Here is a 56,620-nt window from a genome sequence, read left to right as displayed (position 1 = left end):
GGAGACGACCTTTCGCGGCGCCTACGAAACGCTCTACGACCAGGCCGGCCTGATGGTCCGCAAGGACGAGACCTGCTGGATGAAATGCGGCATCGAATTTACCGATGGCGCCAAGCATTTCAGCGTCGTGGTCACGCGCGGCCATTCCGATTGGTCGGCCTTCCGCATCGAGCATGATTTCGATCTGATCTCGGTGCGCGTCACACGCAATGGCGACGCGTTGTTCATCCAGTATCGAACGGACGCGATGACGGACTGGCGCATGGCGCGCCTCGCCTATTTCCCGCCGGAATTTTCGGATTTGTCGGTCGGCGTGATGGCCTGCTCGCCGCAGCGCGAAGGCTTTCAGGCGGAGTTTACCGACTTCCGCCTTGGGCCGCCGCTGTCACGGGAAATCCACTAACTCAGCACATCTTCTTGCCGTTCGGCACCGGCTGGCCGACACCGGCGAGCACGATGGCGCCGGTTTCATCCTCGAAGCCGAGCGTCAACACTTCCGAACGCACCGGGCCGATCTGGCGCGGCGGAAAGTTGACGACGGCCAGCACCTGGCGGCCGACAAGCTCTTCCAGCGTGTAATGCACGGTGATCTGCGCCGAGGACTTCTTGGTGCCGATCTCGGGGCCGAAATCGATCGTCAGCTTGTAGGCCGGCTTGCGGGCTTCCGGAAAGGGCAACGCCTCGATAATCGTGCCGACACGGATGTCGACCCGCTCGAAATCCGGATAGGTGATGGTCTCGGTCATGGAGTTTCCTAGTAAGCCGATCAGCCCGCCAGTTCTTCGGCCCGCGTGCGGGCAGCGGCGATCGCCTTGTCGAAGAGCGGCTGCATGCCGTCCTCGGCCATCAGCACCGCGAGAGCGGCGGCGGTGGTCCCGCCGGGCGAGGTCACGTTCTGGCGCAGGCGGCTGGCGTCGTCGGGGGACTGGTGAAGCAGTTCACCAGCCCCCGCGACGGTTTCCCGTGCGAGTCGCATGGCGAGGTCCGCCGGCAGGCCCGCTTTGCGGCCTGCCTCCGCCATGCACTCTACGAGATAGAAGACATAAGCCGGGCCGCTGCCCGACACCGCCGTGACGGCGTCAATATCGCCCTCGGTCGCGACCCATTCGACGGGACCGCTGACCTTGAGCAGGGAATGCACGACATCGCGCTGTGCGGCGGTGACGCGCGCATTGGCGAAAGCACCGGTGACGCCACGGCCGATCATCGCCGGCGTGTTAGGCATGGCGCGCACGGTGGCGGCCTCGCCGAGATGGCTTTCGAGATTGGCGATGGTCTTGCCGGCGGCAACCGAGACGACGACCGTCTCCGGCCCGACGAGACCCTTCAGCGGCGGCAGGACCTGATCGATCACCTGCGGCTTGACGGCGACGAAGATCACCCCGGCATTCACACCCTCGGGCGCGGCCGTCTCGTGGCGCGCACCGTTGTCGGCGATCAGCTTGGCCATCGCCGGCGACGGGCCGGGATCGATGACGAGGACGGAAGAGCCGGCAATGCCGCTCTTCAACCAGCCCGCCAGCATGGCGCCGCCCATATTGCCGGCGCCGATGAGAACGATGGGACCCGAAACAGCAACCGTCATTCTCAGGCTTCTCCAACCGTTTCGAAGAGCACCGCATCCACGGCGGACTGGGCGTCCATACCGGACCAGACGACGAACTGGAAGGCCTGGAAATAGGCCTCGCAGGATTCGAGTGCGCTGGACAGCAGCACTTCGACCTGACGGTTGGTAGGCTCGGCGCCCCCGGCAAGCAGCAGCGACTGGCGGAAGATCACGACATCCTCGCGGCGCCACAGGTCGAAATGCCCCATGAGCACCTGGCCGTTCACATGCGACAGCAGGCAATGCACTTCGGTAACACGGCTTTCGGGAACCTTGATGTCGAAGGCACAGGCCAGATGCAACGCCTCGAATTCTTCCATCCAGGAGAAGGAGACGTGGTAGTCCGTCCACTTGCCCTCGACGGTCATGGCGATTTCGTCTTCGCCCGAACGCTCGAACGACCAGTCATTGTTGGCCGCGACGAACTCGATCATGTCGACCGGGTTGGACTGACGCCCGATATCCAATTCCATAAGGCTCATGCATCACCTTCAAGGCCGGCAGGCATGCGTCATCGCGTTCACACGCGATGCAAGCAAACCATACTCCGGATACAACACTGAATGATTGCTCGGCACTTTGCGCAGTCTGGACGACTTACCCTGCCCGAAGCTTGCGCTGCCCGTCTCGAATCATCATTTAAAATCAGTGTATAACGGCAGAGTCACGACGCCAGCCCCCGGCCTGCCATTTTCTCCGCCCGGTTGTGGACAGAGCCTGTCAAAAAGATTCAGGACCAAGGCTTAAGAGACTCTGCCGAAAGAGCTTTTCGGGAGTGTCCACAGGGGTAAAATTTTTATTAAAAAAAAACGGTTGGCGCGGGGTGAATCACGCCAACCGAGTCCCGATGGTTCAAAGCTGTCTTGAAACGGGTCATTTGCCCGTGGTGAGACGAGCTTCCAGCGCTTCGATACGCTTCAGGAGCGCGTCGTTTTCGTCGCGCGCCTTGATCGCCATTTCGCGCACCGCTTCGAATTCCTCGCGCTTGACGAGGTCCATGCCGTTTATGAAGCGCTCGGCCTGGGCGCGGAACACCGTCTCGGCCTCCTTGCGCACGCCTTGCGCAGCGCCAGCGGCGTCGGTCATCAGCTTGGCGAAGTCGTCGAGAATGCGATTGGCACCGGTCGTCATGGTCTGTCCTCCCTTCAGGGATCAAATGTCCAGCGGGCTGTCGGTGCCCGCGCTCTGTCCTTGAGGTAGGGTCTGACACGGCGCCTTGCAAGCGGATTCCGGTGGATCGCCGCCCGTTCCGGCCGGCCGAGGCCCGTGTATCACGATTTATCGCCTTGACCCTGCCATGCCGCGTCGCCATCTTCCCCCGCGAAACCGGAAGACATAAGCCTTGACGACTATTGCAAACCTCTTCGCCATCATGCCCTACCCGGAGATCGATCCGATCGCCTTCTCGATCGGCCCGGTCGCCGTGCACTGGTACGGCATCGCCTATGTCGTGGGCATCCTGCTCGGCTGGTTCTATGCCCGCCGGCTGATCGAGACGCCGCGGCTGTGGGCCGGGCAAGCGCCAGCGACCCGCGTGCAGCTCGACGACTTCCTCGTCTGGGCCGCCGTCGGCATCATTCTCGGCGGCCGCATCGGCTATATCCTGTTCTACGATTTCCCGAACGTCGCGGCCGATCCGCTGCGCGCCATCCAGGTCTGGAACGGCGGCATGTCGTTCCATGGCGGCTTTGCCGGCACCACGCTCGCCATGATCCTGTTTGCCCGCCGCAACAACATCGCGATCTGGAGCCTGTTCGACATCGTCGCGGCCGTCGTGCCGATCGGCCTGTTCTTCGGCCGCATCGCCAATTTCGTCAACGGCGAGCTCTGGGGCCGCCTGTCGGATGCGCCCTGGGCGGTGATCTTCCCGGAAGCCGGCCCCTTCGCGCGCCATCCGAGCCAGCTCTATGAAGCGGGCCTCGAAGGCATCGCGCTGCTCGCCGTGCTCGCCGTCGCCATCTACCGCTTCGGCGCATTGAAGCGTCCCGGCCTCGTAACCGGCCTTTTCGTCGCCGGCTACGCGCTGTCGCGCATTACTGTCGAGTTCTTCCGCGAGCCCGATCCGCAGCTCGGCTATCTCTTCGGCGGCTGGCTGACCATGGGCATGCTGCTCTCGCTGCCGATGTTGCTTGTCGGTCTCTGGGCGATTTTCCGCGCCCGTGCGGCCCACCCGGCCAGCGCCTGAGCGGACCCCGCCATGACGACACCCCTCGCCCAGAAGATCAAGGCGCTGATCCGCACCAATGGCCCGATCAGCGTCACCGATTATTTCGCGCTCTGCCTCGCCGATCCCGAATACGGCTACTACCGCACCCGAGACCCCTTCGGCAGTGCCGGCGATTTCGTCACGGCACCCGAGGTCAGCCAGCTCTTCGGCGAGATGCTCGGCATCTTCCTCGTGCACGCCTGGCAGAAGCATGGCGGGCCGGAGACCGTGCGCATCGCCGAGATCGGCCCCGGCCGCGGCACGATGATGGCCGACATGCTGCGCGTCGTGCACAAGCTCGCCCCGCAGCTCTATGAGAACGCGACCTTCCACCTGATCGAGACCAGCCCGAAGCTGCGCGCCGTCCAGCATGAAACGCTCGGCACGCAGGCAGCCCGCGTCACCTGGCACGACAGTTTCGAGGAACTGCCCGACGGCTTCGTGCTGCTCGCCGCCAACGAACTGTTCGACGCCATTCCGATCCGCCAGTTCATCAAGACATCCTCGGGCTTCCGTGAGCGGCTCATCGGCCTGGATGCCGAGGACGAGCTGACCTTTGCCGCCGGTGTGGCAACGCTCGATCCCGCCGTGCTGCCGGAGCATCACAAGAGCGTTCCGAACGGCACGATTTTCGAGATCGCGCCGGCACGCGAGGCCGTCATGACCGCGATCGGCGAGCGCATCGCCCGCTTCGGCGGCTCGGCCGTCATCATCGATTACGGCCATTTCGTCACCGGTTTCGGCGATACGCTGCAGGCGGTGCTCAAACACGATTTCGACCCGCCACTCGCCCATCCCGGCGAGGCGGACCTGACGAGCCATGTCGATTTCGAGCGGCTGGCCGGTGCGGCCGCAGGCGCCGGCCTGCATGTGCACGGCATGCTGCACCAGGGCGATTTCCTCGTCGGGCTGGGCATCGGCGAAAGGGCGTCCGCGCTCGGCCGCCACCGCGACGCTGAGACGCAGCAATCCATCCTTGCCGATGTCGACCGGCTCGCCGGCTCCGGCGCCGGGAAAATGGGCGATCTTTTCAAGGTTCTGGCCGTCGGCAGCGCCCCGCTCGCCCTCTTCCCCTTCCGTCAGCCGGATTGACACGCCGGAAAAGGCCGGACAACATCCGGCCCGATTTGTACCCCGCATGCCCGGTCGCGTTCCTGCCTGGCGGCCCCTCCAAAGCCCAGCCGAGAGACCATGAAGGACCAGACGCTCCCCTCCCCGATCGAAAGCCCGCTTCTGGCCGAACGCGCCGGAAAAGCCGCCCAGCACGGCTTCTTCACGCGTGCCGGCGGCGTTTCAGACGGCATCTATCGCGGCCTGAATGTCGGCCTCGGCTCGAAGGACGAGCGCGACAACGTGCACGAGAATCGCGCCCGCGTCGCCCGCTGGTTTTCCGCCGCACCGGAAAAGCTCGCGACCGTGCACCAGATCCATTCGCCCGATGTCGTCGTGGTTGACGAAAGCTACGACGGCGCGCGGCCGCAGGCCGATGCGCTGGTCAGCGCCACGCCCGGCGTGGTCCTCGGCGTGCTGGCCGCCGATTGCGGCCCGATCCTGTTCTGCGATCCCGAGGCGCGCATCGTCGGGGCCGCCCATGCCGGCTGGAAGGGTGCGCTCTACGGCGTGCTGGAAAACACCATCGCCGCCATGGAAAAGCTCGGCGCGAAACGCGAGAATATCGTCGCCAGCCTCGGTCCGTCGATCAGCCGGCGCAACTACGAGGTCGGCCCGGAATTCGTCGAGCGCTTCCTCGCCGTCGATAAGGCCTATCAGCGCTATTTCACGCCCTCGGGCAAGGACGGCCACGCGATGTTCGACCTGCCGGGCCTGACGACGCAGCGCCTGACCGATGCCGGCGTGACGGCTGAAAATCTCGACATCTGCACCTATCCCGACGAGGATCGCTTCTTCTCCTACCGGCGCACCACGCACCGGCAGGAGCCGGATTACGGCCGCCAGATTTCGGCGATCATGGTCAAGGCCTGACGCCCCCATAACAAACGGACGAGGGAGACACCCATGGCACTTCACTTCGACAGCGAGGAATACGCCAACCGGCTCCAGCGCCTCACCTCCCGGATGCGGGAGGAAAAGCTCGATGCCATGCTGCTCTTCGCGCAGGAGAGCATGTACTGGCTGACGGGCTACGACACGTTCGGCTATTGCTTCTTCCAGACGCTCGTCGTGAAGGCGAGCGGCGAGATGGTGCTGCTCACCCGCTCGGCCGACCTGCGCCAGGCACGCCGCACCTCGACCATCGAGAAGATCGAGGTCTGGATCGACCGGGTCAACGCCGACCCGTCAATGGATCTGAAGAACCTGCTCTCCGATCTCGACCTGCTCGGCTGCCGCATCGGCGTGGAATACGACACACATGGCCTGACCGGCCGCAATGCGCGCCTGCTCGACAACCAGCTCCAGAGTTTCGGCCAGCTCGTCGACGCCTCCGCGATCGTCAGCCGCCTGCGCCTGATCAAGAGCCCGGCCGAGATCGCCTATGTCGAGCGCGCCGCGGTCCTTTCGGACGAGGCGCTGGATGCGGCGCTCCCGCTCATCAAGGCCGGCGGTGACGAGGCAGCCATCCTCGCCGCCCTGCAAAACGCTGTGCTCTCGGGCGGCGGCGATTATGCCGCCAACGAATTCGTCATCGGCTCGGGCGACGATGCCCTGCTCGTACGTTCGAAATCCGGCCGCCGCCGGCTGGAAGCCCAGGACCAGCTCAGCCTGCAATGGGCGGGCGTCAGCGCGCGTTATCACGCGCCGATGATGCGCACCGCAGTGATCGGTACACCGACCGCCCGCCACCGGGAACTTTACAGCGCCTGCCGAGAGACCATCCAGGCGATGGAAATGGTGCTGCGCCCCGGCAATACGTTCGGCACCGTCTTCGAGACCCATGCCCGCATCCTCGACGAGCGCGGCCTTGCCCGCCACCGGCTGAACTCCTGCGGCTATTCCGTCGGCGCGCGCTTTGCCCCCTCCTGGATGGAGCATCAGATGTTCCATGCCGGCAATCCGCAGGAGATCGAGCCGAACATGTCGGTCTTCGTGCACACGATCCTGCTCGATTCCGACAGCGGCACCGCCATGACGCTCGGCCAGACCTACCTGACGACGACAGACACGCCCAAACCGCTTTCCCGCTATGGTCTCGATTTCATCGAGGTCTAATTGCGTTATCCCAGGCTCGCGAGATCCTGTAATTGACAGGACTTTGAGGGCCACCCATAAATCATTGCGGGGAACGGAAGGGCAAAAGCCCTCCGCAGGATATGGACGACAAGGATGCACGAGCTGATGAAGCGGCTGGCAGTGATCGGCCTCATCGCGACCCTTTCCGGCTGCAACAGCACGGATGCGCTGACGCCGCAGGTCGATGTCGGCGGCGGCCTGAATTCTTCGCCCGTAACCCAGCGCGACCTCGACCAGATGAGCGCCCAGACCACGCCCGTTACCACCACGACGCAGCAGACCGCCTTCACCACGCCGGCCGAAACCGGCACGACGAGCGGTCGCGACACCGCCGGCACGCTGCAGGGCCAGGCCGATGCCTTGACGCGCAACACGACCGGCAGCCGCACGACATCCGACACGGCGCTCGCCCGTGAGACCGCCCAGCGCTCGCTGGCGGCGGAAACCTCCGGCGGCGCGGAAGAGATCGCCGTCGCGACGCCCCAGAAATCCGGCGAGACGATCCGCTTCCTGCCGATCATCGGCGCGCCGGTCGAGGCCGTGACGCCGCTCTCCAAGCGCCTCGGAGCCGAAGCCCGCTCCAACGGCCTGACCATCCGCAGCGCGTCCGACAATTCCAGCAAATACATCCTGAAGGGCTATTTCTCGGCCATGAAAGACAATGGCGGCACGACAGTCGTCTATGTCTGGGACGTATTGGACGGCAGCGGCGCGCGGCTGCACCGCATCCAGGGCCAGGAAACCGTATCCGGCACGGCCTCCGATCCTTGGTCGGCGGTTCCCGCCCGCACGATGGAAGGCATCGCGCAGAAGACCATCCGCGAATACCTCGATTGGCGCGGTTCCGCACCCGGTTAACAGGCTCGAAACGGTAAATCACAGCGAAATGCGAAGATTCGCTTAGTGATCGGGGCAAGCCCCTTGCATTCGAGGGGCCAGCCCCTTAAACGCCCCCCATCAGCAGAATAACAGGCGGACCATAGATGAAGGTTTTCGCGGGCAATTCGAACCGGCTTCTGGCCGAAGCGATCTGCAACTATCTGAATGTTCCGCTCGGCCGTGCCACGGTCCGACGCTTTGCAGACCAGGAAATCTTCGTTGAGATCCAGGAGAACGTGCGCGGCGAGGACGTCTTCATCGTCCAGTCGACATCGTTCCCGACCAACGACCACCTGATGGAAATGCTGATCATGATCGATGCCATGCGCCGCTCCTCGGCGCGCCGCATCACCGCCGTGATCCCCTATTTCGGCTATGCCCGCCAGGACCGCAGGTCCGCTCCGCGCACGCCGATCTCGGCAAAGCTCGTCGCTAACCTCATCACCGAGGCCGGCGCCAATCGCGTCATGACGCTCGACCTGCATGCCGGCCAGATCCAGGGCTTCTTCGATATCCCGACCGACAACCTCTACGCCGTGCCGATCCTGGCGCGCGACGTGAAGGAAAACTACAATCTCCAGAACGTCATGGTCGTCTCGCCCGACGTCGGCGGCGTGGTGCGCGCCCGTGCGCTCGCCAAGCGCCTCGATTGCCAGCTGGCGATCGTCGACAAGCGCCGCGAGCGCGCCGGTGAGTCCGAGGTCATGAACGTCATCGGCGACGTGACCGGCAAGGACTGTCTGCTGATCGACGATATCGTCGATTCCGGCGGCACGCTCTGCAACGCTGCCGAGGCACTTCTGAACAAGGGCGCGACCAGCGTCACCGCCTATATCACGCATGGCGTGCTCTCCGGTGGTGCTGTGGCCCGCGTCACCTCGTCGAAGCTCAAGGAGCTTGTGATCACCGACTCGATCCAGCCGACGACGGCCGTCCAGTCGGCGCACAATATCCGCGTCATATCGACCGCCAACCTGCTTGGCGAGGCGATCAACCGCACGAGCGCGGAAGAGTCGGTCTCGAGCCTCTTCGACTGACGAAACCACGGTTTTACCGTTTTCAAAGCCTGCGCGCCCGCTTCGGTTGCGCAGGCTTTTTCATACCGCAACCACGCCCTGCTTTTTTGTTCACGGCCGATATCGGGCCGATCAAATTTGCGTTAGGGTCTGCTCAGATTCGCGAGGAGGAATCCTATGATATCACTATCTTTCTTCAGCCGCCTGGCGGCCCGCGCCGCCATCCTTCTTGCTGCGGGCACGCTTGCCGCCTGCCAGGTCGAGGTCGATGAGGGCCGGCCGGATTACCGTCCCCGTCCGCAGGCCTGCACTATGGAATACATGCCTGTCTGCGGCACGCGCGGCGGCGAAATCCAGACCTTCCCCAATGCCTGCGAAGCGCGCTCGAACGGCTATCGCATCGTCGGCCGCGGCGAATGCCGCTTCGACGGCCGCCCCGATCCGCGCCCCGACGAAGGCCGTGCCTGCACACGGGAATATGCGCCGGTCTGCGGCTCGCGCGGCCGTGACCGCCAGACCTTCGCAAATGCCTGCGAGGCACGTTCCAGCGGTTACGACGTGATCGGCCGCGGCGAATGCCAATCCCGCCGCCCGGACACGAGCTGGGAAGACAAGCGCGAGCGTCCGCGCGATCGTGTGTCGGTCGGCTGGGAAGACCAGAGCCAGGATCGCGACGATCGCTCGGCGCGTGATCGCAAGCGGGAGAAGAACCGCGACCGCAAAAACGCCGATCGCGAGCGTGTCGACAACAGGCGTCAGGATGCGGACATCAAGCTCGGTCTCGACGACAGCGGGACGCGGGCGGATCGCTCCGGCCGCGAAGAGCGCGAGGATCCACGCTGCGCGGACAAGCGCCGTGCAAAACGCGATCCGGCCTGCGCGGTAAAGTGAGACATCAGCTCCCGGAATAGAAAAGCCCGCCATTCGCATGGCGGGCTTTTTCATATACGGCGCGGTTCAACGCTGCGGCAGCGGACAGGCCTCGTCATCGCCGAAAATCCGCGACCGGGTGAGGAAACGCTTCTCCCGCCCATTGTCGAGCGAGAACATGCCGCCACGGCCGGGCACGACGTCGATGATCAGCTGCGTGTGTTGCCACACGCCGAACTGGCTCTCGCTGATATAGACGGGCACGCCGCCGATCTCGCCGAGCTTCACATCGCGATCGCCGACGATATAATCGTCCGCCGGGTAACACATCGGCGAGGACCCATCGCAGCAGCCGCCCGACTGGTGGAACAGGATTTCGGGATGATCCGCCTGGATCTCCCGGATGAAATCAAGGGCCGCGTCGGTCGCCACCACGCGCGGCTCGGTCGGGATATCGAACATTGCGGCTCTCCTAGAGCATTTCCAGCCGAAGCGAGATCGCTTCGGCGTCGGATAATGCGCCAAACACAAAAACCTAGAGCATTTTCGGCGAACCAGAGTTCACCGGAAATGCTCCAGAATGCGGTGTCCCTCTCCCCGGGCAGGTGGGGAGAGGGAACGGGCAGCAGCCGATGATGGGGGTGGCCCTGCCCTTCGTTCGCCTTCTCCGCGGGGGAGCGGGAGAAAGCGGCGGTCGCTCAGAAGAAACCGAGCGCCTTGGGAGAGTAGCTGACCAGCATGTTCTTGGTCTGCTGGTAATGGTCGAGCATCATCTTGTGCGTCTCGCGGCCGATACCCGACTGCTTGTAGCCGCCAAAGGCCGCATGCGCCGGATAGGCATGGTAGCAGTTGGTCCAGACACGGCCGGCCTGGATGTCGCGGCCGAAGTGGTAGCAGCGGTTCGCCTCCCGGCTCCACACGCCCGCACCGAGGCCGTAAAGCGTGTCGTTGGCGATGGCGAGCGCCTCCGCATCGTCCTTGAAGGTCGTGACCGAGACGACCGGCCCGAAAATCTCCTCCTGGAAGATGCGCATCTTGTTGTGGCCGCGGAAGACCGTCGGCTTGACGTAGTAGCCCCCGGCGAGATCGCCACCGAGATCGTTGCGCCCGCCGCCGGTCAGCACTTCCGCACCTTCCTGCCGGCCGATATCGATATAGGACAGGATCTTCTCCAGCTGCTCGGAGGAGGCCTGCGCGCCGATCATCGTCGCCGTATCGAGCGGGTTGCCCTGCACGATCTTCTCCACGCGCTTGACGGCCTTTTCCATGAAGCGGTCGTAGATCTTCTCATGCACCAGCGCGCGGCTCGGGCAGGTGCAGACCTCACCCTGGTTCAGCGCGAACATCGCAAACCCCTCAAGCGCCTTGTCGAGATAGTCGTCATCCTCGTTCATCACATCGGCGAAGAAGATGTTCGGCGACTTGCCGCCGAGTTCCAGCGTGACCGGAATGAGGTTCTGGCTGGCATATTGCATGATCAGGCGGCCGGTGGTCGTTTCGCCGGTAAAGGCGATCTTGGCGATGCGTGGATTGGAGGCGAGCGGCTTGCCGGCCTCCAGGCCGAAGCCGTTGACGATGTTGAGTACGCCGGCCGGCAAGAGGTCGCCGATGAGTTCAGCCCAGACGAGGATCGAGGACGGCGTCTGTTCGGCCGGCTTCAGTACGACGCAGTTGCCAGCCGCGAGCGCGGGCGCGAGCTTCCAGGTGGCCATCAGGATCGGGAAGTTCCACGGAATGATCTGGCCGACGACGCCGAGCGGCTCATGGAAATGATAGGCGATGGTGTTGTGGTCGACCTCGCCGATCGTGCCTTCCTGCGCACGAACGCAGGAGGCGAAGTAGCGGAAATGGTCGATGGCAAGCGGAATGTCGGCGGCGAGCGTTTCGCGCAGCGGCTTGCCGTTGTCCCAGGTCTCGGCGCGGGCGAGAAGGTCGAGATTGTCCTCCATGCGCTGGGCGATCTTCATGAGGATGTTGGAGCGCTCGGTTGCCGAGGTACGGCCCCACTTGTCCTTGGCGGCGTGGGCCGCGTCGAGGGCAAGCTCGATATCCGCAGCGTCGGAGCGGGCGACTTCACAGAGCTTGCCGCCGGTGATCGGCGTGACGTTATCGAAGTAGCGACCCGCGACGGGCTCCTTCCATTCGCCACCGATGAAGTTGCCGTACTTTGCCTTGTACGGGTTTTCGACGATCTTCTGATGCAGCATGTCATTCCTCCCAAAAGAGACCCGGATGGGCCGTGAGGAGAATGGTGCCGTGCTTCGGTGGATTGCGGTAGAGCGGCGGGGACGATGGTTGCGACGACTGTTTCAGATTTGAGACAGGTCGGCGGCGCGGGCTGTGCTGCGCCGCAGCATCAGTTGATCGAAAGCTTCTTCATCTTGCGATAGAGCGTCGCGCGGCTGATGCCGAGCAGGTCCGCCGCCTGGCTGATATTGCCGCCGGCCCGCGTCAGAACACGGCGAAGGGCTGCGCGCTCGGCATCGTCGAGGTCCCGCCCCTCCTCCGCCCGATTCTCCTGCAGCAGGTCGGACGCGGCAATACCGGTGGCGATGCGCCGGTCATCAAGGCCGAGAACCTGACGCGCCGCGCGGGTGGCGCCAAGAACCAGATCGTCGCGGTCGACAGCGAGCAGCGCCGGCGCCGCTCGGCCCTCGACGGGCACCAGCAGAATTCGGGCGGCGGAGAAGGCGCGGCGGAAGAGCCCCGCCTCGATGCGCGCGGCGGCATCGCGGATCGCCTGCGAGAGGATCGCCATCGTCATCTCGTTGGCATCGTCGCGGCAGGTGGAAATATCGATGGCCGCGGCGATGCGGCCGGTATGGTCGCGGATCGGTGCCGTGGTGCAGGACAGGCCGGTGTTCTGCGACAGGAAATGCTGGTCGCGCAGGATGAGAACCGGCCGCTCGTCGGCCAGCGCCGTGCCGATGCCGTTGGTGCCGACGCTCGCCTCGCTCCAGACCGTGCCGGACCACAGGCCCACGCCGCGAAACGCCCGGTCATCGCCCGCCGCCCCGCGCCGCTCGAGCGCAATGCCGTTTTCATCCGTCAGCAGCAGGCAGCAGCCGGCCTTGCCGACCGTCGCGAAGAGGCGATCGAGCTCGCCCGAGGCTTCTTCGACGAGAACGCTGGAGCGCGTGCGGGCATGGCGGAATTCCGCCTCGCTCAGCCGCCAGGGCGCGCGCGCTTCTTCCGGAGACAGGCCATGCAGCGTGAGGCAACGCCGCCAGGAGGCGGCAACAGGCGAACTGGCCGCAGCGGACGCATGACCCGCCACGCTGTGCACATGATCCGCGTGATCGAAACGCAGAGGCATCCGCTCTCCTCCCGAAAGCTTCCGACCGATCGTCGCGTCAGAATATAACGCCGCTCACTATAACCGCGTTTGCGGAGCAAGGTCCAGCGCGACCATGGTCCAAGATCGGGTGCATCTGGAAGCGGTGCGCGTCTGGTCACAAGCCTGTTTCCAAGCCCCGCGCCGCCTGTTACGACTGCGCATCCCTTTCCTTGATCGATCTTGCCATGCTTCGTGACTTTTCCGCCCAAGCCCTGTTCATGGGCCTGCTCACCGCCTTCGTCGGTTTTGCCAGCTCCTTCGCCGTCGTGCTGCACGGCCTGACCGGTGTCGGCGCCACGGAGGCGCAGGCCGCCTCCGGGCTGATGGCGCTTTCCGTGTCGATGGGCGTCTGCGCCATCGTGCTCAGCGTCGCGACCCGCCTGCCCGTCTCCATCGCCTGGTCGACGCCGGGTGCGGCGCTGCTTGCCAGCTCCGGCGCGGTCGAGGGTGGTTTTGCCACCGCGGTCGGCGGGTTCATCGTCTGTGCCGTGCTGATCGTCATCGCCGGCCTCTGGAAACCGCTCGGCCGCATGGTCGCCGCCATTCCCGCAGCGCTCGCCAATGCCATGCTGGCCGGCGTGCTGATCGGCCTGTGTTTCGCGCCGGTGAAGGCCATTGCCTTCAATCCCTGGCTCGGCCTGCCGATCGTGCTCGCCTGGGTGATCGTCGGCAGCGTCAACCGGCTCTATGCCGTGCCGGCAGCACTTGCGGCCTTCGTCGCCGTGCTCGCTCTCGGCGTCGATATTCCCGATGGCGCCTTTGCCGGACTTGCCGAAACCCTGCTGCCGAAGCCCGAGATCGTCACGCCCGCCTTCACCTTCGCCGGCCTCGTCAGCATCGCGCTGCCGCTCTTCATCGTGACCATGGCCTCACAGAACATTCCCGGCATCGCGGTGATGAAGGTCAATCACTACGAGCCCAATCCCGGCCCGCTCTTCGCCACGACCGGCCTGTTCTCGCTGCTATCGGCGCCGTTCGGCGGCCATGCGGTGAACCTGGCCGCCATCACCGCCGCTATGTGCGCCGGCAGCGATGCCCATCCCGATCCGGCAAAACGCTATTGGGCGGCGATCAATGCCGGCATCTTCTACGTGATCTTCGGCCTTGCCGCGGGCGCGGTGACGGCCTTCGTCAGCCTTGCCCCGCCCATCCTCATCCAGGCCGTCGCCGGCCTCGCACTGATCAGCGCCTTCGCCAATTCGGCGCTCAATGCCTTCAAGGAAGTGGATGGACGAGAGGCCGCTGCGGTGACCTTCCTCGTCACCGCCTCGGGCGTCTCCTTTGCCGGCATTTCCGGTGCCTTTTGGGGCCTGCTCGCAGGCGGCCTGATGCTGGCGCTTTCGCGTTTCACCGCCAAGCGCAAAGCATAGGATTTACGGCTGGAAGGGTAGCGGCTGGCCGTTGATCAGCACCTTGCCGTCCTCGCCGACCGTCAGGTCCCAGATCTGCGCATCACCTCCGCCCTTGCGCGCAAGGCCCTTCATCATCAGCAGGCCAAAGGAGGCCTGGCCGAACTGCGGCACCTTCGCGGCGTTCTTCTGGAGATAGGTGATCGTCTTGTCGAAGTCGCGCATGGTGATCGTGATATCGGCGCTGCGGCGGTCCTGCTGGTCGGGATAGACCGTCATCTTGCCGGAGACCTGAAGGTCATAGATCGGCGATGCGGCCGAGACATCCTCGAATTCGACGGTCATTGCGCCGTTCGGCAGGACGATGCGGCCAATCTCCTTGTTCTGCTCTTCCGTCAGCGGCTCCGGCTTGGTGAAGTCGGCGTGGTCGATGAGGTAATGCACGGCGCCGGCAAGATCGAGATTGGCCACCGCCACCTTGAAATTCGCCCGCTCCGGCAGCGCCTCGGCAAATTCCGCCGGCAATATACCGGCCGGCGGCTTGGGATGCTCCACGCCGAAGCCGAAGCCCACGCGCGTCGAATGGCCGATGCCGTTCATGTCGATATTGTAGGTGACGGCATCGGCGCCGAACGTACCCTTGTCGGTGCCGACAGTCACGTTGGAGGCCTTGATCGTCTCTGTCAGATTGTCGAACACCGGCAGCGAGGCGCGCAGCAACTCCTTGAGCTTCGCGGCATCCTGCGCATCGAGCTGGTCCTTCTTGATGTTATCAAGCACGAAGAAGACGAGATCCTGGAAGATCTTGTAGCGCGCACCGTCAAGGCTGACATCGATGTCGAGCGTATCGGCACCGATATCGACACGGCCCGAGGGACCACCGGTGATCGTCTCGGCAAAGGCTTTCATCACGCCGGTGCTCGAAATGTCGATCGTACCCGGCGCCTTCTTTTCCGAGGTGATGCGCATGGCCGATTCGCCAAAACTTGCGGTCACGCTTTCCTGCTGCGTGGTGCTGGAAAAGGCGATGCGCTTCGTCGACCAGTCCGCCGAGGTGAAATAGAGGATTTCCGGATCGTAGATCCCGTCCATCTTCATCGTGTCGATGAGATAGGTGAACGAGCCCTGGCCCGGCACCGTGCCCTTGATATCGAAACTGTCGCTCGATTCGAATCGATAGGTGCCTTCCGGCTGCGGCCGCAGATAGGCCGTCATCGGCTTCAGGCCCTCGACCTTCACCGAGCCTTCCTTCGCCTTGTCCAAGAGGACGGTCGGATTGAAGCGGAGCTCATAGAAGGAGGACGCCGCCTTCACCGTGAGGAGGCCGGCATCGACCATGTCCTTCGGCAGGTAGTGCGTCAGGCGCTGCTGGAGGCTTTCAGCGCCGGTCGGCGAAATCTCCTGGGCCAGGGCGGGGCCTGCCGAAACAAGCGCAAAAGCGGCCGAGGCCATCAGGATCTGTCGTCTCATTCTATTCTCCTTCACCGAAGCGTTCGCTACCGAACATCCAATCGCGGCGCAAGCATGTCAATCCAGGGTCAATCCGGCCCCCGGCCCTTGCATTTCCGGGCATTGTTGGTTATGGAGCCCCCGTCCGCGTAGACACCCTTGGAGGCAACGTGGATGAGGCTTTCACGAAATCCTCAAGCTTTTTGCATCGCCGGGCGCTGCCCGATGCGCGAAAGGCTCTCCAGTAACACACGAAAGGTAAAGCCATGAGCCACGAAACTTACGAGCTCAAGGCCGAGACGCGCGAACGGGTTGGTAAGGGGTCCTCCCGTGAACTTCGCCGCAACGGCCTTATTCCTGCAGTAATCTATGGCGACAAGCAGGCCCCCCTGTCCATCGCCCTCTCGACCAAGGACGTCACCCAGCGTATCCACGCCGGCGGCTTCAAGACGACGGTTGCCACGATCGACGTCAACGGCGAAAAGATCAAGGTTCTGCCGAAGGACTTCCAGCTGGATCCGGTCCGCGACTTCACCATGCATGTCGACTTCCTGCGCGTTTCGGGTAACACCCACGTCGTCGTCGAAGTGCCGGTTCACTTCGTCAACGAAGAGAAGTCCCCGGGCATCAAGGTCGGCGGCGTCCTGAACATCGTTCGCCACGCAGTCGAGCTGCACGCTCTGGCCGGCGACATTCCGGAATTCCTGACGGCTGACCTCTCCGGCCTCAAGGTCGGCGACGGCATCCACATCTCGCACATCAAGCTGCCGAAGGGCACGAGCCCGGTCATCTCCGACCGCGACTTCACCATCGCCACGATCGCCACCCCGGCGGCCGGCGTGAAGGAAGAAGAAGGCTCCGCAGAATAATCCCATTTCCGGGACCGTTCTCGAAACCCCGCGCCTTACCCAAGGCGCGGGGTTTTTCTTTGCTCGCAAGAGGCCGCACTACCGCTGCGGGAAGTTTGAATTATCAGCACTTTTGCGAACCTACATTTCAGCAACATTTAAGACTTTGATGAAAATCTAGACCCTGGGGAAAATGGCGAAAGCCAAAGAGGGGCACGATGGACTGGCTTTGTAACGTGGCTATGGGGCGACCGGCATGAAAATGCATTCGGTTGAAAGCCGTTTCATCGCCATCGTCATCGGCGCCCTGCTCGTCTTCGTCGCTCCGCTCTTCCTGCTTTTCCTCATCCTTTCGTCCGATCGCGTCGCGCGCGAGCGCCTGCAGAACACCGAAGTGCTGCTCCAGGCCAACGTCCAGGCGCTCGGCAAGCCGCTTTGGGATTTCGACAAGGAGAGCATCGACCAGATCGTCACCGCACTCCAGGCCGATGCCGATATCAGCTATGTGCAGGTGCGCGACACGTCCGATGTCATCGACATCCGCAAACCCGCCGTCGCGCCCAACCCGGATGAAGCCCGCTCCATCGTCAAGGCCGATATTCTCTACAAGGCGACGGACGGCATCAAGAAGGTCGGTACCGCGGAAATCTGGATTCACAAGGAAGGCCTCTTCTCGCGCTTCTCAAAGGACGAGCTGAGCATCTTCGCCATCTTCTTCTTCGCCGTCGCGACCCTCTTCACCGCCGCCATCATCGGCAACCGCATCACCATCATCCGGCCGCTGATGCGGCTGACCGCGGCCATCGAGGCGACGCGCCGGCTCGGCTCGCGCCACCATGTCGACTGGACCTCGAACGACGAGATGGGCGCGCTCGCCCATAACTTCAACGAGATGCAGAGCAAGCTGGAGCGCGAGGAGAACGAGCTGAAGATGGCGCATGTCCGCGCCACCGACATCTACAACCTGACGCCGGCCATGCTGTTTTCCGTCGATGCGCAAAACCGCATCACGGCGGTCAGCGACTATTGGCTGACCGCCACCGGCTATCGCCGCGAAGCGGTGATCGGCCAGGAATTCACGGACTTCGTCGTCGAGGAATGCCGCGAAACCTATCGCAAGCGTCATACGACGAACATGGAAGACGGCGGCATCTGCGAAGTGACCCTGCGCTTCCTGTGCGCCGACGGCAGCGTGATCGACGTGCTGATCCTGGAAACCGGCGTGGAGGCGAGCAGCAGCCGTCAGGCCTTGTCGCTTTCGGTCATGACCGACGTCACCGACCTCAAGGAAGCCGAGACCCGCAACCACCGCCAGGCCATCACCGACCACCTGACAGGCCTGCTCAACCGGCAGGGCTTCGAAACCGTGCTGGACGAGCTGATCGGCGAGGTCGATGCGCACGGCCAGCAGCTCGCCTGCCTCTTCGTCGATCTCGACCGCTTCAAGTGGATCAACGACAATCTCGGCCATGCCAGCGGCGACGACGTGCTCTGCCAGGTCGCCATGCGGCTGCGCCGCCAGCTGCGCGCCATTGACGTGATCGCCCGCCTCGGCGGCGACGAATTCGCCATCCTGCTCTCGGCGCCCAATGCCCGCCAGCTCGCCATGGATATCAGCGACCGGCTGGTCGCCAGCCTGCGCGCGCCGCTCATCGTCAATGGCGCGGAACTCAATGTCAGCGCCAGCATCGGCATCGCCGTCTATCCGGACCACGCCGCCACCGCAGCCTGCCTCTTGCAGAAATCCGACATGGCCATGTATGCGCGCAAGCGCAGCGGCAAGAACGGCGTGCAGCTCTTCGACAACAACATGGTCGATATCGCCCGCAAGCGCCTCGAGATCGAGCAGTTCATCGACCAGGGCCTGCGCGACGACTGGTTCACCACCCATCTCCAACCGATCGTGAGCCTTGCGGACGGCCGCGTCGCCGGTTTCGAGGCGCTGATGCGCCTGCACCATCCCGAGCGCGGCATCCTGCCGCCGGCCGAGATCATCGGTATTGCGGAAGAGAACGGAACGATCGGGCGGATCGGCGACTGCATCCTGTCGAAGGCCATCGCCAACCTGGCGGTCATCTCGAAGCTCGACGGTCTTGGCGACACCTATCTCGCGGTCAACTTCTCGCCGCTGCAATTCGAGCTGGCCCTGCCCGCCCGCATCGCGACCCTCCTTCTCGAAAGCGGCATCACGCCTTCGCGCATCGTCGTCGAGATCACCGAGGCCGTTCTGATGCTCGACAATCCCGTCGTGCGCGAGGTGCTCGACGCGCTTTCCGATCTCGGCTGCCGCATCGCGCTCGACGATTTCGGCACCGGCTATTCGTCCCTCAGCTACCTCAACCGGTTCCCGGTCGATATCGTCAAGGTCGACCAGTCCTTCACCCGGTCGCTGTCCTCCGACCAGCCGGATGTACGCCGCAAGAGCCGCATGCTCGTCGAGGGCATCCGCACCATCTCGCACCAGATGGGCTGCGCGGTGGTGGCCGAAGGCATCGAGACGACGGAGCAATGGGATATCCTGCAGAGCATGAACATCGAATTCGGCCAGGGCTACCTGCTGAGCAGGCCCTTGCCGCTTGACGCGCTGCTCGAAAAGCTCGACGAATTTACAATGGCCGACGTGCCCGAACGTCGCGCCATGGCCTCCTGACCGGTTGAGGGACAAGACGATGAAGACACTGCTTTTGACGCTTTGCCTGTCGCTTGCCCCGCTTTCCTCGGTTCTTGCCGACACGCTGCATTTCGTGACGGAAGAATATGCCCCCTTCAACTACACCAAGAACGGCAAGATCACCGGCATCTCGGTCGATCAGGTGGAGGCGATCGCCAAGGCCGCCGGCATGGACTACACGCTGGAGATCATGCCCTGGGCCCGCGCCTTCGCCATGGCCGAAAACCAGCCGAACACCTGCGTCTTCACGGCGGGCTACAACCGCGAGCGGGCCGAGCGCTTCGTCTGGGTCAGTCCACTGCTGAAGGACCAGATGGTGCTGCTCAAGCGCAAGGGCGATATCCATGACGGCCTGACGATCGTCAAGGCACGGGAACTCAAGGTCGGCTCGCAGCGCGGGGACTTCGCCGTGGAGGCACTCGAAGTGCTTGGTTTCAAGGATATCGACCTTGCTTCCGATATCGACATCACCCTGCGCAAACTGATTTCCGGCCGCATCGACCTGATGCCGACCTCCGTCAAGACCTATAAGAAGCTGCTCAAGGACGGATATCCCGTCGAGAAGGCCATGCTGATGGCCGGCCAGGTCTACGGGCTCGCCTGCAACAAACAGACGCCGCAAGACCTGATCAAGGGGCTTCAGGCCGAGTTGGACAAGCTCATCCTCAGCGGCGAGCAGGACCGCATCTTCACCGCCTACGGCCTGCCGCCGGACACGCGCACGGCCGACAACGGCACGAAGAATTGATCCGAGGCGGTTGACTTCCGTCCGCTTTCACGGTGGTGAAGACGCGGACACCTCCACTTGCGGACCACTTCCATGCAGATCATCGTGGGCCTCGGCAATCCGGGCGCAAAATATGCGGGCAACCGCCACAATATCGGTTTCATGACGCTGGACGCGATCCACCGCAAGAACCCGTTTTCGCCCTGGTCGAAGAAGTTCAAGGCCGAAATCGCCGAGGGCGAGATCGCCGGCGAGAAGGTGCTGCTCGTCAAACCGCAGACCTTCATGAACCTGTCCGGCGAATCTGTCGGCGAGGCGATGCGCTTCTACAAGCTCGCCCCCAAGGATATCGTCGCGATCTATGACGAACTGGATCTAGCGCCAGGCAAAGTACGCATCAAGGTCGGCGGCGGCCATGGCGGTCATAACGGCATCAAGTCGATCGACGCCCATTGCGGCAAGGACTACCGGCGCATGCGCCTCGGCATCGGCCATCCCGGCGCCAAGGAGCTGGTGACCAACCATGTGCTCGGCGATTTCGCCAAGGCCGACCATACATGGCTCGATCCGCTGCTCGACGAATTGGCGCTCAACACCGACATGCTGGTGCGGGGTGAGGATTCCCAGCTGATGAACAAGCTGGCGCTCGCTACCGGCAGCAAGCCGGAGGAGAAGGCCGCGCCCGAAAAGAAGCCCGCCGGCCAGTCCCATATCCGTCAGGCGCGCAACCACAACCAGCCGAAAATCCTGCCGACCACAGGCCCGATGGCCGAAATGCTGAAGAAGCTGCTCGGCAACAAGGGCGACTGACATGGCCGGCGACGCCATTCTCCGCTCCGCGAGCCCGGATGATCTGCCCGGCCTGCTCGCCCTCTATGCCGAGCTCAATCCCGACGATCCACCGATGGATGCGGCAATGGCGCAGACGCACTTCGCCACCATTCTCGCCCAGCCCGGCATGACGATCTATGTCGCCGTCAAGGACGGCATTCCCCTCGCCTCCTGCACCCTCGTCGTCGTGCCGAACCTCACGCGGGCCGGCGCACCCTATGCGTTGATTGAGAATGTCGTGACCGCGGAGGCCGCCCGCCGGACGGGCCTGGGCCGCGCCGTCCTCGAACAGGCCGCAGACGCGGCATGGCAGGCCGGCTGCTACAAGGTAATGCTGCTGACGGGGCGCAGCGACACAGGCACCGCGGATTTCTACACACGCTGCGGCTTCAAGCAGGACAAGACCGGATTCCAGATCCGCCGTCCCTAGAGCCTATTCCTCCGGTTCCGTCTGGAAGAGCAGCGGGTAACCCGCCTCCTTGGCAAGATCCGTCGCTTCCTTCGCCTTGGTCTCGGCGATGTCGCGGGCGCAGATGACGACCACGCAGGTGCCCATCTTGTGGGCGGTCATCATGACCCGGTAGCTCGTCTCCTGCGCCATGCGGAACACGGCCTTCAGCACCAGCACGACGAATTCGCGCGGCGTGTAGTCGTCATTGACGAGCAGGACCTTGTAGAGCTTCGGCCGTTCGAGCTTCGGCTTGGTGGTCGTTTTCGGGGTGAGGGTCGTGTCACCATTGCTCATGGGAAGCTCCTCGTAACGTTGGCTTCGAGCGATGTGAGCCCATTGTGCACCGCAGGAGGGACGAGTTCAAGGCCCCAGGGCTGCCAAGCTCTTGACCCTGCCCCCCGCATCCCCCATAGCGATGGCAACGATTTTCTTAAGACGAATGGACCATCTCCATGGGCTTCAAATGCGGTATCGTCGGTCTGCCGAATGTCGGCAAGTCGACCCTCTTCAACGCGCTGACCAAGACGGCCGCCGCCCAGGCGGCGAATTATCCCTTCTGCACTATCGAGCCGAACACCGGCGAAGTGGCGGTTCCCGATCCGCGCATGAAGGCGCTCGCCACCATCGCGGGCTCCAAGGAAATCATCCCGACGCGCATCTCCTTCGTCGACATTGCCGGCCTCGTGCGCGGCGCGTCGAAGGGTGAAGGCCTCGGCAACAAGTTCCTCGCCAATATCCGCGAAGTCGATGCCGTCGTGCACGTGCTGCGCTGCTTCGAGGACGACGACATCACCCATGTCGAAGGCCGCATCAATCCGGTCGGCGATGCCGACACGATCGAGACCGAGCTGATGCTCGCCGACCTCGAAAGCCTGGAGCGCCGCGTCGAGCAGACCCGCAAACGCGCCGCCAGCAAGGACAAGGATTCGCTCGCCCAGCTACCGATCATGGAAGCCGTGGTGAAGCTGCTCAACGAAGGCAAGCCGGCCCGCCTGCTCCTCAAGACGCTGGCGCCGGAAGAGATCGAGGTCCTGAAGGGCCTGAACCTGCTCACCTCGCATCCGGTTCTCTACGTCTGCAACGTGGCGGAAGCCGATGCCTCGACCGGCAACGAGCACACCGCAGCCGTCGCCGCCATGGCGAGGGAACAGGGCGCGGAATGCGTCATCATCTCGGCGGCGATCGAATCCGAAGTCGCGCAGCTGCCGGAAGAAGAAGCTGAAGAGTTCCTCTCGGCGCTCGGCCTCACGGAAGCCGGTCTCGACCGCCTCATCCGCGCCGGCTACCACCTGCTCGACCTCATCACCTATTTCACCGTCGGCCCCAAGGAAACGCGCGCCTGGACCATCGTGCGCGGCACCAAGGCCCCGCAGGCCGCCGGCGTCATCCACACGGATTTCGAACGCGGCTTCATCCGCGCCTTCACCATCGCTTATGACGACTACATCGCCTACAAGGGCGAAGTCGGCGCCAAGGAAGCCGGCAAGGGCCGCGACGAAGGCAAGGAATACGTGGTCAACGACGGCGACGTCATCCACTTCCGCTTCAACACGTAAGCGGCAGACATTCCCAACGTCTCGAACTGCCGTCCCTCACCGGAGGGGCGGCAGTTTTTCTTTGAGCGCTAGAGGAAGCGGCGTCACCGTCCAGCGCCGGAAATGCGGCCAGCCTATGCCGATGGTCAAGACGACGACGCCGACGATCAGCAGCGTCAGGAAGACATAGCTTTCGGGCGCCGCGGCCGTGCGCTGGAGCAGGCTTGCCGTGGCAAGGCCGAGCGAGAGCAGGCCCGAGGTGACGAAGGCGCGCCGGTCGATGGCAAGGCCGATGCCCATCAGCACGACGACGATCGCGACGATGATGAGCGCCTCCGGCAGGCCCTTGTTGCTGCTGAACAGCGTGTCATTGGCGAAATCACCGAGGAAGACGAAGCACAGCGTCGAATAGAGCAGCGCCGGCGCCGTCACCAGATGCAGCCAGAAGGCAATGTCGGAGCGGCGCGAGACGCGGAACCGGTCCGAGAGATCGTAAGCCATCGCCACGGTAAACAGCATCAGCGCCGCGGCGAGGAAAATGCCGGCCGAGAGCATCGGCCGGGCGGCGATGACATCGGCACTGCCCGTCAGCCGCGCCAACGCAAGGAAGACGAGGCCGAGCGCCACGGCCGCCAGCGACAGGAACCACAGGCTGAGCGACAGCGGAATGCGGTAGCGCCAGTAGAACGGCGGCAGCAAGATCGCGAAGGGCAGCATGGTCAGCAGGAAATCAAGATAGGGGCTTTTCTCAGCGCCCAGCACATCGTCCAGCAGTAGCATTGTGGTGATGGCGATCCAGTGTGCATAGAGAAGGGTCAGCAGCACGGCGGGCAGAGCAAGGCGCTGCCGCTTCACCAGGATTTCCGCGAGGATGAGGATGGCCGGCAGCGCAGCGAGGAAGGCGCCGATACCCCAGACGCCCGCCATGACGATCGCGACGCCGATGGTGATCAGCACATCATGGAATCCGCGGATGAAGCGCGGCGCTTCCGTGTCCTCGACGGGCGCGATGGCGCGGTCTTCGGCAGGGCCGGCGATATCCAGCACGCGTGCTTCGAGGGGTGCAGCAAGGACGACACCGCGCGCTTCCATATATGGCAGCAGCGTGTTCGCCTGTTCGGCGGAGAGTATCCCCTCGCCGGCCGCACCGTCGAGCACGGATTTCAGCGTCTGCATCTGTCGTTGTCTCCTCGTGCGGCGTCGCGCGCACCTTACCTGTCCGAAGGCCGCTGGCAAGAGCTTGCAAAACGGCGCCCCGCTCGCCATTGTCGGCCCGAAACAGGATGGACGAGACGGTGCCCAACTACACATTTGAAGATTTTACGCCGGGCCGGCGCTTCGACTTTTCGAAGCGCACGATGACGGCGGACGAGATCATCGCCTTCGCACGGGAATTCGATCCGCAGCCGATGCATATGGACGAGGCCGCCGGCCGCGCCAGTATTCTCGGCGGCCTTGCCGCCTCCGGCTGGCACACCAGCGCCGTGATGATGCGCATGCTGTTCGAGGCCTATATCGACGGCTCCACCTCGGAGGGCTCGCCCGGCGTCGATCTCATGGAATGGAAGCGGCCGGTGCTGGCGGGCGATACGCTCGGTGGCCATTGCGAGGTGCTCGATGCCCGCGTCTCGCGCTCGCGGCCGGAAATCGGCATCGTGCGCCTGCGCGCCGAGGTGACCAACCAGCGCGGCGAACTCGTCGCGGTGTCGGAATATATCAACATGATGCGCGTTGCCGAAAAGGATGCCGACCATGCGGATGGCTGAGCTTTACGCGTTCGGCGAGGCCGTCGAAATCGGTTCCAATACGTTTACCGCCGAAGACATCATCCGCTTCGCCGGAAGTTTCGACCCGCAGCCTTTTCATCTGGACGAGGAACTGGCCAAACACGCTTTGTTCGGCGGCCTCTGCGCCTCGGGCTGGCATACCAGCGCCGGCTGGATGAAGTGCTTCGTGCCGTTCTGGCTTGGCGAGTGCAAACGCCTCGCCGCCGAAGGCATCGTACCCCCCAACCTCGGCCCCTCGCCGGGCTTCACCAAGCTCGCCTGGCTGAAGCCGGTCTTTGCCGGCGACACGATCACCTATTCGGTGACGCTCATCGCCTCGCGCGAACTGGCAACGCGCAAGGACCGGCTGATCAATTCGATCCTCTGCGCCGGCCGCAACCAGAACGGCGAACCGGTCATCCGGTTCGAGAGCACGGTTCTGGAATTCATCTGAGAAGGCGACGACGGGCTTAATGCCCGTCGAAGGCCACCAGCGTGCGCACTTCCACGCCGAGCGCTTCCAGCTTCTTGCGGCCGCCGATTTCCGGCAGGTCGATGACGAAGCAGGCGGCGACGATGTCGGCGCCGATCTGGCGCAGCAGCTTGACGGCCGCTTCCGCCGTGCCGCCGGTGGCGATAAGGTCGTCGACGAGGATGACCTTCTCGCCCGGCTTGATGGCGTCCTTGTGCATTTCCATCTCGTCCACGCCGTATTCCAGGCTGTAGGCGATACGCACGGTCTCGTGCGGCAGCTTGCCCTTCTTGCGGATCGGCACGAAGCCGGTCGACAGCTGGTGCGCCATGGCGCCGCCCAGAATGAAGCCGCGCGCCTCGATGCCGGCGACCTTGGCGATGCCGATGCCCGCATAGGGGTGCACCAGCTCGTCCACCGCGCGGCGGAAGGCGCGCGGATTACCGAGCATGGTGGTGATGTCGCGGAAGATGATACCGGGCTTGGGATAGTCCGGGATGCTGCGGATCGCGGCGACGAGTTCTTGTTCAACGGTAGGCATGGGATTTCCCGACTGCGGAAGGATTTTTCGGTTATCGCAGGTGCGTCACCGCCCCACAACAAAAAAGGCGGCCCGGAGGCCGCCTTTTAAACCGGGCGATAAAATCGCTCAGTGTTCCTTGTTCGCGTAGACCGACTTCTTCGTCAGGTAGATCAGGCCGGTGAAGATCACCAGGAAGATCATGACCATGAAGCCGGTGCGCTTGCGCTCTTCGAGATGCGGCTCGGCGGCCCACATCAGGAAGGACGCGACGTCGCGGGCGTACTGGTCGACCGTCTGCGGCGCGCCGTCGTCATAGGTGACCTGGCCGTCGGAGATCGGCTTGGCCATGGCGAGTGCCGCAGCGTTTGCGAAATACGGGTTGAAGTGCGTGCCTTCGGCGACTTCGAGATGCGCCGGCTTCTCTTCATCGTAACCGGTCAGCAGCGAGTAGATATAGTCCGGGCCACCTTCCTGGTACTGCGTGAAGATGTCGAAGACGAACTGCGGGAAGCCGCGGGTGATACCGCGTGCCTTGGCGATCAGCGAGAAGTCCGGCGGTGCTGCACCATTGTTGGCGGCAGCTGCCGCCTCATGGTTGGCGAAGGGCGACGGGAAGTGGTCCGACGGAACGGCCTTGCGGGTGAACATCTCACCGTCGCTGTTCGGGCCGTCCTGCACTTCGTAGTTCGCCGCAAAAGCCTTTACCTGGCCTTCCGAGTAACCAAGACCTTCCAGCGTGCGGAAGGAGACGAGGTTCATCGAATGGCAGGCAGAACAGACTTCGGTGTAGACCTTCAGGCCGCGCTGAAGCTGGCCCTTGTCATACTTGCCGAAGGGACCGGCGAAGGTCCACTTCTCCTGCTTCGGGTGGTGCATCGGGTAGTGTGGGGTGGCGTGTTCCGCCTCCGCACCGGCAGCCGGGGCTGCCTCTTCCGCCGTAGCGAAGGAGACGCCGAGACCGGCGACGAGTGCGAGTGACAGAATGCCTGCAACAAGCTTTTTCATTGTCATGGTTCCTTTCGCTCGCTCTCAGGCCTTGGCCAGCTTGGCGTTCTTCTTTTCCAGAACCGCTTCCGTAATCGAATTCGGAATGCGCTTCGGGGTCTCGATCAGGCCGAGGACCGGCATGATGACGAGGAAGAAGCCGAAGTAGTAGAGCGTGCCGAGCTGCGAGAGGACGACGTAGATGCCTTCGGCAGGCATGGCGCCGAGCCAGCCGAGCATGATGGCATTGACCACGAACAGCCAGAAGAACAGCTTGTACCACGGGCGATAGACGGCGGAGCGGACCTTCGACGTGTCGAGCCAGGGCAGGAAGAACAGCACGATGATCGCACCGAACATCACGAGGACGCCGCCAAGCTTGGAGTCGATCGGGCCGATGTTGAAGGTGATGGCGCGCAGCATCGCGTAGAACGGCAGGTAGTACCATTCCGGAACGATGTGGGCGGGCGTCTTCAGCGGGTCAGCCGGAATGTAGTTGTCCGGGTGGCCGAGATAGTTCGGCATGTAGAAGACGAACCAGGCGAAGACGATCAGGAAGACCGAGACGCCGAGCGCATCCTTCAGCGTCGCATAGGGCGTGAAGGGGACCGTGTCGGTCTTGGACTTCACTTCGACGCCGGTCGGGTTGGTCTGGCCGGTGACGTGCAGCGCCCAGATGTGCAGGACGACGACGCCGGCGATCATGAAGGGCAGCAGGTAGTGCAGCGAGAAGAAGCGGTTCAGGGTCGGATTGTCGACCGCGAAGCCGCCGAGCAGGAACTGCTGGATCCACTCGCCGACCCACGGGAAGGCCGAGAAGAAGCCGGTGATGACGGTCGCGCCCCAGAAGGACATCTGACCCCAGGGCAGAACGTAGCCCATGAAGCCGGTCGCCATCATCAGGAGGAAGATGACCACGCCGAGGATCCAGAGGATTTCGCGCGGCGCCTTGTAGGAGCCGTAGTAGAGGCCGCGGGCGATGTGGAGATAGACCGCGATAAAGAAGAAGGACGCGCCGTTGGCGTGCATGTAACGCAGCAGCCAGCCGTGGTTCACGTCACGCATGATCTTTTCGACCGAGTTGAACGCGACGGTCGTTTCGGCGGCATAGTGCATGGCCAGAACGACACCGGTCAGGATCTGCACGATCAGCATCACCGACAGCATTGCGCCGAAGGTGTAGGCGTAGTTCAGGTTGCGCGGGACCGGGTAGGAGACGAAGCTGTCATGGATCATGCGCGGCAGAGGCAGGCGCGAATCGACCCACTTCTCGATGCCAGTCGTCGGCTGGTAGGTGGAATGTTCAGCACTCATTATCAGGTGTCCCCTCAACCGATCTTGATGACTGTGTCGGATACGAACGAGAAGGTCGGCACAGCGAGGTTCTGCGGGGCCGGACCCTTACGGATACGTCCAGCAGTGTCGTAGTGCGAACCGTGGCAGGGACAGAACCATCCGCCGAAATCGCCGGCCTGGCCGAGCGGAACGCAGCCCAGATGGGTACAGGAGCCGATCATGATGATCCAGTTTTCCTTGCCCTCGCCGGCGGAGCGGTCGAGGTCCGTCGCTTCGGCGTCGGCAGCGATGTTGGCATTGCGCGCGACCGGGTCCTTGAGATCCGCAAGGGCGACAGCCTTGGCTTCTTCCACTTCCTTGTCGGTGCGGTTGCGGATGAACACCGGCTTGCCGCGCCACTTGGCCGTCAGCGACATGCCGGGCGTCAGGCTGGAGACGTCGACCTCGATGGAGGCGAGTGCCAGCGTGGATGCATCCGGACGCATCTGGTCGATGAACGGCCAGGCAACCGCAACGCCGCCCACGACGCCCGCCATACCCGTGGTCAGGTAAAGAAAATCACGGCGAGTGGGCTCGCCCAGGGATTCGCTTGTTGTCTCGTGTTCGCTCACGGCTAAACCATCCTCTCACGCAAAGTCTGCGGAAAACCGCAACGCCCCTTTGGAAACCGGCAATTCCGGACACAATACGGCCATAGATTCCCCGTCAATCCGGCGCGTTCTATGCTTGATCGCAAATTATGTCCAGCCTTGGCAAGGGGTGGTGGGCACATTGTCGCGGGAAAAACGGAGCATCTTGACAAGGCACAGCCATCGCCTTGAACCTCAAGCGCTTCCCGGCTGAAAAGACAGTCGTGAAACGACGCTTTGCGGCTCTATTGCGCCGCTTCCTCGTGGCCGAGAAACCCGCCCGACTGGCGTGACCAGAGATCCGCATAAAGCCCGCCCTTGGCGACGAGCTCGGCATGGCTCCCCTCCTCCACGATATGGCCGCGATCCATGACGATCAGCCTGTCGAGAGCTGCGATGGTGGAGAGGCGATGGGCAATGGCAAGCACGGTCTTGCCGCGCATCAGTCGCTCGAGGTTCGACTGGATCGCCGCCTCGACTTCGCTGTCGAGCGCCGAGGTCGCCTCGTCGAGCACCAAGATCGGCGCATCCTTCAGCATGACGCGGGCAATGGCGATGCGCTGGCGCTGGCCGCCCGAAAGCTTCACGCCGCGCTCGCCGACATGGGCATCGTAGCCCGTGCGGCCGCGCTGGTCCTCGAGCGAGAGGATAAAGTCGTGCGCCTCGGCCTTCCTCGCCGCCTCGATCATCTGGGCTTCGCTTGCATCGGGATTGCCGAAGAGGATGTTGTCGCGGATCGAGCGGTGCAGCAGCGCCGTATCCTGGCTGACCATGCCGATATTGGCGCGCAGGCTCTCCTGCGTAACCGCGGCGATATCCTCGCCACCAATAAGGATGCGTCCGCCTTCCAGATCGTAGAAACGCAGCAGCAGATTGACGAGGGTCGACTTGCCGGCGCCCGAGCGCCCGACGATGCCGACCTTTTCGCCGGGGCGAACGAAGAGCGTCAGGTCGTCGATGACGCCGGAGGCACGGCCATAGTGGAAGCGCACATGGTCGAACCGGATTTCAGGATGCACCACCGTCATGACCGTGGCATCCGGCCTGTCGACGAGGCCGATCGGCTGGGAGATCAGGTCGGCGGAATTCTGGATCGTGCCGATATTGCGCATGATGCCGTTGAGCTGCGTCATCAGCCGGTTCAGCAGGAAGTTCAACCGGAGCACCAGCGCCATGGTGAAGGCGACGGCGCCCGAGCTGATGATGCCCGTCAGCCAGAGATGGATGCACAGCACCGCCATGCCCGCGATCATCAGACCCGACAGGAACGCGAGCGAGGCGCGCAGCGACGTCAGGAGGCGCGTGAAGTTGAGGATCGTGTTCTGGAACGTATCGAAACCGTCGCGCATGTAGCGGTCGTTCGCATCGTCCCGGCCGAACAGCTTCAGCGTCTGGATATTCGAATAGGCATCGACCAGGCGGCCGCTGATCATCGATCCGGCTTCGGCGGACTGGCGCGCATGCTCGCGGATGCGCGGCACGAAATAGCGGGCGAGCACCGCGAAGATCGATAGCCAGACGAGCAGCACCGCCGCCAGCCGCCAGTCGAGCTGGCCGAGCAGCACCAGCGTCGAGACCGTGTAGATCGCCACAAACCAGATGCTCTCCATGAAGGAGGTGATGACGTCACCCGTCGCCTGCCCCGCCGACCAGACTTTCGTGACGATCCGCCCGGAAAAATCGTTCTGGAAGAAGGCGAGCGACTGGCGCGCGACATGGACGTAGGACTGCCAGCGCACCAGATTGTAGAAGCCCGGCGTGATGACCTGCTGATCGATGAGCGCCGTCAGGAAGGCCACGACGAAGCGCACGACGCCGATCAGCCCGAGCATGACAAGCAGTTCCGGCCCATGCGCCGAAAGCAGCCCGCTCCACCCCTCGCCCGGCTTGACCGTCGCCAGCATATCGACCAGCCGCCCGACAAACCAGAACGTCGCCGCCTCGATGCCCGCCGTGATGCCGCCAAGCACCAGCAAAGCCGCAAACGGCGCCTTGGCCTGCCCGATATAGAACCAGACGAACGCCATCAACCCCTGCGGCGGCCGCAGATCATCACGCCGCGCGAAGGGCTGGATCCAGTTTTCGAAGAAGGAAAAAAGCGGGCGGAAGATCATGCCACCGATATAGGCCGTTTTGGGCGGGGGGCAAATTAAAGATCGGAAAGATGGGAGGCTCCGCCCCACCCTTCAAATGGGTTGATATTCCGCGGTCGTAATATTAAAGTTACATCTCGATGACACTCCTGATCAAGCAGACGGACACATTTCGCAAATGGGAGAGCGCCCTTGCCGATCAAAAGACGCGCGCGCTCATCGCCGCCCGATTGAACCGCATCGCCTATGGTCTTCTCGGTGACATTAAGTCCGTGGGCGACGGCATCAGCGAAATCCGCATTCATCATGGTCCCGGATACCGGATTTATTTTACGCGCCGGGGCAAGGAAATCATTGTGCTCCTCTGCGGCGGCGATAAAGGCACGCAGAAGCGGGACATCGCCACGGCCAAGGCGCTGGCAACCGAATTGGACGACTGACATGAGCGAAACACTGCACATTTATGACCCTGCGGAGGCCCTGACCTCCGACGACGCCATCGACGTCTTCATGAAGGACGCTTTCGAAAGCGGCGATGCAGGCTACATCGCCCACGCCCTTGGCGTCGTCGCCCGTGCAAAGGGCATGAGCAAGGTGGCGGAGGAGACCGGCCTCGCGCGCGAAGCGCTCTACCGCTCGCTTGCCAGCGACGGCAACCCCACTCTCAAATCCATGCTGACCGTCATGCGCGCACTGGGGCTGGAGCTGACGTCGAAACGAACTGGCACATAAGAACACCCCGGCCCTGGACCGGGGTGTTCTGCTTTTACTCCGCCGCCGCTTCCGCTTCAGCTGCGTCATCCGCGATGAACCCGCCCGACTGGCGGGTCCAGAGGTCGGCGTAGATGCCGCCTTTGGCAACGAGTTCGGCATGGGTGCCGGTCTCGGAAAGGCGGCCCTTGTCGAGCACGATGATGCGGTCCATCTCCGTCAGCGTCGACAGGCGGTGGGCGATGGCGATCACCGTCTTGCCCTGCATGAGGGCGAAGAGGTTGTCCTGGATGGCCGCCTCTACTTCGGAGTCGAGCGCCGAGGTCGCCTCGTCCAGCACCAGGATCGGCGCGTCCTTCAGGAAGACGCGGGCGATCGCGATGCGCTGGCGCTGGCCGCCCGAAAGCTTCACGCCGCGCTCACCGACCTGGGCATCGAGGCCGGTGCGGCCCTGCTGGTCGGTGAGGCTTTCGATGAAGTCCCAGGCATTCGCGCGCTTGGCCGCCTCGATGATCTCAGCATCATCAGCCTCCGGCTTGCCATAGGCGATGTTGTCGCGGATCGAGCGGTGCAAGAGCGACGTATCCTGCGTCACCACGCCGATCTGCGAGCGCAAGCTGTCCTGCGTCACCGTCGCGACATCCTTGCCGTCGATGGTGATCTTGCCGGATTCCAGATCGTAGAAACGCAGGAGCACGTTCATCAGCGTCGTCTTGCCCGCACCCGAGCGGCCGACAAGGCCGACTTTCTCACCGGCGCCGATCTTGAGCGACAGGTCCTCGATCACGCCCTTGTTCTTGCCGTAGTGGAAGCGGACATGATCGAAGGCGATGGCGCCCTTGGCGGCCGGCAAAGCCGGTGCTTCAGGCTTGTCCTGGATGTCGTGCGGCTTGGTCATCATGCCCATGCCGTCATAGACCGTACCGATATTCTCGAACAGCGCGGTCACTTCCCACATCACCCATTGCGACATGCCGTTGATGCGCATGACGAGGCCCATGGCCACCGCCACCGCACCGACCGATACATCGCCGTTCATCCAGAAATAGATGCCGATGGCCGCCGTGAAGAACATCGTGACGACGTTGTTGATGTCGATCGCGATGTTGAACAGCGTGATCTTGCGCATCTGCGCGTGCACGGTCTGGAGAAACTCGTCCATGCCGTCGCGGGCATAGGTCTCCTCCCGGCCGGCATGCGAGAACAGCTTGACCGTCGCGATGTTGGTGTAGCTGTCGACGATCCGGCCCGTCATCATCGAGCGCGCATCCGCCTGCTCACGCGAAATCCGCATGAGCTTCGGCACGAAGTAGCGCAGGATCGAGACATAGACGACGAACCACACGAGCAGCGGCACGACGAGACGCAGGTCCGCCGCGGCGATGATCGCGATCATCGAGATGAAATAGCTCACCACATAGATGAAGACATCGATGATCTTCATCACGGTTTCGCGCACGGCGAGCGCCGTCTGCATCACCTTCGTCGAGACGCGGCCGGCGAACTCGTTGGAGAAGAAGGTCATGCTCTGGCGGATGAGGTAGCGATGCATCTGCCAGCGGGCGATCATCGGGAAATTGCCCGCAAGCGCCTGGTGCATGGTCATCGTGTGCAGTGCGCCGAAACCCGGGATGAGGACGAGCAGCAGCACGGCCATCCAGATCAGCGTTCCACCCTCGCGAGCGAGGAACGTGTGGGGATCACCGGCCGAAAGCCAGTCGACGATATTGCCGAGGAACTGGAACAGCAGCACTTCCGCGATGCCGAGCGCCATCGAGCAGAAACCGAGCACGAAGAGCCAGGGGGCTGCCGGCTTGGTATAATGCCACAGGAAGGCGAACAGGCCCTTCGGCGGAAGCGAGGGGGCCTCAGCGGGATAAGGATTCAAACGTCTTTCGAACCAGCCGAACATGGCTATCTCCGTAAATAAAATGACGGAACCGGCACGGACGGCGCAAAACGGGCGCTGTCGAGAACGAGCTTCCGGTAGGATGACCGTGGGGCGACGAACGGCGTCACACGGCGAATTGAAATGGGTCTGCGAAGGGAGTTTGGGCGGCGAGGTGCCTACGCGAGAAGTGGCGTGATTCCAGCCAGGAGGCGCTGTCGACGTGTGATATCCATCATGATCCTCCCTGTTCTCGCGTTGAAGATGCAGCTTGGGTAACCCGAAACGGCGCATTTTGCCAGCCACTTCGTCGCAAATTCGCATCTGCGGCCAATTCTGTTGCCTTCCCGCCACATCCCGGCTACCCCCGAACCATGTCCGAACTCCGCATCGCCCTCTACCAGCCCGACATTGCCGGCAATACCGGCACGATCCTGCGTTTCGCCGCCTGCCTCGGCCTCGCCGTCGACATCATCGAGCCGGCCGGCTTCGACCTGTCCGACCGCAACCTGAAGCGCGCCGGCATGGACTATCTCGCCGCCGTGACGCTGACGCGACATGTCAGCTGGGATCGGTTCGAAGAGTGGCGGCAGACGAGCAACCGCCGCCTCGTGCTCGCCTCCACCAAGGCCGCCGGGCTCTATACCGATTTCGCCTACCGCCCGGACGATATCCTGCTCTTCGGCCGCGAAAGCGCCGGCGTGCCGGACCGCGTGCACGACATCGCCGACGGCCGCGTGCTCATTCCCATGGTCGAGGGGCAGCGCTCCATCAATGTCGCGCTGTCCGCCGCCATGATCTGCGGCGAGGCGCTGCGCCAGACGGGGTTTGGCTGACCTAGCCATCGCCCCACCGGAAAAGACGCGAGACCAAGGCCACGAGGCCGAGCACCAGCACGACCGCACCGACCACGGCATAGGCCGTGCCATAGCCGAATGCGCCGATCAGCGGCTGCGAGACGATCGGCGACAGGAACTGCCCGGCGAAGATACTGGAGACCAGAAGGCCCGAAATCCGGCCGCGCAGGGCGGGTGGCGCAAGCAACATGGCGCTGGCCGCAAAATTCGGCATGATTGTGCCCATGCAGATGCCGGAGACGGCCATGGCGGCCAGGACGCTGCCATAACTTTCCGCCGCCGACAGCAGCAGGAAAGACACCCCCGAAGAGACGAAGCCCAGGGCGAACACACCCATCAGGCCGATCCGCCGCCGGACAGGCGCGAAGACCAGCGAACTCACCACGCCAACGAGCTGCCCCGCACCAATCGCGGCACCGGCAAGGCTGGGTGCGGCAAATCCGAGATGTTCCAGGTAGAACGGAAGCTGCGTCGGGATCATGTAGAAGGCGATCATGTTGATCGCGGCGGCGAGGAACAGCAGGCCGAGCAGCGTGATCCGGCGCCCGTCGAGCCCACCCTCGCCTGCCGTCGCAGCCGCTGGGCGCAGCCGGCGCGGCTCCGGCAGGAAAACGATGGCGGCCGGCAGGAGCAGGACCGCCACGGTGTAGATGAAGAACGGCCCGCGCCAATGGATTTCCGCAAGGAAGCCGCCGCCCGTCAGGAACAGAGTGCCGCCGATGCCGACGAAGGCCTGCTGCAAGCCCATGTACCGATCGCGCGCCGGCCCCTGGAAGAAGTCGCCGACCAGCGCCGTCGTCGCCGTCATGATGCCGCCGATGGCAAGGCCGAGCACGGCGCGGCCGACGAGCAGGCCCGGCAATGTATCGAGGACCAGCCCGGAGGCGCCCGCGACGGTGAACAGAGCGAGCGAGGCCAGCAGCAGAGGCTTGCGGCCGAAGCGATCGACGAGAAAACCCGCCGCTGGCGAAAACAGCGCGATGAACACGGCAGGCAGCGTCAGCACCAGCCGGCTGAGCAGCGCGACATTCTCGACCTCGGCAAAACGGGCGGCAATGCCCGGCAGCGAGGCGGAGATCGTCGCGCCCGACATGATGGTGAGCGTGCTGACGAAGAGCAGCGTCGCATTGCGCCAGCGTTCCTGCGGCGAGCGGGCGATTTCCGCCATGGCATAGTGCTCCGGTTTCATGCCGCCGCCTCGTCGTAACGCGTTGCGATACGCGCCACCTTCAGCGCATTCGCCCACCAAGTCAGGCGTTTCATCAGCACGGCAAGCTGGCCGTTGAGATGGCCGGGGCGGAAAGGATTTCCGGCGGGATCGAACTGCGTCCAGGCATGGGCGAGGCTGACGGTCTCGCGGATCGCCACCGCATGCAGCTCGGCGAAGACCAGCCGCAACTGCTCCACCGCGCGCAGCCCGCCCGATACGCCGCCATAGGAAATGAAGGCGATGGGCTTGGCATGCCAGGGCCGGAAGCAGCAGTCGATGATGGCCTTCAGAGCGGCGGGATAGGCATGATTGTACTCCGGCGTGACGATGAGGAAGGCATCGGCCTGCAAAATCCGGCTTTCGACGCTCTCCGTAGAGACCGCGTCGAGACCGCCCGGCGTGAAGGTCAGCTCGGCCGGATCGATGCGGATGATGTCATATTGATGGAAGCCCGCGAGCTCCGGCTCCAGCCATCCCGCGATCGTATCGGCAAAGCGTCCCTCGCGGCCGCTGCCATAGATGAGGGCGATGGTCAGTCTGTCTGTCATGTGTGCGGGCTCCATTTGAAATCAGGGAGCCCGCGGTATAAAACCTCAAGCAAAGTTGAGGTCAACGGCCATGACGGAAAAATGTCCAAACAGCAAAATGGCGCGGGAACTCAGCGTCGGCGAGGTCGCCGAACGCAGCGGGGTGGCGGTTTCCACCTTGCATTTCTACGAGACGAAGGGGCTGATCCGCAGCCAGCGCAACCGCGGCAACCAGCGGCGCTATCCGCGCAGCATTCTGCGCCGCGTCGCGGTCATCAAGGTCGCGCAGCGCACCGGCATTCCGCTGTCGGAGATCGCGGACGCGCTGTCTGTGCTGCCGCATGACCGGCCCCTGACGGCTGAGGATTGGCGGGCGCTCTCGAAAACCTGGCGCCGCCAGTTGGACGACCGCATCGCGCGGCTCACCAAGCTGCGCAACCAGATCGACGGCTGCATCGGCTGCGGCTGCCTTTCGATGCAGGAATGCCCGCTGCGCAATCCACTGGATACGCTTGGCGCGGAAGGTCCGGGCCCGAGATTGCTCGAACCCGACCCATCGGAAAGACCTTAAGGATCCAGACGCGTCGCCAGAAGCTTGTCGACGCGGCGGCCGTCCATGTCGACAACCTCGAAACGCCAGCCTTGGGTTTCGGTGATCTCGCCGGTTTTCGGCAGCCTCTGCAGCGATTCGATGACGAGGCCGGCGGCCGTCTGGTAGCCACGGCGGCCGGGCAGCGACAGGCCGAGACGGTCGGCCATCTCGTCGATCGGCATGGAGCCGGAAATCAGCCAGGAACCGTCCTCACGCTGCACCGCGTGTTCGTCGTCGCCCTCTTCGATGTCGGCGCGGAACACGCCGGCAATCGCCTCCAGCACGTCGGCGGGCGTGATGACGCCTTCGAAGTGGCCGTATTCGTCATGGATGAGCAGGATCGGAACTTCGGAGCTGCGCAGCGATTCCAGCACGCGCATCGCATCCATCGTGTCGGGCACGATCGGTGCGGGGCGGATAAAGGCGCGGATATCGAGCGGCTGGCCCGTCAGCATGGCGGAGAGCAGTTCACGCTTCTGCACGATGCCGACAATGGTTTCCGGCCCGCCATCGGCGACCGGCAGGCGGGAGTGCTGGCTGTCGATCAGCTGCTGGTGGACTTCCTCGATCGTATCGCCGAGATCGATCCAGTCGACATCGTTGCGCGGCGTCATGAGACCGCGCGCCTCGCGGTCGGAAAAACGCATCACGCCGGCGATCATCAGCTTCTCGCCACCCTCGATGACGCCGGCGGCTTCCGCTTCGGCGACGATGGTCCTGATCTCCTCGTCGGTGACGATGCTTTCGGCAACCTCGTGCTGACCGAGAAGGCGGAAGATCAGGCGCGTCGAGGCATCGAGGATCCAGACGGCGGGTGCGCCGATCTTCGACAGCAGCGACATGGCGGGCGCGACAAGCGTCGCGAACCGTTCCGGATTCTTCAGCGCGATCTGCTTGGGTACCAGCTCGCCGACGACGACGGACAGGAACGTGATGATGAAGATGACGATACCGTAGCCGAGCGGATCGGCCAGCCAGTCCGGCACGCCCTCGGCAAAAAGGATGTCGCGCAGGCGCCCACCCAGAGCCGCACCCGAAAACGCCCCGGCAAGAATGCCGATGAGCGTGATGCCGATCTGGACGGTGGAGAGGAATTTACCGGGGTTTTCCGCCAGTTTCAGCGCGGACGCGGCACCGCGCGAGCCCTGGGCCGCCATGGTCTTGAGGCGGGGCTTGCGCGCGGAAACGATGGACAATTCGGAAAGAGCAAAGACCCCGTTGAGAAGGATCAGGCAGACGGCAATCGCGAGTTCGAACAAGGACTGTGAGCCGTGCTTCAGAACCGCAACGGCGCCTTTCTATTGATGACGATGGCCGCAAGATAAGGGTGCAGCGGCCCGCCGTCAATCGACGTTGCAGCGAACACTCGCGTCAGGCGAGTGCGCAAACGCGGTATGAAGCGTCAATCCGCGCTCGGCAGCCGGCGCATGGTGAACTCGATGCGGTCGCCGTCCAGCATCCGCCAGCTCTCCACTTCGGTCCAGTAGGCAGCCTTCGGCCAATGGTCGAACCATTCGCGCGCCTTGTCGCGCGCCGCCTGCCGCTCCATGCAGAAGGTCTCTCGAACGAAGTTGCTCGCGCGCGCCGGCTTCTCGCGCCGATGGCGCTCGATCTGGCGGCGAAGCCCTTCAAGAGGCGGCGGTCCGGGAACACGCGCCATATCGTTTTCTCCTGGCAGCACATTCGACAGGCTAAACATAAGCCGCCGCCGCGCGTTTTGCGAGTCCGGCCATCCCCAGCTGAAAATCCGTTTTTGTTGCCAAATGGCCCAAAGTTAACGAGTGTGACCGAAATGCGATTCGGCGGCCTTGCCGCCAGCGGGAAACACCCCAGCGAGACACATCATGGAACGACCAGACCTGCCGAAAGGCCTTCCCGACGACATCGAAGACAAGAAGGACGCCGCCCGCGCCTGGTTCCAGCACCTGCGCGATGCGATCTGCTCCAGCTTCGAGGCGCTCGAGGACGAGTTGGCCGGCCCCCTCTCCGACCTGCCGCCCGGCCGTTTCGTCGCCAAAGACTGGCAGCGTGACGGCGGCGAAGGCGGTGGCGGGCGCATGTCGATGATGGAAGGCCGCGTCTTCGAGAAGGTCGGCGTGCACACCTCCACGGTCCATGGCGAATTCTCGCCGGAATTCCGCGGCCAGATCCCCGGTGCGAGCGAAGACCCGCGCTTCTGGGCCTCCGGCATCTCGCTGATCGCGCATCCCGTGAACCCCAACGTGCCGGCCGTGCACATGAACACCCGCATGGTCGTCACCACCAGCCGCTGGTTCGGCGGCGGCGCGGACCTGACGCCGGTGCTCGACCGCCGTCGCACGATGGACGATGCCGATACCCAGCTCTTCCACAAGGCGATGGAGATCACCTGCAATCGCCATCCGGTCGCCGATCACCGGAAATTCAAGGACTGGTGCGACGACTACTTCTTCCTGAAGCACCGCAACGAGCCGCGCGGCACCGGCGGCATCTTCTACGACTGGTTGCATTCCTCGGAAGAACTCGGCGGCTGGGAGGCGGATTTCGCCTTCACGCAGGATGTCGGCCGCGCCTTCGCCATGGTCTATCCGCGCATCGTGCGCAACAACTTCAACAACGGCTGGACGGAAGAGGATCGCGACGAACAGCTCGTGCGCCGCGGCCGCTATGTCGAGTTCAACCTGCTCTACGACCGCGGCACGATCTTCGGCCTGAAGACGGGCGGCAATGTGGATTCCATCCTGTCGTCGCTGCCGCCGGTGGTGCGCTGGCCCTGACGATCCCACCATGACAATCCCGCACTTGTGATGATGGCTTTACGCCCTTCGTGGTAGGATGCGCCCTGCGTGAGTCCATGGAGGAACCCGTCATGATGACTGCATTGCAGCACGCGGCGATCACGGAGCTCGATCCGCAATCCGCCGATTTTCTCGACCGTTTTGCCGAAACCATGCGCGCCGAGAGCGGCATGGACCTTCCGCACGCCTATTTCCTTGAAGAGGCCAGGTTGCGGCTGGCCGGCGGCACGGTCTACCATCTCGCCGATCATCACACGAAGCCGGAGCAATTCCAGTCGTCGGCCTGCTTCGATGCATGGGCAAAGGATGACGACACGGCCTGACGGCCCATTTTCATTTGCGGAATTTGCGGGCCGGGAGGGAACTCTGGCCCCGGCTTTCCGTTTCGGTGCGGGCCTTCCCAAGCCGTCGATTGCGTCGCGGTTTGGCCGATCACGCCTTATCTGCTAAACTGATCCCGTTGAAACGACAGGAGATAGGTCATGAGACTTTTTGAATGCGGTTCACTCGTCCCCGGATGCGAATGGCATACGCGGGCCAATGACGATGCCGAAGTCGTGCGCCGCGCGGTGGAGCACATGCGCTCCGCCCATGGCGAGACCATGATCCGGGAAAGCATGGTCGACCATATCAAGGAACGCATCGTTGACGAGAAGGCGGCAGACGCCGCCTGACGCTGATCGAAATCAGCCCTCTTTCACAAGGGCTTCCAGCCGGGCAAGCAGCTTTGCCCGGCCATCATGGAAATTGCCAGCCACCCACTCATCCTCGATCGTGCCCAGGAGCAAGCCGACCTTCGGTCCGGCCGGAATACCTGTTGCCAGCACATCCGCGCCATTTAGCGGGAAGGACGGCTTCTGCCATTTTTGCGCCCGCGCGAGCAGCCGCTGGCAAAGGCCGGCAAAGGCGAGCGCCTCGGGATCGCCGAGCCCGCGCGCCCGTGCGGCGGCGAGCGCCAGCTTGACCCGCATGGTAAGGCCCTGCTGGCCGTGGCGATAGAGCAAGCGGTCGAAGGCCGTTTCGGCGAGTTTCGGCGCGATCTCGGGGGCGGAAGCCCAATAGTCCATCGTCGCGGCCTCGGCCTTCGATAGCCGCAGACGCTCGGCCAGCGCTTTCAACCGCTCCCGGTCTGGTGGCACCATGGCGGCAAGTCGCAGCAGCGCCTCAGGCGCCCAGCCAAATGCCTTCTCTGTCTCGATCAGGCTGGGGATCGCATCGATGCCCCACTTTTCCGTTTCGGGCAGGATTTCCGTGAGCACGCCCGCCTGGCGCATCCAGAGCAGGGCGCGGCCCGGATCGGGCGCGGCGAGGAGCTTCTTCGTTTCCGACCAGACCCGCTCGGCCGAGAGCTTGCCGAGGCTGCCCTTGGCCCGCGCGCAGGCCCGCAATCCATCGGCATCCGGCCGGCCGCTGCCATAGAGCGCGAAGAAGCGGAAGAACCGCAGGATGCGCAGGTGATCCTCCGCAATGCGCGTCGCCGCATCGCCGATGAAGCGCACCGTGCGGCTTTCGATATCCGGCAGGCCGTTGACGAGGTCGATGACGGTGCCGTCGGCGGTCGCATAAAGCGCGTTGATGGTGAGGTCGCGCCGCTCGGCATCCGTCTGCCAGTCGGTGCCGAAGGCGACGTCCGCATGGCGGCCATCGGTGGCGACGTCGCGGCGCAGGGTCGTGACCTCGAAGGGTTTGCCGTCGATGACCAGCGTCACGGTGCCATGCTCGATACCGGTCGGCACCGCCTTGATGCCGGCGGCTTTCGTGCGCTCGACCACCACGTCAGGCTTGAGCGTCGTCGCGATATCCACATCGGCGACCGGCAGGCCCATCAGGCTGTTGCGCACGGCGCCGCCGGCAACCCGCCCCTCGCCGCCGTCGCTGTTGAGCAGCGCCAGCACGCGGGAGAGCGCCGGATCGGTAAACCACGCCTCACCCGAAACAGACGTCATGCATAAAGCCTTTCATAGATCACCCGCACGATACCGGCGGTGATGCCCCAGATGTTATGCCCCTCATAGGGCATGCGATAATAATGCCGCTCGGAGCCCAGCCAGACGCCGCTGCCCCGTTCGTGGTTGCGCGGATCCATCAGGAAGGAGAGCGGCACGTCGAAGACCGTCTCGACCTCCGCCGGGTTCGGGATCAGCTCGAAGCCGGGCTGCACCACGGCGAGAACCGGCGTGATCGAGAACCCCGACTGCGCCTTGTAGTGCGGCAACCGGCCGACCGGCTCGACGAAGCGGCGGTCGAGGCTGATCTCCTCCTCCGCCTCGCGCATCGCCGCCGTCTCGACATCCGCGTCGTCATCGTCGACGCCGCCGCCCGGAAAGGCGATCTGGCCGGAATGTTTTCTGAGCGTCGCCGTCCGCTGGGTGAAGATGACGCGCGCATCGTCTCCGTCATCGACGACCGGGATCAGCACCGCCGCATCCCTGAGCTTCATGCCCTCGATATGCTCGATAACGCCGGGATTGAGCAGGCTGTCGCCATGGTCGCGCCAGCTCTCATCGCCGAGTGTGAGCATCTGCTCCGCCGCGCGACGGCGGAATTCGGCGGCACTGTAGGGGGCAAAGCTCATCGCGACAGCGCATCCAGTTCAGCCGCCGGCATGACGGGGAACACCACGCCGCCAGAGCGCACCGCAAACATCTCGACGCCATCGATTTCAACCACTTCGCCGAGTTCGACGAGATCGTACATGACCGCGCGCGAGACCAGCGCCTCCAGCCGGCCGCGCACGAGAAGATAGGGCTTCAACTGGTTGTTTTCACCGGAGATAACGAAGCGCAGCGGATGGTCCGCCCCCGCCTCCACGACATCGCCGACATTCGTGCGGAAGGTGAGCTTGCGATCCGCCCCCTCCCCGCCGACATTCATCTCGACGGCCAGGAACGGCGCATCGACGATGCGGATGCCGACCTTCTCGACCGGCGTCACCAGATAGGTCCTGCCGTCCTCGTCCTTGCGCAGCACCGTGGAAAAAAGCCGCACCAGCGGCGCGCGGCCGATCGGCGTGCCCAGATAGAACCAGGTGCCGTCGGCGCGGATTTCCATGTCGATATCGCCGCAGAATGGCGGGTTCCAGCGCTCGACCGGCGGAAGCCCCCGCCCGCCGGTTTCCGCGGATGCCCGCGCGATCAGCGCGGCCAGTCCCGCCGCGTCGCTGCTGCCTTGAATTTCGCCCGTTGCCATTGTTCCGTCCCGGTTCAACCCTATCTCCGCGAGAGGAAAAGGTGGATACATCCTTTTTCACGAGATAGTCATTTCGTGGCCGCTTGTCAGCCACAGGTGAGCTAATAAGCTTTCTATGTAGGACGCGAACGCGGCAAGGCCACGATTCGCCGCGCGTTTGGAACCGGTACTGGAGATAAAGATGGGCGTTCAGAATTCCTCCGAGTCCGGCCTGGACGAAAAAGCCGTCATCGCCGCGGCCGAACGGGCGCTTTCCGACATCGCCCTCATCCGCAAGGAAGTCGCCAAGGTCATCTTCGGCCAGGAAAGCGTGGTCGAGCAGACCATGCTCGCCGTGCTCTCGGGCGGCCACGCGCTGCTGGTCGGCGTGCCGGGCCTCGCCAAGACCAAGCTCGTCGCCACGCTCGGCACCGTGCTCGGCCTCGCCTCGAGCCGCATCCAGTTCACGCCGGACCTGATGCCGTCGGATATCCTCGGCTCCGAGGTCATGGATCAGGACGACAACGGCAAGCGCTCCTTCCGCTTCGTGCCCGGCCCGATCTTCACGCAGCTTCTGATGGCCGACGAGATCAACCGCGCCTCGCCGCGCACCCAGTCCGCCCTGCTCCAGGCCATGCAGGAATATCATGTCACCGTCGCCGGCCGGCCGAACGACCTGCCGAAACCCTTCCACGTGCTCGCGACGCAGAACCCGCTGGAGCAGGAAGGCACCTACCCGCTGCCGGAAGCCCAGCTCGACCGCTTCCTGCTGCAGGTCGATGTGCACTATCCAGAACTGGCCGCCGAGCGGCAGATCTTGCTCGAAACCACCGGCGTGCACGAGGCCCATGCGGAGGCCGCCATCACTGCGGCCCGCCTCATCGAGATCCAGACCCTCATCCGCCAGATGCCGGTCAGCGAAAAAGTGCTCGACGCGATCCTGTCGCTCGTGCGCTCGGCCCGTCCCGGCAATGGTGTGGCCTCCACCGACAAGCATGTCGCCTGGGGTCCCGGCCCGCGCGCCGGCCAGGCCATGATGCTCTGCGCCCGCGCCCGCGCGCTCTATGAAGGCCGCCTCGCGCCCTCCGTCGATGACGTGCTGGCACTGGCTGAGCCGATCCTCCAGCACCGCATGGCGCTGACTTTTGGCGCGCGCGCGGAAGGTATGTCCGTTCGCGACGTCATTGCAGGGCTCGTCCGGCAGGCGGGCGGCTGAATAAGGAAAGCGCATGGCATCCGTCGGCCAGATCGTCGCGCCAACCCCGACCCGCGAGGTGCTTTCGCGGGCGCAGGCGCGTGCGGCCCTCATTCCCGATTGCATGGTCGAAGCCCAGCGCCTCGCCAACACCGTGATTGCCGGCTGGCACGGCCGCCGCAAGCGCGGCATCGGCGAGAACTTCTGGCAGTTCCGCCCCTATGTCGACGGCGAGAGCCTGTCGCGCATCGACTGGCGCCGCTCGGCGCGCGATGACCATACCTATGTGCGCGACCGCGAATGGGAGGCCGCCCACACCGTCTGGATCTGGGCCGATCTCTCGCCATCCATGATGTACAAATCGACGCTCGGCAGCGTCTCGAAGGAAAGCCGCGCGCTGGTTCTCATGCTGGCGCTCGCCGAGATACTCGCCCGCTCCGGTGAACGCATCGGCTGCCCCGGCATCATGGAGCCGATCGCCGCGCGCAACGCCGCCGAGCGTCTCGCCACCGCCCTGATGCACAACGGCACGACCGGCGGCCTGCCGGAAACCGGCATGATCCGCGGCAACAGCGATATCGTGCTGATCGGCGATTTCCTCGACCCTGTCGAGGATGTCATGAACCGCCTCGGCCCGCTCGCCCGCCGCGGCCTGCGCGGCCATGTGGTGGAGATCGCGGATCCGGCAGAGGAAACCTTCCCCTATACCGGCCGCACCGAATTCACCGATCCCGAAAGCGGCCAGAAGCTGACGGCCGGCCGCGCCGAGACGCTGAAGGACGACTATGCCCGCGCCTATACCGCGCGCCGTGAGACCCTGGCTGACAATCTGCGCCATCTCGGTTGGAGCTTCGTGCCGCACCGCACCGACCGGCTCGCTTCCGAGGCGCTGGTCGCCGTGCACATGTATCTCTCCGGCATGCCGGCCATGAAGACGGAGGGCCGCGCCCGATGAGCGCCTTTGCCTTCGCCTTTCCCGCTGTGCTGACGACGCTGGTGCTGTTGCCCGTCATCTGGTGGCTGCTGCGCCTGACACCGCCGAAGCCGCTCACGGAAGTCTTCCCGCCCTTCGCCATCCTCGCCTCCATCCTGAAGCGGGAGGAGACGCCGGCGCAAAGCCCGTGGTGGCTGACGCTGCTGCGCATGCTGATGGCCGCCGCCGTGATCTTCGCCATCGCCGATCCGGTCTTCAATCCGCGCACCAACACGCTGGCTTCCAGCGGCCCGCTCGTCCTCGTCGTTGACAACACCTGGGCGTCGGCCACCGACTGGCCGCGCCGCGTCGAGACCGCCACCGCGCTGATCGACGACGCCGAAAGCCGCGACGTGCCGATCTCGCTGGTCCTCACCGCCGACCGCCAGCACGACGCCGTGCCCGTCGATGCCATCACCGCCCGCAACCGCCTCGCCGCCGCTGAGCCGCGCCCGCTGCCTGCCGACCGGGCTTCCGCCGTCGCGTCGCTGCGCACCGCGCTCGACGGAACCGCGCCCGGCACCGTGGCCTTCATCAGCGACGGCATGGCGAGCAGCGAAACGGACGAGACGGTCGCAGCCCTCAAGGCGCTGTCGCCCGCCGACTTCCGCCTGATCGAGAGCGACGGCGCTTCCGCCGTCGCGGTTACGGCCGCCAACAACGGCGCCGATGCCCTTTCCGTCACCCTCACCCGCCTCGATGGCCGCGCGCCGCGCAGCCTGCCGCTGACCGCGCACGATTCCCGCGGCCGGCCGATCGCGACGGGTACTGCCGAATTCTCCGCCGGTGCGACCACCACGACCGGCACGATCACCGCGCCCTTCGAGCTGCGCAACGATTTCGCCCGCCTCACCGTCGACGGCCTCGCCAATGCCGGCGGCACCTATCTGCTCGACGACGGCTTCCGCCGCCGCCGCGTCGCCTTCCTGTCCGGCGAGGTGGTGGATGCGAGCCAGCCGCTGCTTTCGCCGCTGCACTATATCAACCGGGCACTTGCCCCCTATGCCGACCTGATCGAGCCGAGCGTCGCCGACCTCTCGGTCGCCGTGCCTGAAATCATCGAGCAGAACCCCTCCGTGCTGATCATGGCCGATATCGGCCGCCTACCGGAAGATGTGCAAAACGAGGTGAAGCGCTGGGTGGAAGCGGGCGGCATGCTGATCCGCTTTGCCGGCCCGCGCCTCGCCGCAGCCCCCGCCGACGATCCGCTCGTGCCGGTGCTGCTGCGCAAGGGCGAACGGGCGCTTGGCGGCGCGCTGTCCTGGTCCGAGCCGCAGCCGCTTTCGGCCTATCCGGCAAACAGCCCGTTCTTCGGCATGCGCGCGCCGGAAAATATCCTGATCAAGCGCCAGGTTCTGGCCGAGCCGACACCGGATCTGGCCGAGCGCACCTGGGCAAGCCTTGCCGATGGCACGCCGCTGGTCACGACCGGCCCGCTCGGCTCCGGCCGCATCGTGCTCTTCCACATCAGCGCGGAAACCGGCTGGTCGAACCTGCCGCTGTCGGGCGATTTCGTCGAAATGCTTCGCCGCACCGTGCAGCTGTCGCGCGGCGGCGGCGTCTCCTCCAAGCGGGGTGAGGCGCAGCGCCTGCCGCCCTATCGCCTGATGACCGCCAACGGCACGCTGGCCGCCGCCACTGGCGAGGCCAAGCCGCTCGCCGCCAATGATGGCGCCAAGGCCATCGCCACTTTCGACAACCCGCCTGGCCTCTACGGCACCGAGGACGGCTATGTCGCACACAACCTCTTCCCAGCCGGCTACGAAATCCGCCCGCTGGCCGTCGCCGAAGGTGCCGGCGTGCTGCGCGAACCGCTCGCTGGCAAGGAAACCTGGTCGCTGAAACCGCATCTCTTCACGCTCGCCGCTCTGCTGCTGCTCGCCGATTGCGCCATCGTGCTCTTCATGGGCGGCGCCTTTGCCGCGGCCGCACGGCGCATGCCGAGCCGCGGCGCGGCGGCCACCGTGCTGTTGGCGCTGGCGGTCGGCGCGCTGGTCGCGCTGCCCGGTGAAAGCCGTGCTGACGATGCCAAACCCGGCGACGACACGATCCTCTCGCGGCTCGACACGACGCATCTCGCCTATGTCGTGACCGGCGAAGGCGAGATCGACCGGATTTCCGAGCGTGGCCTCGCCGGCCTCACCGAATTCCTCACCTACCGCACGACGCTGGAACCCGGCGAACCCGTCGGCGTCGACATTGCCAAGGATGAACTGTCGCTCTACCCGATCATCTACTGGCCGGTGAGTGCGTCTGCGGAAATGCCCTCCAGCGCCGCGATCAGCCGCATCGACGCCTATATGCGTAACGGCGGCACCGTGCTGTTCGACACCCGCGACCAGTTCGTCTCGCTCGACGGCAATTCGGCGAGCCCGAACACCGAGCGCCTGCAGGCGATCCTCGCCAATCTCGATATTCCGCCGCTGGAGCCCGTCCCGGCCGACCACGTCCTGACCAAGGCCTTCTATCTGCTCGCCAATTTCCCCGGTCGTTATGCCGGAAGCCCGCTCTGGGTGGAGGCCGAGCTCGACCGCAAGGAAGATCCGTCGCGCCCGGCCCGCGCGGGCGACGGCGTGTCACCGATCATGATCACCGGCAACGATTTCGCCGGCGCCTGGGCGGTCGATGCCAACGGCATGGCGCTGCTGCCGACCGTGCCGCCGGACGAGGTGCAGCGCGAGCACGCCTTCCGCTCCGGCGTCAACATCATGATGTACATGCTCACCGGCAACTACAAGGCGGACCAGGTCCACGTGCCCGCCCTCCTCGAGCGGCTGGGGCAGTGACATGACCGTACAGTTCTCTCCCTTCCTGCCCTGGATCGCCATTGCCCTCATCGGCCTTCTCGGCATGCTGCTTTCCGCCCTCGGCCTCTGGCGCGGCCTGCGAGGCGCATTCGTGCGCGCGCTTGCTCTTGCACTGCTTGTTCTGGCCCTCGCCAATCCCGTGCTGATGCAGGAGGACCGCGAGGCGCTGTCGACCGTCGTGCCCGTCATCGTCGACCGCAGCCAGAGCCAGGACAGCGCCGAACGCACGGCCGAGACGGACGCCGCCCTCGCCGGCCTCAAGGAGCGGTTCTCCCGTTACCCGCGCATCGAACCCCGCATCGTCGAAGCCGGCGTCGACGGCACGTCGGACACACCTTCCACCCGCCTCTTCGATGCCCTGAATTCGGCGATCGCCGACGTGCCCCGCTCACGCGTCGGCGGCGCGATCTTCATCACCGACGGTCAGGTGCACGACATTCCCGAGGCCGGTGCCTTCTCCGGCTTCGACGCCCCCGTCCATGCACTCGTCACCGGCCGGCCGGATGAATTCGACCGCCGTATCGAGGTGGTCAGCGCGCCACGATTCGGCATTGTTGGCGAGCAGCAGGAGCTGAAATTCCGCGTGGTGGACGATGGTGCCGGCCCCGGCGGCACTGCCCGCGTGACCGTGCGCCTCAACGGCAACGAGATCGCCTCCGAGATCGCCGAGCCCGGCACGGAACAGCCGCTCGGCTTCACCGTGCCGCGCGGCGGCAACAACATCCTCGAATTCGCGGTGGAGCCCGTTGAGGGCGAGATCACGACCGCCAACAACCGCGCGGTCCATGTCATCGAGGGCATCCGCGAGAACCTGCGCGTGCTGCTCGTCTCCGGCGAGCCGCATGCCGGCGAGCGCGCCTGGCGAAACCTCCTGAAGTCGGACACCGCCATCGACCTCGTGCATTTCACCATTCTGCGCCCGCCGGAAAAGCAGGACGGCACGCCGATCAACGAACTGTCGCTGATCGCCTTCCCGACGCGCGAACTCTTCGTCGACAAGATCAACGAGTTCGACCTCATCATCTTCGACCGCTACCAGCACCGCGGCGTGCTGCCGATCCTCTACTACGACAACATCGCGCAATATGTCGAAAACGGCGGCGCGCTGCTGATCGCGGCGGGGCCGGAACATGCCGGCAACGATTCGATTGCCAGCACGCCGCTCTCCGTCGTGCTGCCGGCCAATCCGACCGGCGAGATGAATGTCGCGCCCTTCTATCCACGGCTTTCCGAGCAGGGCAAGAAACACCCCGTCACGCGTGGCCTCGAAGGGGCCGATTCGGAGCCGCCGCACTGGGGCCGCTGGTTCCGCACCGTCGATGTGCAGCGCCCGCAGGGCAATGTCGTGATGGAAGCAAACGACGGCAAGCCGCTGCTGGTGCTCAACCGCGCCGGCAAGGGCCGCGTCGCCATGCTGCTCTCCGATCAGGGCTGGCTCTGGGCCCGCGGTTTCGAAGGCGGCGGCCCGCATGTCTCGCTCTACCGGCGCACGGCGCACTGGCTAATGCAGGAACCGGCGCTGGAGGAAGAGGCGCTGACGGCGCGTACCTTCGGCCGGACCCTGCAGATCAACCGCCAGACGATCGGCGACGCACCCGGCGAGGCCACGCTCAAGCTGCCCTCCGGCAAGACGGAACAGGTGAAGCTCACGCAAGCCGAACCCGGCCTCTATCGCACGGAGATCCCGACCACCGAGACCGGCCTCTACGAGATCACCAACGACGATCTCAATGCGCTGGTGCATGTCGGCGCGGTCGATGCGCCGGAATTCAAGGCGACGATCTCGACGACCGAGACCCTGAAGCCGCTCGCCGATGCCACCAAGGGCACGGTGCGTCGGCTGGTCGACGAGAGCGGCAACGCCGTCTCGCTGCCGCCGCTTCTGCCGGTTTCCGGCCAGGTCCGCACGGTGGACGAGAACAGGCTGTCGCTGCGCATGACGGATGAGACCGTGCTGAAGGGCATCAATACGCTGCCGCTCTTCGCCGGTTTTGCCGGTATCGGCCTGCTACTCCTCGCCTTCTCCGCCACCTGGTATCGCGAAGGCCGCTAAAAGGCGGGGAAGGCGCCCCGCTTTCCCCCTTTTTCATCGTCGAAAATCCTATCCGAAACCGCAGAAAACCGGCCGCTTACCGCGTGCCGAATGATGACGCTTGCAACTACAGGCTCAGGCAAGCTCACGCCTGTAACGCATAGACTGACCGATAGTGGATTTCGTCTGTTCTTTCGTCTCATTTTCTCAGGATTTTGCCTATGACGTCGATCGTTTCCTCCTTGAGCATTCCCCAGATCAAGGCGCTTTCGACAGCAGCCATCCAGAGCTGGTCGACCGAGGACGTCGCCTCGCTGACGACCTCGCAGCTCAATGCCTTTTCCTCCAAGCAGATCGCGGCGCTGGAAGCGGAAGACATCGAGGTTCTCGGCTCGGGCCAGTTGAGCGCCATATCGCAGACCGCCATCATCGGCCTGACCCTGGAACAGCTCGGTGCGCTCGATCGGGCGATCAGCAGCCTCACCCCCAACCAGATCGCCGCCCTCAGCACCACCCAGGTGAAGGCGTTGACGGAAGATCAGGCCGAAGCACTGACCTCGGCGCAGGTGCGCGTCCTGAGCGCCGCCCAGCTCGCCGTCTTCGAGCCGGAGGAGATCGCCACCTTCTCCACCGAGGATATGGCTGCGATCAACTACAAGGCCGTGCAGGGCCTCAGCACGGCGGCCATTGCGCTGCTTTCGGACGAGCAGATCGGCAAGCTGAACGCACAGGCGCTCGCCGGCTTCTCGAACGCGCAGATGGCCGCGCTCACGCCCGAACAGGTCGCCGCCCTCTCCACCGCGCAGGTCGCCCAGCTGAAGCCGGCGCAGATCGCGGCGCTTTCGACCGCGGCTGTCGCAGCCTTCACCTCGACGCAGATCCCGGCGCTCACCAGCACCGCCATCACCGGTCTCAGCGCAACGCAGATCCGTGCACTCGACGTCGATCAGATAGAAGCGCTGACGCCCGCCCAGACCAAGATGCTGACGGCCGCACAGCTTACCGCCATGGGCTCGGCTGGCGTTCTCACCTTTTCCGCCGCCGACATTGCCGCCATTTCCATCGGTTCGCTCTCCGGCGTCAGCACAGGCGCCATCGCCGCGCTCTCCAGCGCGCAGATGGCCGGCCTGACTGCAAACATCATCACCGGGTTGACCGCCACGCAGGTCAGCGCCCTGACCTCCGACCAGATCGGCAATCTGACATCCGCTCAGATCCGCGCCCTGAGCTCGTCACAGCTTGCCGGCCTGTCCTCCGAGGACATCGCAGCGCTTTCGACAGACGCCATGTCCGCCCTCACCGCCAAGGCGTTGAAGGGCCTCGGTACGGGTGCCATCGCAGCGCTGTCCGACAATCAGATTGCGTCGCTGACGACCGCGCAGGTCAACGCGCTGGCGGCCTGGCAGATCGCGGCACTCGGCACGGCCGGTATTGCCGAATTCAGCACCGGCCAGATCACCGCCATCAACGCAAGCGCGATCACGGGCCTGACCTCGGCACAGGTCGGCGCCCTCGATATGGATCAGTTGGAAGCCTTCACGCCGATCCAGGCAAAGGCGTTCACGTCCACGCAGCTCTCCGTGCTCGACGTCCAAACGATCGAAGCCTTTTCGGCGGCGGACATCGCCGCCTTCGCCGCAACGGCCATTGCCGGCCTCAATACGGCGGCCATTTCCGGATTGTCCTCCGCTCAGATCGCCGCTCTGAGCGCCAAGTCCATTTCGAGCCTGACGACAGCCCAGATCAACACACTCTCGGCCGAGCAGGCCGAAGCCCTCACCGTCGTGCAGATCCGCGCGCTGACGGCCACCCAGGTCGGCGCGATCGATCCCTATACGTTTGAAGCCTTCACCAGCACGAAGCTCGCCGCCCTCCAGCCGGCAGCGCTGCTCGGTCTCGGCACGGACGCACTCGCCGCCCTCAGCACGGCCCAGATCGCAGCGATGGCACCCAGCCAGATCGCGGCGCTTAAGCCGTGGCAGCTCGGTGCGCTCGATGCCGATCAGGCCGAGGCTTTGACGCCGGCACAGCTTCGCCTGCTGAGCGCCACCCAGCTGTCGGGTTTCAGCGCCGAAGCGCTGGAGACCTTCTCGACCGCCGATATCGCCGCCCTTGCCAACAAGTCGGTCGCCGGCCTCACCACCGACGCCGTCGCGGCCCTGACGACCGCCCAGATCGCCGCCCTCAGCGCCGCCGCCTTCTCCAGCCTCACGGGCGCGCAGATCGGCGCGCTCAGCACCGAGCAGATCGGTGCGCTTTCGACGCTGCAGGTTGCCGCACTCGGCATTGTGCAGCTTCGCGCGCTGGATCCGGAAGGGTTCGAGTCGCTTACCTCGGCCCATATCGCTGCAATCAACAGCAAGGCCATATCGGCGCTGGGCACCGATGCTATCGCCAACCTTTCCACCGACCAGATCGCGGCACTCAGCACCGGCACCATCGCCAGCCTCACCGCCAAGCAGCTCGGCGTGATGACCACGGCCCAGGCCGAAGCCCTGACCTCGGCGCAGGTGCGCGCCCTGACGTCGAGCCAGCTTTACGCGCTCGGCAACGACAATATCGCGACCTTCTCGACGGCCGACCTCGCCGCGATCCACAGCAAGGCGGTGCCCGGTCTTCCGACCGGAGCGCTCGCCGCCCTCTCGAGCAACGAGATCGCCGTCCTGACCACCGCCCAGATCGTCGGCCTGACCACCGCGCAGATGGCGGCCATGGACCCGGAATTCCTGGGCTCGCTGACCACCGCCCAGATCGCCGCGCTCAGCACCAGCGTCATCGCCAGCCTTACCACGGCGCAGATCGCCGAGCTCGACACCGCACAAGCCGAGGCGCTGACCTCCGCGCAGGTGCGCGTCCTCACTTCGGACCAGCTCGCCGAATTCACGTCGCAGGAGATCGCGACCTTCTCCACCGCCGATATCGCTGCTATCACCAAGGGCGCTGTCGGCCTCAGCGAGGACGCCATCAAAGGCCTGTCGACCGCGCAAGCCGCCGCGCTCAGCCGCAATGCGCTCGCCAGCCTGACCTCCGGACAGATCGAGGCCTTGACGACCGCCCAGATCGCCGCCTTCACGACGGCACAGATCGGCGCCTTCACCTCCATTCAGATCGCGGCCCTTGAATCGCAGGACATCCGCGCCCTGTCCACGGCCCAGATCGCCGCGATCGCCAACCGCGCGCTTGCCGGCTTCACAACGGGCACCATCGCCGGCCTGAGCTCCGATCAGATCGCCGCTATCAGCACCATCGCCATTTCCGGCCTGACCACCGCCCAGCTCGATGCCCTGAACTCGATCCAGGTCGGTCTGTTCTCGACAGCCCAGCTCAAGGCACTGACGGCCGCCCAGGTCGGTGCGCTCGGTGAAAATCTGGCCGTGCTGTCCAGCGAGCAGATCGCAAGCCTCAATTCGTCGGCCATTCCCGGCTTGACCACCAGCCAGATCGACGACCTCACCGCCGGCCAGATCGCCGCTCTCTCCACGGCGCAGATCGGCATGTTGACCGGCCAGCAGATCGCGGCCTTCAGCCCCACGGAAATCGCCGCCTTCACCACGGCGCAGATCGCAGCGTTGGGCGTCACGGGCATTCCGGGCTTCACGAGCGACCAGATCGAAGCCCTCAGCACCAGCCAGATCGCCGCGCTCTCCAGTCGCCAGATGGGCGCGCTCACTTCCGCCCAGCTCGGCGCGATGACCACACAGAACATCGCGGCTCTCACTCCGGGTCAGATTGCAGGGCTCAATGCGGGCGCCATTCCGGGCTTCACCTCGCAGCAGCTCGCCACGCTCACCACCAGCCAGGCCGAGGCGCTGAACGAAGCCCAGATCGGCATCATCACCTCCGAGCAGATCAGCGAGCTCGGCACCGACGACATCGCCACCTTCTCGACCAAGGATATCGCCGCGATCACGGCGGGCGCCATCGGCGGCCTGTCGGCGGCAAAGATCGCCTCGCTCTCCCCGCAACAGATCGCAGCTCTCAACACGGCAGCCATCGCCGCCATGACGACCGCGCAGATCGCAGCCCTCTCGACCGCACAGGCCGAAGCGCTGACGAACACGCAGGTCGCAGCGCTCGGCTCCACGCAGTTGGCAGCGCTCGGTGCCGACGACATCGCCACCTTCTCCTCCAAGGATCTCGCATCCATCACGTCGGATGCGATCGGCGGCATGTCGACGGCGACGCTCGCGGCCCTTTCGACCACACAGATCGCATCGCTGGGCACCGCAAGCATCAGCGGGTTGACGGCCCGCCAGATGGCCGCTCTCGGCACCGCGCAGGCCGAAGCCTTGAGCAGCACGCAGATCGCCGTGCTCTCTTCCACGCAGCTGGCCGCGCTCTCCTCGAATGCGATCGCCACCTTCTCGACGCGCGAAATGTTTGTCATCGGCACGGATGCCATCACGGGCCTGTCGACGGGCGCGATTGCCGGCCTCTCCACCAGCCAAATCGCCGCCCTCAACTCCATGTCCGTCGGCAGCCTGCTGCCCCGGCAGATCGCGGCCCTCACCAGCGACCAGCTCGACGCCATGACGCCTGCCCAGGTGCGCGCCCTCGACGCCCGGCAGATCGCCTCGCTCGGCACCGAATATATCGCAGCTCTCTCGACGGCGCAGATCGCGGCCCTTTCGACCGCCGCCGTCGCCGGCATGTCGACCGCACAGATCGCCGCCATGACGACGGCGCAGGCCGAAGCGCTCTCGAGCACGCAGGTCGGTGCGCTGACCTCGCGCCAGATCGCCGCCCTCGGCATGGACGACCTCGATACCTTCTCGACCGCCGACATGGCCGCCATCAGCTCCAGCGCGATGTCCGGCCTGTCGACCGGCATGCTCGCTTCGCTGACGACCAGCCAGATCGCAGCACTTGGCCCGGCCGGGCTTTCCGGCATGACGAGCGAGCAGATCGCCGCCCTCAGCAGCACGCAGGTCGCGGCCCTGACCACGGCCCAGATCGCCGGCTTCGGCTCCAAGCAGGTGGCAGGTCTCGCCACGGAAGACATCGCGGCCCTCTCGGCCGCGCAGATCGCCGCGCTCGGCACGGGCGGCATCGCCGGCCTGACGACCGCGCACATCGCCGTGCTCTCCACCGAACAGGCGGAGGCGCTGACCAGCACGCAGATCGCGGCGTTCAAATCGACGCAGATCGCCGCCTTCCACACCGACACGATCGAAACCTTCACCGCCCGTGAACTCGGCGCGATCGGCTCCAGCGCGGTCGCCGGCCTTTCGACAGCGATGATCGCGGTCCTGACGACGGCGCAGATCGCCGCCCTCAACGGTTCGGGCCTGACGAGCACGCAGGTCAATGCCTTGAGCTCAACCCAGCTCGAAGCCCTGACGACGACCCAGCTTGCCGCGTTCGGCTCCGCCCAGGTCGGCGGCCTCGGCACGGATGATATCGCGCTGCTCTCGCCCGCACAGATCGCTGCCCTCGGCACCGCCGGCGTCGCGGCCCTGACGACCAGCCAGGTGGCGGCCCTTGCTCCGGATCAGGCCGAGGCGCTGACCAGCACGCAGGTCGCAGCACTCAGCTCCACCCAGATCGGCGCGCTCAGCACGGATGACCTCGCGCTGTTTTCCAACGATGACATGGCCGCGATCAGTTCGCGTGCCATTGCCGGTCTCTCGACATCCGCGCTCCACGCGCTGACCGAAAGCCAGATCGCGGCGATGAGCCCGTCCGGCATTTCCGGCCTCGCCAGCGACCAGATCGCCGCGCTCAGCACCGATCAGGTCGAGGCGCTGACGAGTGCGCAGGTCGGCGCACTCACCTCACGCCAGCTTTCGGCCTTCACCGCCGCCCAGCTGCACACCTTCTCGACAGCCGACATGAGCGCCATCAGCTCGATCGCCATGTCGGGCTTGCCCGCCTCGATCCTGTCCGGCTTCAGCGCTGAGCAGATCGCGGCCCTCAGCCCGGCCGGATTCATCGGCCTGTCGACAAGCCAGATCGACGCGCTCAGCACGAGCCAGATCGCGGGGCTTTCCACGGCGCAGCTCGCCGCCCTCGGCTCCCGCCAGATCGGCACGCTCGGCACCGACGACATCGCCGCCCTGACGGCCGCACAGATCGCCGCCTTCAGCACCTATGGCATCGCGGGTCTCACCAGCGCGCAGGCCGCAGCCCTGACGCAGGAACAGGCCGAAGCGCTGTCTTCCGGACAGGTCGCATCGCTGAGCTCCGGCGCACTGGCCGGCCTCTCCACGCAGGCGCTCGACACGCTCTCGCTGGCCAAGCTCTCGGCCATCGGCTCCGCCGCCATTCGCGGCCTGCCGGCGAGCTACCTCGCGACCCTGTCGGACGCCGAAATCGAAGCCCTCGGGACGGGCGCAATCTCCGGCCTGACCAGCACCCAGATCGGCGCGCTCACCGTCGATCAGTTGGAAGCCTTCTCCGTTGCGCAGATCGGCGCCCTCAGTGTCTCCGGTCTCGCCGGCCTGACGACCGCCCAGATGCAGACGATCTCGGCCGACGAACTCGCCGCGATCAGCCCGGCGGCCCTGAAGGGCCTGTCTTCCGCCGCCATGAGCTCGCTCTCGACGGAAAACGTCGCAGCGTTGAGCAAGACCCAGCTTGCTGCCCTGAGCTACAGCCAGATGGCAGCGCTGAGCGCCACGCAGATCGGCGCACTCTCGGCCGATCAGGTCGGCGCGCTGACAGCAACACAGGCGGCCGCGCTGGGTGCCGACGATTTCGGCAGCTTCTCGGTCGATCACATCCTGGCGCTCAGCTCCAACGCCATCTCCGGCCTCAGCACGGCAACGTTGGCCGGCCTCACCTCCGAACAGGCCAATGCCTTCACGCCCGGCCAGCTCTCCGGCATGACCTCGGCGCAGATCAGCGCCCTGTCGCAGGCCGGCGCTTCGGTGTAGAGCGTCTCGTTCACCGATATGTCGTCCGGATCGGAATCGAAAAGGCCGCCCTCAGCGTTTGAAGGCGGCCTTTTCGTTTGATGTGCGTCGTCGATCAGGAGGGATTGTATGTCGGGAAGCCGCTGCATTTGCTGCCAATCGCCGATCGGCAATCTTGCGGCCGATAAAGCCGCTTGTAGCCGCCCCGCTCGGCGCGCAGCCGCTGCTGGCGCTGATGCGCGCGCAACTGAGCTTCTGAGCTGGAATACTGCGCGCCGGCCTCCTGGGACGGGGCCGTCGTG

At 64.6% G+C, this 56,620-nt stretch carries 52 protein-coding genes and 1 pseudogene (2 of these 53 only partly in view); 29 read left to right on the top strand and 24 right to left on the bottom strand.

Annotated features, from left to right (window positions below; all coding sequences use genetic code 11):
• Positions 1-403, top strand: partial view of a DUF1349 domain-containing protein gene (locus AC27VQ_RS09645; protein ID WP_488716108.1) — the 3' portion only. It extends 182 nt beyond the left edge of the window; 403 of the gene's 585 nt are visible here — the last part of the coding sequence; its start codon lies off the left edge, out of view; the stop codon is at positions 401-403.
• A 1-nt stretch (position 404) separates the two neighbouring features.
• On the opposite strand, the gene AC27VQ_RS09640 is transcribed toward AC27VQ_RS09645, so the two are convergent.
• The 4 genes from AC27VQ_RS09640 to AC27VQ_RS09625 all read right to left on the bottom strand — a co-directional run bounded on the left by AC27VQ_RS09640 (position 405) and on the right by AC27VQ_RS09625 (position 2,737).
• Positions 405-746 (bottom strand): tRNA-binding protein, encoded by a 342-nt coding sequence (locus AC27VQ_RS09640; protein ID WP_117366733.1) that lies wholly within the window; start codon positions 744-746, stop codon positions 405-407.
• Between the two features lie 20 nt (positions 747-766).
• Complete coding sequence (gene proC, locus AC27VQ_RS09635; RefSeq protein WP_488716107.1) at positions 767-1,585, bottom strand: pyrroline-5-carboxylate reductase; 819 nt, start codon at positions 1,583-1,585, stop codon at positions 767-769.
• A 2-nt stretch (positions 1,586-1,587) separates the two neighbouring features.
• Positions 1,588-2,088 (bottom strand): type III secretion system chaperone family protein, encoded by a 501-nt coding sequence (locus tag AC27VQ_RS09630; RefSeq protein WP_117366737.1) that lies wholly within the window; start codon positions 2,086-2,088, stop codon positions 1,588-1,590.
• Between the two features lie 391 nt (positions 2,089-2,479).
• Positions 2,480-2,737: an accessory factor UbiK family protein gene (locus AC27VQ_RS09625; protein ID WP_488716106.1), complete on the bottom strand. Its 258-nt coding sequence runs from the start codon at positions 2,735-2,737 to the stop codon at positions 2,480-2,482.
• 211 nt (positions 2,738-2,948) lie between these two features.
• On the opposite strand from AC27VQ_RS09625, the gene lgt reads away from it, so the two are divergent.
• The 7 genes and pseudogenes from lgt to AC27VQ_RS09590 all read left to right on the top strand — a co-directional run.
• A complete protein-coding gene (lgt, locus tag AC27VQ_RS09620; RefSeq protein ID WP_488716105.1) occupies positions 2,949-3,791 on the top strand; it encodes a prolipoprotein diacylglyceryl transferase in 843 nt (280 codons plus the stop codon).
• 12 nt (positions 3,792-3,803) lie between these two features.
• Positions 3,804-4,904 (top strand): class I SAM-dependent methyltransferase, encoded by a 1,101-nt coding sequence (locus AC27VQ_RS09615; RefSeq protein WP_488716104.1) that lies wholly within the window; start codon positions 3,804-3,806, stop codon positions 4,902-4,904.
• A 99-nt stretch (positions 4,905-5,003) separates the two neighbouring features.
• Positions 5,004-5,795: a peptidoglycan editing factor PgeF gene (gene pgeF, locus AC27VQ_RS09610; RefSeq protein WP_488716103.1), complete on the top strand. Its 792-nt coding sequence runs from the start codon at positions 5,004-5,006 to the stop codon at positions 5,793-5,795.
• A gap of 33 nt (positions 5,796-5,828) precedes the next feature.
• Positions 5,829-6,980, top strand: coding sequence for a M24 family metallopeptidase (locus AC27VQ_RS09605; protein ID WP_313522817.1), 1,152 nt, complete (start codon positions 5,829-5,831; stop codon positions 6,978-6,980).
• 126 nt (positions 6,981-7,106) lie between these two features.
• Entirely contained in the window at positions 7,107-7,859 is a 753-nt protein-coding gene (locus AC27VQ_RS09600; protein ID WP_421592014.1) for a hypothetical protein, read from the top strand.
• A gap of 125 nt (positions 7,860-7,984) precedes the next feature.
• Positions 7,985-8,917 (top strand): ribose-phosphate pyrophosphokinase, encoded by a 933-nt coding sequence (locus tag AC27VQ_RS09595; protein WP_257949004.1) that lies wholly within the window; start codon positions 7,985-7,987, stop codon positions 8,915-8,917.
• Between the two features lie 156 nt (positions 8,918-9,073).
• Positions 9,074-9,493 (top strand): annotated as a pseudogene (locus tag AC27VQ_RS09590) (Kazal-type serine protease inhibitor family protein); the annotation flags it as partial.
• 360 nt (positions 9,494-9,853) lie between these two features.
• Here the strand turns inward: AC27VQ_RS09590 and AC27VQ_RS09585 are convergent.
• From AC27VQ_RS09585 to AC27VQ_RS09575, 3 genes are all read right to left on the bottom strand, one after another.
• A complete protein-coding gene (locus AC27VQ_RS09585) occupies positions 9,854-10,228 on the bottom strand; it encodes a DUF779 domain-containing protein (protein ID WP_488716102.1) in 375 nt (124 codons plus the stop codon).
• Between the two features lie 236 nt (positions 10,229-10,464).
• Positions 10,465-11,973, bottom strand: a complete 1,509-nt coding sequence (gene adh, locus AC27VQ_RS09580; protein ID WP_488716101.1) for an aldehyde dehydrogenase — start codon at positions 11,971-11,973, stop codon at positions 10,465-10,467.
• A gap of 149 nt (positions 11,974-12,122) precedes the next feature.
• Positions 12,123-13,082, bottom strand: a complete 960-nt coding sequence (locus tag AC27VQ_RS09575) for a helix-turn-helix domain-containing protein (RefSeq protein WP_488716100.1) — start codon at positions 13,080-13,082, stop codon at positions 12,123-12,125.
• Positions 13,083-13,288: 206 nt separating this feature from the next.
• Between AC27VQ_RS09575 and AC27VQ_RS09570 the strand changes: the two genes are divergently transcribed.
• A complete protein-coding gene (locus AC27VQ_RS09570; RefSeq protein ID WP_488716099.1) occupies positions 13,289-14,473 on the top strand; it encodes a benzoate/H(+) symporter BenE family transporter in 1,185 nt (394 codons plus the stop codon).
• Between the two features lie 3 nt (positions 14,474-14,476).
• Here AC27VQ_RS09570 and AC27VQ_RS09565 read toward each other — a convergent pair whose 3' ends face one another.
• A complete protein-coding gene (locus tag AC27VQ_RS09565; protein ID WP_488716098.1) occupies positions 14,477-15,922 on the bottom strand; it encodes a hypothetical protein in 1,446 nt (481 codons plus the stop codon).
• Positions 15,923-16,167: 245 nt separating this feature from the next.
• Between AC27VQ_RS09565 and AC27VQ_RS09560 the strand changes: the two genes are divergently transcribed.
• From AC27VQ_RS09560 to AC27VQ_RS09540, 5 genes are all read left to right on the top strand, one after another.
• Positions 16,168-16,770, top strand: coding sequence for a 50S ribosomal protein L25/general stress protein Ctc (locus AC27VQ_RS09560; protein ID WP_313530481.1), 603 nt, complete (start codon positions 16,168-16,170; stop codon positions 16,768-16,770).
• Positions 16,771-17,011: 241 nt separating this feature from the next.
• Positions 17,012-19,399 (top strand): EAL domain-containing protein, encoded by a 2,388-nt coding sequence (locus AC27VQ_RS09555; protein ID WP_488716167.1) that lies wholly within the window; start codon positions 17,012-17,014, stop codon positions 19,397-19,399.
• Positions 19,400-19,418: 19 nt separating this feature from the next.
• The gene (locus AC27VQ_RS09550; protein WP_488716097.1) at positions 19,419-20,168 is read left to right on the top strand and encodes a substrate-binding periplasmic protein; all 750 of its coding nucleotides are present in this window, start codon (positions 19,419-19,421) and stop codon (positions 20,166-20,168) included.
• A gap of 72 nt (positions 20,169-20,240) precedes the next feature.
• The gene (gene pth, locus AC27VQ_RS09545) at positions 20,241-20,957 is read left to right on the top strand and encodes an aminoacyl-tRNA hydrolase (RefSeq protein ID WP_488716096.1); all 717 of its coding nucleotides are present in this window, start codon (positions 20,241-20,243) and stop codon (positions 20,955-20,957) included.
• Position 20,958: 1 nt separating this feature from the next.
• Entirely contained in the window at positions 20,959-21,408 is a 450-nt protein-coding gene (locus AC27VQ_RS09540; protein ID WP_488716095.1) for a GNAT family N-acetyltransferase, read from the top strand.
• Positions 21,409-21,411: 3 nt separating this feature from the next.
• Here the strand turns inward: AC27VQ_RS09540 and clpS are convergent, their stop codons facing one another.
• On the bottom strand, positions 21,412-21,723 hold the full coding sequence (gene clpS / locus AC27VQ_RS09535; protein ID WP_488716094.1) for an ATP-dependent Clp protease adapter ClpS: 312 nt from the start codon (positions 21,721-21,723) through the stop codon (positions 21,412-21,414).
• A 158-nt stretch (positions 21,724-21,881) separates the two neighbouring features.
• Here clpS and ychF point away from each other — a divergent pair, with 158 nt between their 5' ends.
• A complete protein-coding gene (ychF, locus tag AC27VQ_RS09530; RefSeq protein ID WP_313530492.1) occupies positions 21,882-22,985 on the top strand; it encodes a redox-regulated ATPase YchF in 1,104 nt (367 codons plus the stop codon).
• Between the two features lie 36 nt (positions 22,986-23,021).
• Here ychF and AC27VQ_RS09525 read toward each other — a convergent pair whose 3' ends face one another.
• Positions 23,022-24,140, bottom strand: a complete 1,119-nt coding sequence (locus AC27VQ_RS09525; RefSeq protein WP_488716093.1) for a hypothetical protein — start codon at positions 24,138-24,140, stop codon at positions 23,022-23,024.
• A 107-nt stretch (positions 24,141-24,247) separates the two neighbouring features.
• Between AC27VQ_RS09525 and AC27VQ_RS09520 the strand changes: the two genes are divergently transcribed.
• Positions 24,248-24,730, top strand: a complete 483-nt coding sequence (locus tag AC27VQ_RS09520) for a MaoC family dehydratase (RefSeq protein ID WP_488716092.1) — start codon at positions 24,248-24,250, stop codon at positions 24,728-24,730.
• Positions 24,717-25,184, top strand: coding sequence for a MaoC family dehydratase (locus AC27VQ_RS09515; RefSeq protein WP_488716091.1), 468 nt, complete (start codon positions 24,717-24,719; stop codon positions 25,182-25,184). Before AC27VQ_RS09520 ends, AC27VQ_RS09515 begins: the two co-directional genes overlap by 14 nt.
• A gap of 16 nt (positions 25,185-25,200) precedes the next feature.
• On the opposite strand, the gene AC27VQ_RS09510 is transcribed toward AC27VQ_RS09515, so the two are convergent.
• From AC27VQ_RS09510 to AC27VQ_RS09490, 5 genes are all read right to left on the bottom strand, one after another.
• The gene (locus tag AC27VQ_RS09510; RefSeq protein ID WP_314085432.1) at positions 25,201-25,743 is read right to left on the bottom strand and encodes an adenine phosphoribosyltransferase; all 543 of its coding nucleotides are present in this window, start codon (positions 25,741-25,743) and stop codon (positions 25,201-25,203) included.
• Positions 25,744-25,851: 108 nt separating this feature from the next.
• Positions 25,852-26,730: a cytochrome c1 gene (locus AC27VQ_RS09505; protein ID WP_313530502.1), complete on the bottom strand. Its 879-nt coding sequence runs from the start codon at positions 26,728-26,730 to the stop codon at positions 25,852-25,854.
• A gap of 24 nt (positions 26,731-26,754) precedes the next feature.
• Complete coding sequence (locus tag AC27VQ_RS09500; protein ID WP_488716090.1) at positions 26,755-28,023, bottom strand: cytochrome b; 1,269 nt, start codon at positions 28,021-28,023, stop codon at positions 26,755-26,757.
• Between the two features lie 14 nt (positions 28,024-28,037).
• Entirely contained in the window at positions 28,038-28,616 is a 579-nt protein-coding gene (petA, locus tag AC27VQ_RS09495) for a ubiquinol-cytochrome c reductase iron-sulfur subunit (RefSeq protein ID WP_313530507.1), read from the bottom strand.
• A gap of 263 nt (positions 28,617-28,879) precedes the next feature.
• Positions 28,880-30,748: an ABC transporter ATP-binding protein gene (locus tag AC27VQ_RS09490; RefSeq protein WP_488716089.1), complete on the bottom strand. Its 1,869-nt coding sequence runs from the start codon at positions 30,746-30,748 to the stop codon at positions 28,880-28,882.
• A 119-nt stretch (positions 30,749-30,867) separates the two neighbouring features.
• On the opposite strand from AC27VQ_RS09490, the gene AC27VQ_RS09485 reads away from it, so the two are divergent.
• The gene (locus tag AC27VQ_RS09485) at positions 30,868-31,167 is read left to right on the top strand and encodes a type II toxin-antitoxin system RelE/ParE family toxin (RefSeq protein ID WP_488716088.1); all 300 of its coding nucleotides are present in this window, start codon (positions 30,868-30,870) and stop codon (positions 31,165-31,167) included.
• Between the two features lies 1 nt (position 31,168).
• Positions 31,169-31,459 (top strand): addiction module antidote protein, encoded by a 291-nt coding sequence (locus tag AC27VQ_RS09480; RefSeq protein WP_488716087.1) that lies wholly within the window; start codon positions 31,169-31,171, stop codon positions 31,457-31,459.
• A gap of 34 nt (positions 31,460-31,493) precedes the next feature.
• Here the strand turns inward: AC27VQ_RS09480 and AC27VQ_RS09475 are convergent, their stop codons facing one another.
• Positions 31,494-33,350 (bottom strand): ABC transporter ATP-binding protein, encoded by a 1,857-nt coding sequence (locus AC27VQ_RS09475; protein WP_488716086.1) that lies wholly within the window; start codon positions 33,348-33,350, stop codon positions 31,494-31,496.
• A 350-nt stretch (positions 33,351-33,700) separates the two neighbouring features.
• Here AC27VQ_RS09475 and AC27VQ_RS09470 point away from each other — a divergent pair, with 350 nt between their 5' ends.
• Positions 33,701-34,162: a tRNA (cytidine(34)-2'-O)-methyltransferase gene (locus AC27VQ_RS09470; protein ID WP_313530514.1), complete on the top strand. Its 462-nt coding sequence runs from the start codon at positions 33,701-33,703 to the stop codon at positions 34,160-34,162.
• Position 34,163: 1 nt separating this feature from the next.
• On the opposite strand, the gene AC27VQ_RS09465 is transcribed toward AC27VQ_RS09470, so the two are convergent.
• On the bottom strand, positions 34,164-35,372 hold the full coding sequence (locus AC27VQ_RS09465) for an MFS transporter (RefSeq protein ID WP_488716085.1): 1,209 nt from the start codon (positions 35,370-35,372) through the stop codon (positions 34,164-34,166).
• The gene (locus AC27VQ_RS09460; RefSeq protein WP_488716084.1) at positions 35,369-35,941 is read right to left on the bottom strand and encodes an NADPH-dependent FMN reductase; all 573 of its coding nucleotides are present in this window, start codon (positions 35,939-35,941) and stop codon (positions 35,369-35,371) included. Before AC27VQ_RS09460 ends, AC27VQ_RS09465 begins: the two co-directional genes overlap by 4 nt.
• A 97-nt stretch (positions 35,942-36,038) precedes the next feature.
• Here AC27VQ_RS09460 and soxR point away from each other — a divergent pair, with 97 nt between their 5' ends.
• A complete protein-coding gene (soxR, locus tag AC27VQ_RS09455; protein ID WP_488716083.1) occupies positions 36,039-36,491 on the top strand; it encodes a redox-sensitive transcriptional activator SoxR in 453 nt (150 codons plus the stop codon).
• Here the strand turns inward: soxR and AC27VQ_RS09450 are convergent.
• On the bottom strand, positions 36,488-37,771 hold the full coding sequence (locus tag AC27VQ_RS09450; protein ID WP_313530523.1) for a hemolysin family protein: 1,284 nt from the start codon (positions 37,769-37,771) through the stop codon (positions 36,488-36,490). The genes soxR and AC27VQ_RS09450 overlap by 4 nt on opposite strands.
• Positions 37,772-37,914: 143 nt before the next feature.
• Positions 37,915-38,172 carry a hypothetical protein gene (locus tag AC27VQ_RS09445; protein WP_313530526.1) on the bottom strand — a complete coding sequence of 86 codons (258 nt, stop codon included), beginning with the start codon at positions 38,170-38,172 and terminating at the stop codon, positions 37,915-37,917.
• Positions 38,173-38,356: 184 nt separating this feature from the next.
• Between AC27VQ_RS09445 and hemF the strand changes: the two genes are divergently transcribed.
• From hemF to AC27VQ_RS09430, 3 genes are all read left to right on the top strand, one after another.
• On the top strand, positions 38,357-39,268 hold the full coding sequence (hemF, locus tag AC27VQ_RS09440) for an oxygen-dependent coproporphyrinogen oxidase (protein WP_488716082.1): 912 nt from the start codon (positions 38,357-38,359) through the stop codon (positions 39,266-39,268).
• A gap of 92 nt (positions 39,269-39,360) precedes the next feature.
• Positions 39,361-39,612: a hypothetical protein gene (locus AC27VQ_RS09435; RefSeq protein ID WP_488716081.1), complete on the top strand. Its 252-nt coding sequence runs from the start codon at positions 39,361-39,363 to the stop codon at positions 39,610-39,612.
• Between the two features lie 159 nt (positions 39,613-39,771).
• The gene (locus AC27VQ_RS09430; protein WP_313530535.1) at positions 39,772-39,963 is read left to right on the top strand and encodes a DUF1059 domain-containing protein; all 192 of its coding nucleotides are present in this window, start codon (positions 39,772-39,774) and stop codon (positions 39,961-39,963) included.
• 12 nt (positions 39,964-39,975) lie between these two features.
• Here the strand turns inward: AC27VQ_RS09430 and AC27VQ_RS09425 are convergent, their stop codons facing one another.
• The 3 genes from AC27VQ_RS09425 to AC27VQ_RS09415 are packed head-to-tail and all read right to left on the bottom strand — an operon-like array spanning position 39,976 to position 42,478.
• Positions 39,976-41,235: a CCA tRNA nucleotidyltransferase gene (locus AC27VQ_RS09425; RefSeq protein ID WP_488716080.1), complete on the bottom strand. Its 1,260-nt coding sequence runs from the start codon at positions 41,233-41,235 to the stop codon at positions 39,976-39,978.
• Complete coding sequence (locus AC27VQ_RS09420) at positions 41,232-41,864, bottom strand: CoA pyrophosphatase (protein ID WP_488716079.1); 633 nt, start codon at positions 41,862-41,864, stop codon at positions 41,232-41,234. Before AC27VQ_RS09420 ends, AC27VQ_RS09425 begins: the two co-directional genes overlap by 4 nt.
• Positions 41,861-42,478 carry a DUF1285 domain-containing protein gene (locus AC27VQ_RS09415; protein ID WP_488716078.1) on the bottom strand — a complete coding sequence of 206 codons (618 nt, stop codon included), beginning with the start codon at positions 42,476-42,478 and terminating at the stop codon, positions 41,861-41,863. The genes AC27VQ_RS09420 and AC27VQ_RS09415 overlap by 4 nt, the downstream gene beginning before the upstream one ends.
• 181 nt (positions 42,479-42,659) lie before the next feature.
• Between AC27VQ_RS09415 and AC27VQ_RS09410 the strand changes: the two genes are divergently transcribed.
• The 5 genes from AC27VQ_RS09410 (at position 42,660) to AC27VQ_RS09390 (ending at position 56,339) form a co-directional block, all read left to right on the top strand.
• Positions 42,660-43,673, top strand: coding sequence for an AAA family ATPase (locus AC27VQ_RS09410; protein ID WP_244759662.1), 1,014 nt, complete (start codon positions 42,660-42,662; stop codon positions 43,671-43,673).
• Positions 43,674-43,686: 13 nt separating this feature from the next.
• Positions 43,687-44,607, top strand: a complete 921-nt coding sequence (locus tag AC27VQ_RS09405) for a DUF58 domain-containing protein (RefSeq protein WP_488716077.1) — start codon at positions 43,687-43,689, stop codon at positions 44,605-44,607.
• On the top strand, positions 44,604-47,411 hold the full coding sequence (locus AC27VQ_RS09400) for a DUF4159 domain-containing protein (RefSeq protein WP_488716076.1): 2,808 nt from the start codon (positions 44,604-44,606) through the stop codon (positions 47,409-47,411). Before AC27VQ_RS09405 ends, AC27VQ_RS09400 begins: the two co-directional genes overlap by 4 nt.
• A gap of 1 nt (position 47,412) precedes the next feature.
• Positions 47,413-49,485, top strand: a complete 2,073-nt coding sequence (locus AC27VQ_RS09395; protein ID WP_488716075.1) for a hypothetical protein — start codon at positions 47,413-47,415, stop codon at positions 49,483-49,485.
• A 200-nt stretch (positions 49,486-49,685) separates the two neighbouring features.
• The gene (locus tag AC27VQ_RS09390) at positions 49,686-56,339 is read left to right on the top strand and encodes a hypothetical protein (RefSeq protein ID WP_488716074.1); all 6,654 of its coding nucleotides are present in this window, start codon (positions 49,686-49,688) and stop codon (positions 56,337-56,339) included.
• A gap of 94 nt (positions 56,340-56,433) precedes the next feature.
• On the opposite strand, the gene AC27VQ_RS09385 is transcribed toward AC27VQ_RS09390, so the two are convergent.
• Positions 56,434-56,620, bottom strand: the 3' portion of a protein-coding gene (locus AC27VQ_RS09385; RefSeq protein ID WP_488716073.1) for a hypothetical protein. Its footprint extends 104 nt past the window's final position; the window shows 187 of its 291 coding nt (coding positions 105-291); the start codon falls outside the window, past its right edge; the stop codon is at positions 56,434-56,436.

Source organism: Shinella sp. 20P9.1.1 (assembly GCF_057798995.1).
Note: the sequence above shows the minus strand (reverse complement) of the source record. Positions and strands in the feature narration are given on the sequence as shown.

Excerpts from the sequence above, each read along its gene's own strand:
- AC27VQ_RS09640 (WP_117366733.1), bottom strand. The coding sequence starts at position 746 with ATGACCGAGACCATCACCTATCCGGATTTCGAGCGGGTCGACATCCGT.
- proC (WP_488716107.1), bottom strand. The coding sequence starts at position 1,585 with ATGACGGTTGCTGTTTCGGGTCCCATCGTTCTCATCGGCGCCGGCAAT.
- AC27VQ_RS09630 (WP_117366737.1), bottom strand. The coding sequence starts at position 2,088 with ATGAGCCTTATGGAATTGGATATCGGGCGTCAGTCCAACCCGGTCGAC.
- AC27VQ_RS09625 (WP_488716106.1), bottom strand. The coding sequence starts at position 2,737 with ATGACGACCGGTGCCAATCGCATTCTCGACGACTTCGCCAAGCTGATG.
- AC27VQ_RS09615 (WP_488716104.1), top strand. The coding sequence starts at position 3,804 with ATGACGACACCCCTCGCCCAGAAGATCAAGGCGCTGATCCGCACCAAT.
- pgeF (WP_488716103.1), top strand. The coding sequence starts at position 5,004 with ATGAAGGACCAGACGCTCCCCTCCCCGATCGAAAGCCCGCTTCTGGCC.
- AC27VQ_RS09605 (WP_313522817.1), top strand. The coding sequence starts at position 5,829 with ATGGCACTTCACTTCGACAGCGAGGAATACGCCAACCGGCTCCAGCGC.
- AC27VQ_RS09600 (WP_421592014.1), top strand. The coding sequence starts at position 7,107 with ATGAAGCGGCTGGCAGTGATCGGCCTCATCGCGACCCTTTCCGGCTGC.
- AC27VQ_RS09595 (WP_257949004.1), top strand. The coding sequence starts at position 7,985 with ATGAAGGTTTTCGCGGGCAATTCGAACCGGCTTCTGGCCGAAGCGATC.
- AC27VQ_RS09585 (WP_488716102.1), bottom strand. The coding sequence starts at position 10,228 with ATGTTCGATATCCCGACCGAGCCGCGCGTGGTGGCGACCGACGCGGCC.
- adh (WP_488716101.1), bottom strand. The coding sequence starts at position 11,973 with ATGCTGCATCAGAAGATCGTCGAAAACCCGTACAAGGCAAAGTACGGC.
- AC27VQ_RS09575 (WP_488716100.1), bottom strand. The coding sequence starts at position 13,082 with ATGCCTCTGCGTTTCGATCACGCGGATCATGTGCACAGCGTGGCGGGT.
- AC27VQ_RS09570 (WP_488716099.1), top strand. The coding sequence starts at position 13,289 with ATGCTTCGTGACTTTTCCGCCCAAGCCCTGTTCATGGGCCTGCTCACC.
- AC27VQ_RS09565 (WP_488716098.1), bottom strand. The coding sequence starts at position 15,922 with ATGAGACGACAGATCCTGATGGCCTCGGCCGCTTTTGCGCTTGTTTCG.
- AC27VQ_RS09560 (WP_313530481.1), top strand. The coding sequence starts at position 16,168 with ATGAGCCACGAAACTTACGAGCTCAAGGCCGAGACGCGCGAACGGGTT.
- AC27VQ_RS09555 (WP_488716167.1), top strand. The coding sequence starts at position 17,012 with ATGCATTCGGTTGAAAGCCGTTTCATCGCCATCGTCATCGGCGCCCTG.
- AC27VQ_RS09550 (WP_488716097.1), top strand. The coding sequence starts at position 19,419 with ATGAAGACACTGCTTTTGACGCTTTGCCTGTCGCTTGCCCCGCTTTCC.
- pth (WP_488716096.1), top strand. The coding sequence starts at position 20,241 with ATGCAGATCATCGTGGGCCTCGGCAATCCGGGCGCAAAATATGCGGGC.
- AC27VQ_RS09540 (WP_488716095.1), top strand. The coding sequence starts at position 20,959 with ATGGCCGGCGACGCCATTCTCCGCTCCGCGAGCCCGGATGATCTGCCC.
- clpS (WP_488716094.1), bottom strand. The coding sequence starts at position 21,723 with ATGAGCAATGGTGACACGACCCTCACCCCGAAAACGACCACCAAGCCG.
- ychF (WP_313530492.1), top strand. The coding sequence starts at position 21,882 with ATGGGCTTCAAATGCGGTATCGTCGGTCTGCCGAATGTCGGCAAGTCG.
- AC27VQ_RS09525 (WP_488716093.1), bottom strand. The coding sequence starts at position 24,140 with ATGCAGACGCTGAAATCCGTGCTCGACGGTGCGGCCGGCGAGGGGATA.
- AC27VQ_RS09520 (WP_488716092.1), top strand. The coding sequence starts at position 24,248 with ATGGACGAGACGGTGCCCAACTACACATTTGAAGATTTTACGCCGGGC.
- AC27VQ_RS09515 (WP_488716091.1), top strand. The coding sequence starts at position 24,717 with ATGCGGATGGCTGAGCTTTACGCGTTCGGCGAGGCCGTCGAAATCGGT.
- AC27VQ_RS09510 (WP_314085432.1), bottom strand. The coding sequence starts at position 25,743 with ATGCCTACCGTTGAACAAGAACTCGTCGCCGCGATCCGCAGCATCCCG.
- AC27VQ_RS09505 (WP_313530502.1), bottom strand. The coding sequence starts at position 26,730 with ATGAAAAAGCTTGTTGCAGGCATTCTGTCACTCGCACTCGTCGCCGGT.
- AC27VQ_RS09500 (WP_488716090.1), bottom strand. The coding sequence starts at position 28,023 with ATGAGTGCTGAACATTCCACCTACCAGCCGACGACTGGCATCGAGAAG.
- AC27VQ_RS09490 (WP_488716089.1), bottom strand. The coding sequence starts at position 30,748 with ATGATCTTCCGCCCGCTTTTTTCCTTCTTCGAAAACTGGATCCAGCCC.
- AC27VQ_RS09485 (WP_488716088.1), top strand. The coding sequence starts at position 30,868 with ATGACACTCCTGATCAAGCAGACGGACACATTTCGCAAATGGGAGAGC.
- AC27VQ_RS09480 (WP_488716087.1), top strand. The coding sequence starts at position 31,169 with ATGAGCGAAACACTGCACATTTATGACCCTGCGGAGGCCCTGACCTCC.
- AC27VQ_RS09475 (WP_488716086.1), bottom strand. The coding sequence starts at position 33,350 with ATGTTCGGCTGGTTCGAAAGACGTTTGAATCCTTATCCCGCTGAGGCC.
- AC27VQ_RS09470 (WP_313530514.1), top strand. The coding sequence starts at position 33,701 with ATGTCCGAACTCCGCATCGCCCTCTACCAGCCCGACATTGCCGGCAAT.
- AC27VQ_RS09465 (WP_488716085.1), bottom strand. The coding sequence starts at position 35,372 with ATGAAACCGGAGCACTATGCCATGGCGGAAATCGCCCGCTCGCCGCAG.
- AC27VQ_RS09460 (WP_488716084.1), bottom strand. The coding sequence starts at position 35,941 with ATGACAGACAGACTGACCATCGCCCTCATCTATGGCAGCGGCCGCGAG.
- soxR (WP_488716083.1), top strand. The coding sequence starts at position 36,039 with ATGGCGCGGGAACTCAGCGTCGGCGAGGTCGCCGAACGCAGCGGGGTG.
- AC27VQ_RS09445 (WP_313530526.1), bottom strand. The coding sequence starts at position 38,172 with ATGGCGCGTGTTCCCGGACCGCCGCCTCTTGAAGGGCTTCGCCGCCAG.
- hemF (WP_488716082.1), top strand. The coding sequence starts at position 38,357 with ATGGAACGACCAGACCTGCCGAAAGGCCTTCCCGACGACATCGAAGAC.
- AC27VQ_RS09435 (WP_488716081.1), top strand. The coding sequence starts at position 39,361 with ATGATGACTGCATTGCAGCACGCGGCGATCACGGAGCTCGATCCGCAA.
- AC27VQ_RS09430 (WP_313530535.1), top strand. The coding sequence starts at position 39,772 with ATGAGACTTTTTGAATGCGGTTCACTCGTCCCCGGATGCGAATGGCAT.
- AC27VQ_RS09425 (WP_488716080.1), bottom strand. The coding sequence starts at position 41,235 with ATGACGTCTGTTTCGGGTGAGGCGTGGTTTACCGATCCGGCGCTCTCC.
- AC27VQ_RS09420 (WP_488716079.1), bottom strand. The coding sequence starts at position 41,864 with ATGAGCTTTGCCCCCTACAGTGCCGCCGAATTCCGCCGTCGCGCGGCG.
- AC27VQ_RS09415 (WP_488716078.1), bottom strand. The coding sequence starts at position 42,478 with ATGGCAACGGGCGAAATTCAAGGCAGCAGCGACGCGGCGGGACTGGCC.
- AC27VQ_RS09410 (WP_244759662.1), top strand. The coding sequence starts at position 42,660 with ATGGGCGTTCAGAATTCCTCCGAGTCCGGCCTGGACGAAAAAGCCGTC.
- AC27VQ_RS09405 (WP_488716077.1), top strand. The coding sequence starts at position 43,687 with ATGGCATCCGTCGGCCAGATCGTCGCGCCAACCCCGACCCGCGAGGTG.
- AC27VQ_RS09400 (WP_488716076.1), top strand. The coding sequence starts at position 44,604 with ATGAGCGCCTTTGCCTTCGCCTTTCCCGCTGTGCTGACGACGCTGGTG.
- AC27VQ_RS09395 (WP_488716075.1), top strand. The coding sequence starts at position 47,413 with ATGACCGTACAGTTCTCTCCCTTCCTGCCCTGGATCGCCATTGCCCTC.
- AC27VQ_RS09390 (WP_488716074.1), top strand. The coding sequence starts at position 49,686 with ATGACGTCGATCGTTTCCTCCTTGAGCATTCCCCAGATCAAGGCGCTT.